We start from the raw sequence: 55949 nt of genomic DNA on the forward strand, positions 1-55949 counted from the left end.
CTTTTTGCCGGGCGGGGCGGGTGCTGGTGGGCCCGCGGCGGACAAGCCTGCTGAGCGGGGTGCTGCGCCACTCGCAGCGCCTACGCCGCGGTTGCGGCGCGTGATTGATGAAGAGGCTGCGCCGCAGTTGAGCGGATCGCGGCTGGATGGGCCCGGGCTGGCGGGGTCGCGGTTGGGGACCACCCCGGGGCAGGACGCTGCGGCGGCGTACCGGGCTGTTTATCACCCGGACCCGATTCCGTTCGATCCGAACAAGAAGCGGTCGAAGGCGCTGGTGGCCGGGGTTGTGGCTGCGGTGCTGCTGCTGGTGGTGGGTGGGATTGTGTACGGCGGTGCGATGCTGCTCACGAAGAGTGACAGCCTGCTCGCGAATCCGCTGACCACGCCGTCGGTGCGGGGGAGCGATTCGCCCAAGCCGTCGCGGAAGCCGACGCCGGATGCCGATGTGCTGGGGAAGAACCCGATTTATGCGGCTGGGAAGCTGGCTGCGTTCAGCTGCAAGGAGCCGGCGTACCGGCCGACCTCCAAGGAGAACGTGTTCTCGTACTACGAGGCGATGATCAAGTGCCTCGACAGTGCGTGGAAGCCGGTCGTGACCAAAGCCGGGTTCGAGTTCAACTCGCCGCGGCTGATCGTCTTCGACGAGGGTGTCGAGACGGCGTGCGGGTTCCAGAAGAAGGTCGCGTCGTACTGCGCCGATGAGCAGGGCGGCAGTGTGACGATGCCGTACGAGGATTTGGTCGAGACGGACTACGCGAACGACAAGGCAGGCTCCCGGGTGCGGATGGCCAACTCGATCGCCTTTGTGTACGGCATTCACGTACAGAGCCTGACCGGGATCCTGGAGTCGTCGATCAACCTGCACGACCAGGCCAAGAACAAGGCCGGCGAGCTGGAACAGGACCGGCGGCAGGCTTTGCAGGCGGGCTGTTTCGCTGCCGCCTTCATGAGCGCCGTCAAGGCGAGCTTCCCGCTGCAGGGTGAGTTGCAGCGGCGGTGGATCTCCCTGATGAACAACACCGGCGACGAGAACACCAAGGAGAAGGTGCGCGACCACGGCTCGGTGAAGAGCAATGCGCTCTGGATGGGGCAGGGCTGGAAGAATCTCGATCCGGGGACCTGCAACACTTTTGGAGCGCCTGCCGCCAAGGTCGGTTGAGTTTGTGACACGAACGATGGGGACGAGCGATGCCTGACGAGAAGCCCGACGGTGGTGCCACTGCGCAGCCTGCGGCTGGTCACTTCCTGACCGAAGGCGAAAGTGCGCCGCTCCCCACCGCTCACCGGTCGCAGCCGATCGCGCTCGGTAAGGCTCGTGCCCTGTCCGGCCCGGGCGAGTCGGCGCTGCGCCGCAAGGCGCGCCCGCTCCCTGTCGACCCCGAGGCCGTCTCGGTCTACAGCGGTCCTCCGGTCGCGCCGCTCCCCGGTGCGCCGACAACGCCGTTGACCGGCACCCGCCGTACGGGTGGTGCTCGTCGCGTCGGGTGGAACCGGCCTTACTCCCGCGCCGGAGCGCAGTACAACCAGGTGGGACCGCCACCTCCGCCGCCGCGGAAGTACTCCAACGTGGTCGTCGCCGGGCTGTCCGCGCTCGTCCTGGTCGTTACTGCGTCCGTCGGCGTCGCCTGCTTCAAGGCGATCAGCAGCTACGACAGCTCCGTCGACAACCCGCTGTCCCGTCCCTCGGTCCACCGCCCGACGGCTCCGATCCCCACCCTTCCCGACCCGACGGTCACCAAGACCGTGCCGGGCGTGAAGGACATCGACCGCGTGCAGAAGAACGAGATCTACAAGGCGGGCAAACTCGCGGCCGTCGGCTGCAAGGAGCCGTCGGTCCGGCCGACCTCACAGGTCACCACCCTGCGGTACTTCCAGGGGTTGCTGCCCTGCCTCAACGAGGCCTGGAAGCCGCTGATCGAGAAGGCCGGTTACACCTTCCGGGCCCCGAAGCTCACGCTGGTGAGCGCGAAGGTTCCCACCGCCTGCACGGGTGAGAGTGACAGCTCGTACTACTGCGGGACCGACGAGACGATCGCCATCGACTGGCAGGACTACGTCGCCATGTACAAGCGCGATCCGATCGACGCCCGGGTCTGGATGATGGACGTGATGGCGCACGAGTACGGCCACCACGTCCAGGACATGACCGAGATGCTGACCGCGGTCGGATCCTTGCAGGGCTGGGCGAAGACGGAGGCGGCGGAGCTCGAACTGAACCGCCGCCTGGAGCTGCAGGCGACCTGCTTCGGCGCCGCGTTCCTGGGCGCGAACAAGGCCGGCCTCGGCCTGACCGGCGCCAAGCTCCAGGCCTGGGAGTTCGACACCAAGCACAGCGGTGACGAGTACAACCCGAAGAAGGTCCGCGACCACGGCTCCCGTGCGAACCAGTGGTTCTGGGGTGGCCCCGCCTTCGACTCGGGCAACCCCGCGTCCTGCAACACCTACACGGCCTCGGCCAAGCGAGTCAGCTAATGCTCAAGGCGGCCGGGCTCGCCGTACTGGCAGTCGCGGTCGCCGCGGTAGCTGGAGTCGCGACACAGGAAGAGCGGTCGATGGCGGCGCAACCCGCCCGTACGACGCCTACTCCGCTGCCGGTCAAGCCCACGGTGAAACCGACCTCGACCGCGCGGCCAGTTGTGCCGACGGCGGCGACGAGCAAGCTGTACGGCGCGGGCCAGGTGGCGGCGGTTCCGTGTGTGCTGCCGCGGAAGCGGCCGTCCGCCAAGGCGGAGCTGATGGGCTACGCGCGGGTCGCGCTGGCATGTATGGATCGCGCGTGGGCGCCGGTCATCAAGCGTGCCGGCGGCAGTTACTGGTCGCTGGAGATCTACCCGTACGACGTGGTCCAGCTGCCGCTGGAGTGCGCTGCGGCGCGTGCGGACACCGACGCGTACTACACGAGCGGGCGGATCTGCTTCGAGTGGCGCGAGTACATCGACCCGGACTATCCGCAACAGGCGCTGGTCGACTTCCAGGACATGCTCGCGCACGAATACGGCCATCACGTGCAGCAGGCGACCAACATCCTTGACCTGTACGACAACCAGGCCTGGAAGCAGACGCAGGCCGAGCAGCTCGAAAGTAATCGCCGGATGGAGCTGCAGGCCAGTTGCTTGGGCGCCGCCTTCCTCGGCGCCAACCGCGCAGGCTTCGGACTGACCGGCGTACGGCGTGACTTATGGGTCTACCGGACCAGGCACCAGGGTGATGAATACAACCCGCGCAAGGTGCGTGACCACGGTGCGCGCGTGAACTTCGCCTACTGGACCGCGCGAGCCTTCGCCTCCCGAAACCCCGCATCCTGCAACACCTTCACCGCCACCTCGAAAAGAGTCAGCTGATGCGCAGTTCCCTTACCCGCTTGGCGATCGGCGTACTGGCTGTTGGTCTGCTTGCCGGCTGTGGCCCCAAGGACAGCCCGGTCGCCGAGCAGCCGACCCCCTCCGCCACCCCCACGCCGACGCCCACTCCGAGCCCGACGCCGACCGGGCCGCCGGAGGACGGGCTGGTGCGGAACTCGATCTACGCCGCCGGTGAGGTCGCGGAGGTCAAATGTGCGCTCCCGACGACGAAGCTCGCGAACCAGCAGGCGGTGATTGGCTATGCCGCCGCGTTCGTGGGGTGTTTGAACAAGGCGTGGGAGCCGGTTCTCGAGAAGGCCGACAAGGTTTTTGTGCCGGCCAAGGTCGTGCCGGCGGTTGTCGGCACGAAGTCGCCCTGCGACGAGATCCGGGCGACGTCCGCGGCCCACTACTGCTCGTCGGACTCGAGCATCTACCTCAAGTGGTCGTCGTCTGTCGAGAACCAGGCGAGCGCACAGGAAGACGCGCGCGAGGAGCTGCAGTTCGTCATTGCCGGTCTGTACGGCTATCACGTGCAGTCTGCGGCCGGGGTGGAGGAGCCGTACGCCAAGCGCTACGCAACGGCGACATCGGCGGCCGCAAAGCTCTTGGAGAGCAAGCGCTACCAGATCCAGGCACGCTGCTTCGCCGCCGCCTTCTACGGCGCCAACCAGAAGTCCCTTGCCCTGGACAAGGGATTCATCATCTACTACGGCACCTTCGGATTCGCCAAGGACAAGAAGAACGACGGTCAGCAGAACAGCTGGCTCGCCAAGGGCTGGCTCGGCAAGAGCGCCAACGCCTGCAACACCTGGGCCGCTTCACCGAAGCAGATCAGCTGAGGTTGAGTTTGAAGCCCTCGTGGGATTGCTCGAAGCCCAGGTTGACGTAGAAGCGGTGGGCGTCGGTGCGGGTCTTGTCGGACGTGAGCTGGACCAGCACGGCGCCTCGGTTGCGCGCCTCGTCGATCGCCCAGCGGATGAGCGTCGTACCGAGTCCTTCGCCGCGGGCCGGCTTCGCGACGCGGACTGCTTCGATGATGGCGCGGAGGGCGCCGCGGCGGGACATGCTGGGGACCAAGGTGAGCTGGAGCGTGCCGATGGTCTCATCGTTGCGATCGGCAACCACCAGGAGTTGGTTGGGGTCGGCATCGATGGCGGCGAAAGCCTGCTGGTACGGCGTCAGGTCGGCCGGCGACTCGCGGATCGCGCCCAGGGGGTCGTCGGCGAGCATGGCGACGATGGCGGGGACGTCGGCGGCGGTCGCGCGACGGATGGTCAGATCGGCGGTCATGGCGCTCAGTTTAGGCAAGGACCTTTAGTTGCAACCCAATGATTACAGGGATGTGACAACCGTTTGCTCTGAGCAACGAAGGGAACGGGTAATACTAGACACCACTGCATCCGCCCGTAGCCGGGGTCGTGTGTGCAGTGTTGCGCGCGATGGCGGGTGCGGGCCTATCGGGAGGAAATCCGATGAGTTCGTTGGCAATCGACTTCACTGGGCCGTTCGAGGACGCGTTCAGCAAGCTGCTGGGGTTCATTCCGAACCTGCTCGGCGGCCTGGTCATCCTGGTCATCGGGTATTTCGTGGCCAAAGTTCTCGGCAAGCTGGTCGGGAAACTACTCGGCAAGGTCGGGTTCGACCAATGGATGGAGCGGGCCGGTGTCTCCGGTGTGCTGCAGCGGTCCGGCACGGGGCTGACTGCTTCGGCGGTACTGGGACAGGTCGTGTTCTGGTTCGTGTTCCTGATCAGCTTCACGATGTTCGCCTCCGCGCTCGGTGTCCCGGAGATCTCGAACTTCATGAGCACGATGCTCGGCTACATCCCGCGGATCTTCGCGGCGATCGTGATCATCTGCCTGGCGGCGCTGTTCGCGAACTTCCTGGCCGCGATCATCCGTGGTGCCACCGGCAACGAAACCCTGGCCAAGGTCGGTAAGTACGCGATCCTCGTGTACGCCGCCTTTGCTGCGCTCACGCAGTTGGGGATCGCGGTTCAGCTGACCGGTAACACGCTCCTGATCGTGCTCGCCGGAGCGGCGCTCGCACTCGGCCTGGCTTTCGGTCTCGGTGGCCGCGAGATGGCTGCCCGTGCGCTGACCAACCTGTTCTCGCGCGACAACATCCAGAAGCCGGAAGCCCAGCAGAACGACGGCCTGGGCACGGCACCGCAGTACCAGCCGCCGGCCGACCCGCAGTACCCGGCGGCGCACGGAGCGCCGCACAACGGTGGTTACTCCAACGGTGCGCCGCAGAACGGCAACTGGCAGTAGAGCTCTTCATAGCGGGCGGCAATCCCATATCGGGGTTGCCGCCCGTTGCTATGACTATTCGGTCTTGTCGGGTCCGGAACTGCGGACGTCCTCGACCTTGGTGAGGGCTTCGCGCAGGTCAGCGAGCCACGTGTCAGCGTGCTGCGACACGAGCTTCACGCACCAACCAAGCGCGTCGCTGCGCGAGCGGGCTACCCCGGCATCGACCAGCGTGTCGAGGACCTGACGCTCGGGCTGCCGCAGCCGCGTCATCACCGGCGCGGACAGCGAGGTGAAGACCTTGCGGGTCTCACCGCAGTCGACACCCCAGGCGACCTTGCGGCGAGTCGCGTGCTCGAGCTCGCGCGCGATTTCGATCCGGCGCTCGCGGGTGTCCTCGCGGTACTGCTTGATCCGGCCCCCTTCGGCGGCGGATCGTTCGGCGGCGCTCACGTCGTCGCCCTGCTCAGGAGCCTTCAGTCGGCCCACGATCAGGATCTCGTCCCGGTCGATGGTCAGCTCCGGCTCGCCGTCGAACCAGTCGGCGGGCAGGCGGCCGGTCAACCAGCCGCGGACCTTCTCGGTCTCAGTCTCTGTACTCATGTAATCATGATTACATACTTACCCAAACGCACTTCAAGCAGAACCGCAGCCCGATTTCGAGCAGCCTGCAATAGGTAGTGCGCGCACGATCACTCACCGACGCTGGACCGCATGACTCTGCCCAGAACGCTGGCTGCCGTCTCAGCCGCCGCCCTGCTCACCACGGCCCTCGCCGCCACGCTCCCGGCCCAGGCCGCCGTACCGGACCTGCAGTTGGTCACTCAGACGACCGGTCCGGCCTCCACCGCGACCCAGCACGGCACCGCCCAGTGTCCGATGACCAGCAACATCCTCGGAGCCGGCGGAGAGGTGACTGGTGGCCGCGGCCAGACCAGCCTGTCCACCTACACCCAGATCGAGCGTGAGTGGGGATCCACCCAGGCCGACGAGGACGCCGACGGTACGACGGCCGACTGGGGCCTCACGTCGTACGCCATCTGCACGTCCGGCCCGCACCGCGAGTCGCTCAGCCAGTTCTCGCCGTACAACTCCAGTTCCGAGAAGCTCCTCACTGTGGCCTGCCCAGCCGGCACCGTCACCACCAGTGCCGGCGCAGCGGCCTCAGACGGCGGCAGCCTCGTCCTGGACGACGCCATCCCAAGCGCTGACCTCACCACCGTCACCGTCGACGTCTTCGAGGCCCAAGCCGGTCGCACCGACAGTTGGCCTGCTAGTGCCTCCGCCCGCTGCGGAACCCCGCTCCCCGGCCTCCAGCGCGTAGCAGCCACCTCACCCACCGACTCCGCCACCAACAAGTCAGTCACCGCCACCTGCCCCGCAGACAAGAAGGTAGTCGGCACCGGCCACGAAATCATCAATGGCAAAGGCCAAGTCCTCCTGGACGACGTAGTCCCCAGCGCCGACCTCACCTCAGTCCGAGCCGAAGCCTTCGAAGACCAAGACGGCACCCCCAACAACTGGTCCATCACCGCCTACGCAGTCTGCGCCACACCCTGAGCAGCACGGCTGAACCGATTGCAACTTGATGCAATCGAGGGCCTTTTTGCTTGACCGGGCAGGATCTCCGGGCTCACGCTGACGTCGCGTCACGGATCAGTGGCGCGGCGTTGGGGGTTCGTGCGATCCGTCCTGGGGTGGGGTATGTCTGCTTTTGGTGTGCGTACAGCTGTAGTAGTGAGTCTCTTGGCCGGGCTGCTGGTTGCCCAGCCGGCCGACGCGGCGCCACCGGTGATCCGGTCTGCTGCACCACAGACCGAGGCGCAAGCCATTCAGCAAGCTGCGGCAACCGGCGAGCGGGTCGAGATTCCGGGGAAGACTACCGAGACCTCCCGAGTGCTCGCCGAACCCAACGGGTCTCTGACTGCCGAGCTCAACGCTGCTCCGGTGCGGTCGCGGCAAGGCGGCAAATGGGTCTCGATCGATACGACTCTCGAGTTCACACCTGACGGCTCTGTGCGCCCGAAGGCCGCGGCGGACCTCACCTTGTCCGGAGGCGGTCCTGGAGCCCTTGCCCGGCTGGGGATCGACGAGGATGCGCTCGCCATGAGTTCGCCGTGGTCGCTTCCCAAGCCCGTTCTGGCCGGCAGCACAGCGACGTACGGCGAGGTTCTGCCGGGCGTCGATCTGGTCGTCGAAGCGACCAAGGAGGCGTTCACCTACAACGTCGTCGTGAAAAACCGGGCGGCCGCTCAGAACGCAGCTCTGGACACGGTCCGTTTCCCGATTACCAAGGACGGGTTGGAGGTCCGAAAGGACGCCGAAGGGCGCGCAGAGTACGTCGACAGCACCGGGCGGCTGGCCGTGGTTGTTGGCGAGGCGCTGATGTGGGATTCGGCGGGAGGGCCGGCTGGCAAGTCAGCACGATCGTCTGCGTCCGCTGTGGAAGGTGGCCCGGTCGGGGGCGCCCATGTGGCCGAGATGGACTTCCACGGTACTGGCGACGAGCTCACCTTCGTCCCGGACGCCGCAATGCTCGACTCGGCCCAGACGGTTTTCCCAGTCGTGCTCGATCCGGTTTTCAAGCGCCAGACCCGCAATGCCTGGGCAGCGGCTTGGCAGCTGTACCCAACCACGTCCTTCTTCAAGACTTCCCACGATCTGGGCGTTGGCTACGAGGGCTTCGAGCAGCACAAGATCGTCCGATCCTGGTGGCAGTTCGATGTTTCGCCTTTCCTGGGCAAGAAGATCCTAGGGGCGGACTTCCGCGTGTACGAGGTGCATTCGGCCAGCTGCTCGAAGCGGTCGGTCACCGTGACGCGCACCGGTCCGATCAGTGCATCGACCACGTGGAACAAGCAACCGGCTGCGGTGGCCGACGTCGCGACGAAGAGCTTTGCCCACGGCTACACGCAGTCCTGCCCGAATGCCGCAGAGGAATTCAGCGTGACGTCTTCGCTGACGACAACCCTGGCAGGCGGTGGGCGAACCGCGACCTTCCGGCTTCGCGCGACCGACGAGACGGACGAGATCGCGTGGAAGCAGTTCGAGCCGACCTTTGGCCAACTGGACGTCAGCTACATCTCGCCGCCGCTGGCGCCGGACATGGTCGGTGTGGCTGACCCGGCGGTCGGCTGCAAGCCCTCGACCGCTGTGGCCTATATCGGTGACCTGACACCGAAGTTCCAGGCGCGGGTTCGAGTGGCTGCGACTGAGACCAGTGCGCGGGTCTATGCGACCTGGGAGGTCTACAACAGTGCCGGCACCCTGGTGGTGAATCGAAGCAGCGGTCAGGACGTCCCGAACACGTTGATGACCAACACTGTTGCCAACTCACTGGCCGACCAGACGACGTTTCATATGCGTGCCAAGACGGTGTACCCGTACACAGGAGGCTCGCTCTCGTCGCCCTGGAGCGGGTGGTGTTACTTCCGGACCGACTCGACCGTTCCACCGGCGCCGACAGTGACTGCAAAGTACGGGACCACCGAGTTGAAGGACTGCGGCACCGAGGCGACCTGCCCCGATGTCACGCCGTACGGCGGGTCCGTGAGTTTCACCTTCAAGGGAAACGCCGCGGACGTCGTCAAGCACGTCTATCACTTCCAGAATGCCCGACTGCCCGGCGAATCGGCAGGTCTCACCTCGACCAAGGCATTGGTGCCGCCGGAAGAGGGATGGAACACCATCACAGTGCAGAGTCAGGACGCGGCCGGACACCTGAGCGGAAAGACCGAGCTCACCGTGAATATCAAGGCCCAGTCAGGCCCGATCGGCTCCTGGTCCTTCAACGAAGGGACCGGTGTGACGGTCGCGGACTCCGCTGTCGCCCCGGCGGTACCGCACACGTTGGGCTTGCATGGTGGCGCGACCTTCGATGATGTCGGTCGGTCCGGGGCCTCGTTACAGACCGATGGCGTGAACGGATATGCCAGTCACGCCGAGACGATCGTGGACACGTCCAAGAGCTTCACGATCTCCGCCTGGGCTCGGGTCCGGAACACCACGACCCAAGGGGTGGTCGCGGCAGCGATGGGCGAGCATGGAAGTGCGTTCGAGCTGTACTACGCCGGCAACAAGTGGATCTTCCAGCGCATGGTCACCGATGCTGTGAACCCGGCCATTGTGAAGGCCACCTCCGACGATGTCGCGCTGTGGGGAGCTTGGACCCATCTCACCGGCGTGTACGACGCCAATGGGAAGAAGCTTCAGCTCTACGTCAACGGCAAGCTGCAGAACGCCGGCAATGTCGCTTTCACGCCGGTTGCATGGAAGGCGACCAAGGCATTCGCCATCGGCATCGGCCGCTACAACGACGCACTGGTAGCGCCCTTCTTCGGAACGATTGACCAGGTCCAGCTCTGGCAGCGGGCGTTGCGGCCGGTCGACGTCGAGAAGGTGGCGAACTTCACCGACCCTGCCGATCCGCTCGGTGCGCAGGTATCCGGACTGGTCGGACACTTCCCGCTCAACAGCGCATACAACTCCGCCGATCAGGTATGGCGAACCGGCGAGCTTGCCTACACGGCCAATCTCGAGATCCGTGGCGTCGCCGACCCGGCCGCGGCCTTCGTCGACGACGACGAACGCGGACGGGTGCTGGAGCTCGGCGCGAATCCGGGCGAACAGCTGAACCTGGCCAGACCGATGGTGGACGCGGATGGAAGCTTCACCGTGGCGGTGTGGGTCAAGCTGGCGGATCCGACGAGGCGGTCGGTGATAGTTCGGCAAGGCCCCGCGAGCGGTGACCGGGACACCTGGAGGCTCGAGTTCGAGCCGACCAGCAGCGTGACCGGACGATGGGTCTTCGCCCGCGGTCTGAGTGCACCCGATCCGGCTGATCCGACCAAGAAGGAACAGACGGTCAGTTCCGAGTCCGACCTTGACTCCCCGCGCGACGACTGGCACCTACTGATTGCGACGTACGACGCAGCTGCCAAGCCCGACGGCGAAGACGCTGCGCTGGGCAGGATCGCGTTGTCGGTCGACCGGTACCGCGCTGCCGATGGAGCTGCTGACTTCCACTCGGCGCTGCGGACCGGCGCCACGCAACTGGCGGCGGGACGGAGCGGCGACCAGTTCGGCGGCAGGATCGACGAGCTGCGGATGTACGCCGGCGTGCTGACCGATGAGCGTGCTTGTGAAGAGTTCCCTGAGGTCGGCGACTGTGGCGCGGAGGGCTGACATGAAGAAGATCGGTGTCGCACTTGTTCTGACGACCGCCATGCTGGCCGGTCTGGTTCCGGCCGGGCAGCTGGCCACCGCTCAGGCGAAGGGTATGCCTCCGCTGCCGAAGTACGAGTCGTCGAAGACCTCGACATTCACACCGGCACGCGTGCCGGAGTCGGCGTACCTGAAGAAGGCGCTGGCCTCGACGGCAGCGCAGCTGTCCCGGCCCGTGAAGTGGCCGACGGCAACGGACAGCACTCGGGTGCCGGGTGCTGCCGCTCGGGCGACGGCTGCCGAACCGATTGCGGTGTCCCTGCCGGCGGGTTCACGCACAGCGAAGGCGGCATCCGTTTCTGTGCGGGTCAAAGTGCTGGACCGTCGAGCTACCGAGGCGGCGGATGTCTCCGGCGTACTGCTTGGACTCACTGCGCCGGGCGGGGCGGCGTCGAAGGTGCGGTTGAGCGTCAGCTACGCCGACTTCGCCAACGCCTTCGGCGGCGACTGGGCGTCGCGCCTGGTGCTGCGCGAACTGCCGGCTTGTGCGTTGACGACCCCTGCCAAGGTCGGCTGTCTGCAGCCCACCGATGTTGCCTCGGTCAACGACGCCGAGACGAAGTCGATCTCCGCCGACGTACCGGTGGACGGAACCCAACGAGCCTTCGCGGTCACGGCTGCCGATGCCGCGGTCACCGGCGACTACAAGGCAACCAGCCTGTCGCCCTCGGCGACCTGGGCAGCCGGCGGGTCCAGCGGCAACTTCAGCTGGAGTTACCCGCTGCGAGTTCCGCCGCTGGCGGGCGCTCCGGCGCCTCAGCTCGCCCTTAACTACTCGTCGCAGGCGGTCGACGGCCGGACGGCAGGCTCCAACAACCAGCCGTCCTGGGTCGGCGAGGGCTGGGAGCTCTCGTCATCGTACGTCGAACGCAAATATGTGAGCTGCAGCGAGGCTGGGCACGCTGACAAGTTCGATCTGTGCTGGAAGTTCGACAACGCGACGCTGGTGCTGAACGGCCAGGCCAACGAACTGGTCGGCTCCGGTGGTAGCTGGCACCTGAAGAACGACGACGGTTCGAAGGTCGAGAAGGTCACCACCGGCCCGGCCAACGGCGACAACAACAACGAATCGTGGAAGCTCACCACTCCCGACGGCACGCAGTACTTCGGGCAGCAGTCGATTCCTGGGATCACGACGAAGGTCACCAACTCGGTCTGGACAGTTCCCGTCTCCGGCGACGACTCCGGAGGCGCGTGCTACAACAAGCCGTTCGCCTCGTCGTTCTGCCAGCAGGCCTGGCGGTGGAATCTCGACTACGTCGTCGACCTGCACGGCAACGCGATGTCGATGTGGTACCAGAAGGAGACGAACTACTACGCGCAGAACGGTGCAACCGCTGCCAGTAAGGTCTACGACCGCGGCGGCTACCTCGAGCGCATCGACTACGGACAGCGGTCCACCGCGATGAGCGCCACCGCGCCGATGCAGGTGGTCTTCACTCCCGCAGAGCGGTGCCTCGCGAACTGCTCGTCGCTCACCAGCACCACCAAGGGCAACTGGCCGGACGTCCCGTTCGACCAGATCTGTGCATCCGGTGCGACATGCAGTAAGACCGCGCCGACGTTCTTCAGCCGGAAGCGTCTCTATGAAGTCACCACTCAGGTCTGGAAGGGGTCGGCGTATCAACAGGTCGATCGCTGGCGGACGAACCTGAGCTTCCCCTCGCCGAACGGCGACCCGGCGGACAAGTCGATGTGGCTGGGTGGCATCAGCCACACCGGACTGGTGACCCGGACCGGAGCACCGGAGTTCACGTCGACCGTCACCTTCGATCCGACAGTGCTGCCGAACCGGGTGGACTCCTCGAACGACGGAATCGCCGCGATGGTCAAGCACCGCGTTGGCACCATCCACACCGAGACCGGCGGCCAGATCACCGTCAACTTCGCGCCGACCGAGTGCGACTCCGCGGCCAACAAGATGCCGGCCACCAAGGACCGCAACGGGATGCGCTGCTACCCGGTCAAGTGGAGCCCCCCGATGGAGGCCGAGCGCGACGACTGGTTCCACCGGCACGTCGTCGCTCAGGTGCGGGTGACCGACGGCACCGGCGGCGGAGACACAGTCGTCACCAGCTACTCCTACAACGGTGGCGCAGGCTGGCACTACCAGGACAGCCCGCTGATCCCAAAGGGCCAACGCACCTGGGCCGACTGGCGAGGCTACGAAAGCGTCCAGGAGACATTGGGGGACCCGACCCAGCCAGGTCCGGTCTCCAGGAGCATCACGACGTACTTCCGTGGGATGCACGGTGACAAGTTGGCTGCGGGCGGAACAAAGACCGAGACGGTCTCGGACAGCGCCGGTGGAACTCGACCGGACCTTGAGGCACTGGCCGGACAGACCCGCGAGGAGGTCACCTACAACGGTACGACGGCTGAGCGAGTGGCGCGCACCATCACCGATCACTGGGTGCGGGAAACCGCGACTCGGGCTCTGCCTGAGGGCGCCGACATGCAGGCCAATTTCGTCAAACCGTCGGCGGTGCGAACCTTGATCGCACGCGACGCCGGCCGATCTGATCTCGATCAGCAGGTGGTGACGACCTACGACACTCAGACGGGGCTGCCAACTCAGGTGGACGACGCGGGAGCGCCTTCCTCCGGGGACGAGACCTGCACCATCACCTCGTACGCGAAGAACACCACCGACTGGTTGCTGAACTATCCGTCCCGGGTGGTGTCCTCGACAGGTGCTTGCGAGGCGGCCTCAGTGAACCCGCCGAAGAACCGGGTGCTGAGTGACAACCGGACCTTCTACGACCAGAAGGCTTTCGGCGTCGCACCGACCAAGGGTGAGGTTTCGGTTCAGCAGCGGCTGAGCTCGTACGACGCAACTGGCGCCGCGCAGTATCAGACGGTTCAGTCGAAGACCTACGACGACCTTGGCCGGGTCAAGACCAGTGCAGACGCACTCGGACGAACGACCACCACGACGTACACGCCGGAGCTCGCCTGGCCACAGACCGGATCGGTCGCGACCACTCCGGCTGTCACTGTGGCCGATGGGTCGAGCAAGGGTTTCGTGACGACTACGGCCTACCAGCCGGAGTGGGCCTTGCCGGCGCAGATCAAGGATCCGAACAGCAAGGTGACCGACTACCTGTACGACGCACTCGGACGACTGGTCGAGGTCTACCTTCCCAGCCAGCCGAAGTCGACCGGGAAGCCGACGACGCGCTACACCTACAGCCTGTCGAGTACGGCCGCGTCCTGGGTGCGGACCGAGACGCTGAACACCGGCGCCGACGGCTACGTGACGACCTACGCGATCTACGATGCGCTGCTGCGGCCGCGCCAGCAGCAGTCACCAGCCGTCGGCGGCGGCCGGATCATCGCCGAGAAGAAGTACGACTCGCGTGGACTGGTGGTCACCGAGAACAACGACGTCTGGGATACCGATCACGTAGCTTCCGGTGCGCTGGCTGTCGTCCTGGACACGACGGCTCCCTCGGAGACCGTGACGACGTACGACGGCGTCGGCCGACCCACGACCTCCACCTTCCTGGTGAGCAACGGGCCGCGCTGGACGACCCGCAAGCAGTACAGCGGGGACAGCATCACCACGTTGCCGCCGGCGGGCGGGACGGCTACGACCGACATCAGCGATATCCGTGGCCGAGTCGTCGAACGCCGCGAGTACAACGGCAACCTCGTGAGCTCGGACTTCGACACCACTCGCTACACGTTCGATCTGGCCGGTCGTCCGACGAAGATGACCAGCGACACCTCGGTCTGGACCTACGGCTACGACTTGCAGGGCCGCAAGGTTCAGTCCGTCGATCCGGATTCGGGAACGACCACCACCGGGTACGACTCGGTCGACAACCCGACGTCGGTCACCAACGGCAACGGCCAGACCTTGCTGAAGACCTATGACGCGATGGACCGGGTGGTGGCGATCCATGATGGCACCAAGAGCGATGCCACGGTGCGGTCAGAGTTCAGCTACGACGTCCCCGGCAACCTGGGCCAGGCCTTCGGTTCGACGGCGTACCCCAAGGGCAAAGCGGGTCCGGCCTACAAGACGAACATCGTCTCGCGGAACATCCTGTACAAGCCTACGACACTCAATGTCGTGGTCCCTGCGGATGGAGACCCGGAGCTCGCAGGCACGTACAAGACGACGATCGGCTACAAGCCGGACCAGCAGACGGTCAGCTACAGCACTCAGCCCGGTGCCGGGCCGGTCGGTCTGGAGACGGTCGACTTCGGCTACAACGAGCTCGGGATGCCGACCTCGTTGACCGGTGGCACCGGCGGCGCGCAGTACGTGAACGATGTCGCGTACAGCCCGTTGGGCGATCCGGTTCAGTACAAGCTCGGCGCCCGGAACGATATGCAGATTGCCAACCGGTACGAGAACGGCACGCGGCGACTGCTGAAGACCTTCTCGGGCAACACGACGATCTATTCGAGTCATGAGTACACCTACGACGATGCGGGCAACGTGTTGTCGGACAAGAATCTGATCGGCGCCGACGCGCAGTGCTTCGACTACGACGGTCATCGCCGGCTGACCGAGGCCTGGACGCCGGCGAGCAGCGACTGCTCCACGGCTCCGAATACGGGCTCGCTCGGCGGAGCAGCGCCGTACTGGCAGTCCTGGACCTACACGGGCTACGGCCTGCGCAAGACTCAGACCGACCACGGGCCGACCGGCAACACGGTGTCGACGTACACATACGACCCAGTGCGGCCGCACACGGTCAGCAAGGTCTCGACGACTGGCCAGGCTGACAAGAACTACACGTACGACGCGTCGGGTAACACGAAGACGCGACCGGGCGGCAGTGCCCAGCAGTCGCTGGATTGGGACGCGACCGGCAAGCTCACACAGGTCACCGAGGGCAGCGCAACCAACGGCTATGTGTATGACGCCGAAGGCAACCTGCTGCTTCGGAAGAACCCGGGCAAGACGACGCTTTACATCGGAACCCTGGAAGTCACGCTGGACACGACGACCCGAGCCCTGACCGCAAACCGGCGTTACGCTCTCGGCGACCGGCAGGTCGCGGTTCGGACCGCGAACAACAAGGTCTCGTGGCTGGTCACCGACTACCACGGCACCGCGTCTGTGGCCGTCGACAGCGACACCCTTGCCGCGACCACCCGATACACAACTCCCTTTGGAACCCCGCGCGGAGTTGCCGCCCCGAGTTGGCCCGACAACCGCGGGTTCCTGGGCAAAACCGAGGACAAGTCCACCGGCCTGACCACTGTCGGAGCCCGCGAGTACGACCCCGTGCTGGGCCGTTTCATCTCGGTCGACCCAGTCCTGGATACCCAGGACGTCAAACAACTCCTCGCCTACACCTACGCCAACAACAACCCCACCACCCTCTCCGATCCGACGGGCCTTCGACCCATCGAGAACGACGAGGCGGTACGTCCGTCAGGCCCGAGCGAGCCCCCTGTCAGCACACGCCCTACCCCAACGGAGGACAAGCCGGACCATAACCCGAATCGCAAGGGTGGATACATTGCTGCGGATCACGATGTTGCCGTCAGACGGACCGCCGAGCTTGTCCGGGTCTGGGCGGGGGTGCACGGCTACGAGGGCGACGTTACTGCCGATGTTGCCGGAATGAATGGTGGCCGTAACAAGATCAAAGGGGCCAACCGCAACGGCACCGGCGGCGACGGTGTTGCCGATATCATCTTTTGGGGCAAGGAAACCGTCTATATCTGGGAGATCAAGCCGTCCGGCGCCGAACACACGAAATTCGGTCGCCAGCAGGTCGAACGGTACGTTGAAAAGCTGCGAATCCAGCTCAAAGCAGCCAACGACGACCGGGAGGTCGACTTCGGCCCAGGGCTGCCCACCGACGAGAACGTTCCGGTGCCGGGCGGCAAACTCAGAATCTGGTCGAAGGCGGATCAGCCAGGACTCCGCTTCTACAATCGTAAATGGGATCCGGAGCCTCCGGCGGTAAAGGTGCAGCAACAGAAGCAGGAGGAGCAGCATCAGCAGGCCCCACAGACGGTCACGCAGTCGCAGCCACAGATGCCTTCGTTGTGGGCGCCGGGACTGAGGCCGGCCGATGTGGCGGGACTCCTTGTGGTCGGCATACTTGGAGGAATATTGACCGGTGGTGCTGCGCCGGGAATGGGATGGTGACTGGAATCTTGGGAGGTCGTGTGCGTCAGGTTTCGTATCTGAGGGTCGAGGTGAATTGCTCGATCCCGGACGACGCGAAGTTTGCGGAGGTGGCTCGTCGGTGGATGGAGCACGGACTGGCGTTGTTCCCCAGTCTGTTCGCAGAGTTGCAGTCCGGGGAAGCACACGGGATGTTCATCGATCAACCCCGCGGCGGCAGGATGGTCTCCAGGAAATTCTCGCTGTCCGGTTGGGAGAAGCGTCTTGGCGCGCTCAAGGGACGGCCGGAGGGGCTCACCCTTGCCATCTCCAACGGGCCGGACGAGACGACGATGCCTGATGAGTCGTCGCCTGACACGCATCAGGATGCTGAGATCACCGTGATCGACGGGCACATCGGAATGCCTGGGCAGGTGCGCCTGGTTGTCCACGCGATCCGCACACCGGAACTGATGGGCTCGGATGGCGGCGAGTGCGTGAGGTCATTCCTGGAAGACTGTGTCGGAGACGTGTCGATTGACTACGGGGATGTGCGGCTCGACGGTAACCGCGGTCATGCGACATCGCTCGACTCTGCTCTGAGGCGCGACTTCATCGCCTCGATCCAGCAAAGTAAGGAGTTCCTGCGCGGCTACGGCTGGATCACGGTATGCCCGTCCGAGTTGGTGGAGAGGGTCGGGGGAACTGCGAGCCTCGAGGCCTCGAAGGCGTTTGCGGACATTCGCGTGCAACGCAGTGGCGATGTCCTGCTGCAGGCAACGGACTCGCCAGAAGAGTTTGACCAGGATGCACTGCGCCGAGTCTGGAGCGCGCTGGGTCCGGTGCTTCATCCGGGAGGTCCTCAGCGCCGTCCTGGCCACGAGGACGACGAAGTGATCCTGGAAGATGCAGCGAGCCTGCAGTAGTGCAGCAGCGCACGGTCAGGAGGGCATGTCGATGCGACGGATCTCGCTCGTGCATGTCGAGGTGAACTGTTCGTTGCCTGCCGACGCGGACTTCGCGGAGGTCGCGCGAAGTTGGCTGGAGGGCGGGGCCGCTTTCTTTCCGGAGCTGTTTGCGAGGCTCGAGGCTGGTGCGGCCAGTGGGGCGTTCGTGGATCAGCCTCGGGGCGCGCGGATGGCACAGCGGAAGTTCTCGAAGTCGGGGTGGGAGCAGCGTCTGGCAGGGCTTGGAACTCGGCCGCTGGGGCTGACCTTGTCGATGGTCGACGAGTCCGACGAACATGTCGGAAGTGTCGAGATCACCGTGATCGACGAGCATGCCGGCCTCCCAGGGCAGGTGCGGCTTACGGTCAATGCACGGACGCCGGAGCTACTGGACCCGGGCTCGGATGAGCGGTGGATGTCATTCCTCGCCGACGCCGTCGGTTCCCGGTCCGTCGACTATGGGCAGGTCATCCTTGACGGCAACATCAACCATGCGACTTCTCTCGACATGGCAGTCCGGCGCATCTTCATCCATTCGATAGAAGAGAGCTCGAAGTATCTGCGCGGCTACGGCTGGATCACCCTCTGTCCAGCCGCCCTCGCGGCGCGGTTGGGCGACGGTGCTGGCCTTGAGGCGTCGGCAGCGTTTGTGGCGGTTCGGACGCTGGCCAGTGGTGATGTGTTGCTGCTGGCCACCGCCACTCCGCAGGAGTTCGATCAGGAGGCGCTGCGGCGGGTGTGGCGCGCGCTGGCTCCAGTTCTTCCACCCGGTAAGCCCAAAGTGAAGGTTGGTTACGAGCGCAACGAGGTGGTCCTCGAGGACGCCGCGACGGTCGAACGGCATGACCACCTGTGAACAACACCTCGAAGGCGGGTGATAGACCGGTGCAAAGGGTGAACTCCCTGAACGCCGAGGTGGACTGTCTGCTGCGGGAGGGACAGTTTGCTGCCGTGGTTGAGCGATGGTTCGAGCTCGGGCTGGGGATGGCGCCTGATCTCGTGCTGGCGCCGGGGGTTGAGTCGGAGTTGGTGGATCAGGCACCTGGTGGTGGAGGGTTCTCGACGCAGGCTTACTCGGCGGCCGCCTGGGAGGATCGGATCAGGGGGCTTGAGAAGCGACCGATGGGGTTGTCTTTGAGTCTCAAGGTGCCTCAAGGGGTGGAGGGGGCCGGGCGGCGCTTCGGCGTGTCCATGAATGACGAGTTCAATGCCACGCCGGGATGGGTGAGTCTGACCGTTGACGAGACAGTTGCCGACGTCGGTGAGTTCGTTCCGGGGACGGGAGCTCGTTGGCGGGAGTTTCTGGTCGCTGCGCTCGATTCGGTGCCGGTGGCGTTCGGGCGGGTGGCGACGGACGGAAACGTGGGGCTGCAGACCTCGCTCGATGCTGCTCTGAACCGAAACGTCATCGTGTCGATGCTTCAGAGCAGCCAGTACTTGCGCGGGTACAGCTGGATCACTGTGTGCCCGGCAGCGCTGGCTGAACGGCTCGGGGGCGCGGTTGCTCTGGTGGCCTCGGGTGCTTGGGCGCGTGTTGTTGAGCTCTCCAGCGGCGACATGGTTTTGCAGGCCACCGAAGAGCCTGCGGAATTCGATGACGCGGCGCTCAGACGGGTGTGGGCTGCGCTGGCATCGGTGTTGCCCCCAGGGACGCCTGAGAAGGTGCTTGGCAGCGAGTACTACCAGGTGATTCTCGAGGATGCTGCGACGGTCGAGTGACAAATACTGCAGGTAGTGGGAGCCGATCGGTCTTGTATCTGCACGTCGAGGTGAACTGTGCGATTCGCGACGATGCGGAGTTCGCGGCGGTTGCCCGGGGGTGGATGGAGCGCGGGCTGGCGCTGTTCCCCGGTTTGGTCGAGGAACTGCAGTCGGGGAATGCTCGCGGCACGTTCGTGGATCAGCCGCGGAACGGGAGAATGGCGGCGCGGAAGTTCTCGAAGTCCGGTTGGCAGAAGCGTCTCGCCGCGCTGGACGGACGGCCGGAGGGGCTTACCCTGGCGATCTCCGATGGACCGGACGAGATGACGATGCCTGATGAGTCGTCGCCTGACACGCATCAGGATGCCGAGATCACCGTGACCGATGGATACGTCGGGAGGCCAGGACAGACACGGTTCGTCGTTCACGCGATTCGTACGCCGGAGATCATGGGCGCTGATGGCGGAGAGCGGTTGAGGTCGTTTCTGGCGGACTGTTTCGGATCTCAGTCGGTTGATTACGGGGACGTGCGGCTCGACGGTAACCGCGGTTATGCGACGTCGCTCGATTCTGCGCTGCACCGGGACTTCATTGACTCGATTGAGCGGAGTGCGGAGTTCCTGCGTGGGTATGGCTGGATCACGCTGTGTCCGACTGTACTGGCGGATCGGCTGGGCGGGGTGGCGGGGTTGGAGGCTTCGAAGGCATTCGCGGTGGTGCAGTCGCAAGCTAGTGGTGATGTGTTGCTGCAGGCAACGGATTCGCCACAGCAGTTCGACCACGACGCACTGCGGAGAGTTTGGAGCGCGCTGGCTCCGGTTCTTCATCCTGGAAGTCCTGAGCGGCGCCCCGGGCACGAGGACGACGAGGTGATCCTCGAGGATGCAGCGAATTTGCAGTGAATAGGCGGTCAGGTCCGGGCACAGTGTCCGGGCCTGACCGCCTGGGGTCGGCTACGCGGCAGGGGATGTCGCGTAGGCGGATCGGAGGGTTAGGTGTGCGTCTGACGGCGCGTTGGTGTGGTCGAGGCCCAGGAGGGCTGCGCCGACTACAGGTGGTACGTCGATGACTCGGGCTACTGCCTTGGGCGCCACTGCGTTGAGGAGGCGGATGACCGTCTCCATCAGCAGGGGGTGGCCGGCCGTTAGGACTCCGCCGCCGAGGATGACGTCGGTGGGCTCGTCGAGGATGTCTAGGCGGCGCATGGCTACTGCTGCCATGGTGACGATCTCTTCGGCCTGGTGGTGGACTACCTCGCGGGCGACGGTGTCGCCTGCTGCCGCCGCCTCGAAGAGGATGGGAGTTGCTTCCAGACGGCGGTTGTAGGGGATGTCGCCGAGGTGGAGGGCCTCGATGAGCGCGGGGACGGACTGTACGCCGTAGTGCGCCGGGAGGGCTGCTTCCAGGGCCGAGTAGGGGCCACGGCCGTCGTCGGAGCGGGCGGCGGCGGCGAAGGCCTCGTCGGCGAGCTGTGCGCCGCCTCCCCAGTCGCCGGAGATCCGGCCTACTGCGGGGAAGCGAGCGGTGCGGCCGTCGGGCATGAGGCCGGCGCAGTTGATGCCTGCGCCGCAGACGACGGCTACGCCGCGCGGCTCGTCCACACCGGAGCGCAGTAGCGCGAAGGTGTCGTTGGTGACGTAGACCGACTCGGCCCAGCCGAAGCTCTCGAAGGCTGCCTTCAGCCGCTCCTCTTCGATCGGGAGGTCGGCGTTGGCGAGGCAGGCGGAGATCTGCTGGACCAAGGGCCGGTCGCCGAGGGGCAGACCGGCTGCTGCGGCTGCAGCCCGCACCAGCGGCTCCAGACCCGCCACTGCGGCGTCGGCACCGATGACGTGCGGCTCGAAACCGCCGCCGCGTGCTGTCCCGAGCACGCGGCCGTCGGCCGACACCAGTGCGACGTCGGTCTTGCTGTTGCCGGCGTCGAAGGCCAGTACGCCGCCCGGCACCACTGCGGCGCTCATCGGGCCCACGGCAGATGCTGCTTGTTGTGAGCCAGCAGCTTGTCGGTCAGCTGGTTCGCCAGCGAGATCTGCCCCACCAGCGGGTGCGCCAGCAGCGCCTCGAAGACACGCTCGCGGCCGCCCTTGATGGCAGCCTGCAACGCCAGATCCTCGTACGCCGTCACGTTCGCGATCAGACCGGCGTACAGGGGCTCGACCGGGGCTACGGCGACCGGCATTGCGCCATCTGCGCCGACGGTGGCCGACACCTCGATGACGGCGTCGTCAGCCAGGAAGGGGAACGTGCCGTCGTTCAGCGTGTTCACCACCTGGATGTCACCGGTGTCGTTGAGCAGTGAGGACGCCAGGTTCACAGCGGCCTCGGAGTAGTACGCACCGCCCCGCTGCTCGAGCAGGGAGGGCTTCTCGTCGAGCTGCGGGTCGGCGTACATCTCCAGCAACTGGGTTTCCAACGCAGCCACCTCCGCGGCACGCGACGGCTTGGTGAGGAGCTCCTGCACCACCTCGTCGTGCTGGTAGAAGTAGCGCAGGTAGTACGACGGTACGACACCCAGCTGCAGCAGCAACTCCGCCGGGAGCTTCAGATCGGCCGCAAGCTCGCCGATGTGGCCCTCGAACAGCTTCGGCAGCATGTCCTCGCCGTTGACGCGGACTGCCCGCTCCCAGGTGAGGTGGTTCAGCCCGACGTGGTCCAGCTGTACCTCCTCCGGGGTGACGCCCAGCAGCTTCGCGAACCGCCGCTGGAACCCGATCGCCACGTTGCACAGCCCGACTGCCTTGTGGCCGTGCGACAGCAGCGCCCGGGTCACGATGCCCACCGGGTTGGTGAAGTCGATGATCCACGCGTCCGGGTTGGTACGCCGTACCCGCTCGGCGATGTCGAGAACCACCGGCACCGTTCGGAGCGCCTTGGCGAGGCCACCGGCGCCGGTCGTCTCCTGACCGACGCAACCGCACTCCAGCGGCCAGGTCTCGTCTTCCTGACGAGCAGCCTGGCCGCCGACCCGCAGCTGCAGCAGTACGGCGTCCGCACCGTCGATCGCCGCGTCGATGTCGGTCGTCGTGGTGACGAGACCGGGGTGACCTTGTTTGGCGAAGATGCGCTTGGCCAGCCCACCGACGAGTTCGAGGCGGTCCGCGGCCGGGTCGACCAGGACCAGCTCGGTCACCGGCAGCGTGTCACGCAGCCGGGCGAAGCCGTCGACGAGTTCGGGCGTGTAGGTGGATCCGCCGCCTACGACTGTGAGTTTCAACCTTTGACCCCTGTGAGTGTGACGCCTTCGATGAAGGCTTTCTGCGCGAAGAAGAACAAGATGATCACCGGGGCCATCACCAGCACGGTGGCGGCCATGGTGAGGTTCCAGTTGGTGTGGTGGGCGCCCTTGAAGGACTCCAGGCCGTAGCTGAGCGTCCAGGCGGCCGGGTTCTCACTGGCATAGATCTGCGGGCCGAAGTAGTCGTTCCAGCAGTAGAAGAACTGGAACAGCGCGACCGCCGCGATGGCCGGCTTGGCCATCGGCAGAACGACCCGGATCAGCGTCTTGAAGTCACCGCAGCCGTCGATCTTGGCGGCCTCGACGTACTCCTTGGGAATCGTCAGCAGGAACTGACGGAGGAGGAAGATCGAGAACGCGTCGGTGAAGGCCATCGGGATGATCAGCGGCCACAGCGTTCCGGACAGGTGCAGTTCCTTGGCCCAGAACAGGTACATCGGCACGATGACCACCTGTGGCGGCAGCATCATCGTGGAGATCACCAGCATCATCGCGAAGTTGCGGCCGCGGAACTTGAACCTGGCCAGGGCGTACGCCACCGGGAGACTCGACACCAGCGTCAGCGAGGTGCCGAGAACGGCGTACATCAAGGTGTTCTTCCACCAGGTCAGGAAGCCCGGGGTCTCCCACACGGTGCGCAGGTTCTCCCAGTGCCAGCTGTCCGGCCACAGGTTGCGGGTCAGCGCCTGCTGATCGCTCATCAGAGCGGTCAGGAAGACGAACACGAACGGCAGGACGAAGAACAACGCCGCGGCGATCGCCAGCGAGTGCACGGCGACCCAGTGCAGGAACTTGGTACGGCGTGCCTCGCGGCCGGCCTTTTCGATGTCGGGCCGGGAGACGGGGGTCTCCACCCGAGGTTCGGTCAGGGTGCTCATTCAGCAGTCTCCTAGTCGTCCGTGGCCAGGAAGCCACTGCCGCGGCGCATCAGGAACGCCGTGAAGATCATGGCCAGTACGAACAGCACCAGCGCGACCACGCTCGCTCCACCGGTGTCGAACCGCTGGAAACCGAGGTTGTAGACCAGTTGCGGCAGGGTCAGCGTGGACTTGTCCGGATAGCCCGGCTCGAATTGTTGCCCAGAGCCACCAATTACCCCGCTCGCGACTTTTCCGGCGATCAGTGGTTGCGTGTAGTACTGCATCGTCTGGATCACACCGGTGACGACGGCGAACAGCACGATCGGCTGGATGGTCGGCAGCGTGACGTGGACGAACCGCTTCCACGCCCCCGCGCCGTCCAGCTCCGAGGCCTCGTACAGCTCCTTCGGTACGTCGAGCAGCGAGGCCATGAAGATGACCATCAGGTCGCCGATACCCCAGATCGCGAGCAGGGTCAGTGCCGGCTTCGACCAGGCCGGGTCGTTGAACCAGCCCGGCTGCGGCAGCCCGAGCTTGCCCAGGATGCTGTTCACCGGCCCGGTCCCCGGGTTGAGCAGGAACGCGAACGCCATCGTCGCCGCGACCGGCGGCGCCAGGTAGGGCAGGTAGAACAGCGTCCGGAAGACCCCGGCACCGGTCTTGACCTTGGTGATCAGCAGGCCGATACCGAGTCCGAACAGCACCCGCAGGGCGACCATGACGATCACGAGCCAGAGCGTGTTGCGCAGCGCCGGCCAGAACATCGGGTAGTCGTTGAAGACGTAGGCCCAGTTCTTCAGGCCGGTCCACACCGGTGGGGTGAACCCGTCGTACTTCATGAAGCTGAAGTAGACGGTCGAAGCGAGCGGGTACAGGAAGAAGACGCCGACCCCGATCAGCCACGGGGAGAGGAACGCGAGGTTGCGCAGGCGTTCCTTCCGCCGCTTCTGCCGAAGTCCCAGCGAGACGGTCGCCATCACTTGGCCTGCGCGAGGTCCTTGTCGATCTGGGCGTCGGTCTTGGCGAGACCGGCGGCCAGATCAGGCTCCTTGCCTGCTTCGTACTGGTAGCCGAAGCCCTGCAGGGTGAGCTGGTAGGCGCCACCGTTCGGGCTGGCCGGGGTGGTGTTGCTCTTCGCGTGCTGGGCGATGTCGAGGAAGGTCTTGAAACCCTCGTCGACCTTCAGGTCCGGCGACTTCAGCGCCTCCAGGGTGGAGGGCACGTTGTGAATCGCGTTCGCGAAGTCGACCACGGCCTTGGTGTCGGTGGTCATGAACTTGACCAGCTCCCACGCGGCGTTCTGCTTCTGGCTGGTGCTGGCGATCCCGACGATGGTGCCGGACAGGTAGCCCTTGCCGTAGGTGTCGGCCTGGTCGTCCGGGACCGGGAACGGCGCGGTGCCGATGTCGAACTTCACGCCGGCTTCCTTGGCCATCCCGAGCCGCCACTCACCGTCGATCGACATCGCGACCTGGCCGGTGTGGAACGGGTTCTTGGCACCCCACTCGTCACCGAAGGTGGCGCGGTACTTCTCCAGCTTGGCGAAGCCGCCGAGCTCCTTGACCAGGTTGGACTGCCAGGTGAACATCTTGGCGAAGCCCGGGTCGGCGGCGAGGTTCGACTTGCCCTCGGGGGTGAAGTACGTCGCGCCCCACTGGGCAGCGAAGTGACCCGAGGTCGACTCGTAGCCGTGGAAGTTCGGCATGAAGCCGAGCTGGCTGTAGCCGTCGCCCTTGGGCTTGGTCAGCTTCTTCGCGATCGCGTCGAACTCCGAGAGCGTCTTCGGCGGCTCGGTGATCCCGGCGGCCTTGAAGGCGTCCTTGTTGTAGTACAGGCCGTACGCGTCGTTCAGCAGCGGCAGCGTGCAGCGCGTGCCCTGGTACTGCGTGTAGTCCTGGAGCGCCTTCGGGAAGGTCTTGTCCAGGTCGATCGCGGACTTCTCCAGGAACGGCTTGAGGTCGGAGAAGACTTTGGACGAGCAGAACGTACCGACGTTGTCGGTGGTGAACGAGGAGACCACGTCCGGCGAGTTCGGGCCGCCGGCGCGCAGGGCCTGCTTGATCTTGTCGTCGTTGATGTTGCCGACGACCTTGACCTTGATGTTGGGATGCTTCGTCTCGAACGCCTTGATGTTGGCCGCGATCGCGGCCGCTTCGCTGGGGGCGCTCCAGCCGTGCCAGAACGTGATGGTCACGTCCTTGGTGGCATCGTCGTTGGCCTTCGGGGCTTCCGACGTACCGGTACAGGCAGTGGCGAGCAGGGCCACCGCAGCGGTGCCGATGAGGGCACGAGACAGGCGTTGCATCCGTTTGACTCCTAGGAAATGGGTGGAGAGCTAGCGGTATCGAAGATTTCGTCGCGGGTGGCGCTCAGTGCGGACTGCAGGGCACCCGACAGCACGGGGTCGAGATGGATCGCGGTCATCAGCAACCGCGGCCTTGGTACGGCGAGGTCGGCCAGCTCGTCCTGGACGAGCCCGCGCAGGCGTTCGCCGCCGGCGGTGATGACGCCACCGGCGAGGACGATCAGCTCGGGGTCGACGACCGCGACGATCGCGGCCAGACCGACCGCCAGGCGGTGGGCGAATTCGGACAGCACCGCGTCGCCGGCTCCTGGGGTTGCCAGGGCGGCCGCGATCGCGGATTCCGGCGTACGGGCTTTGATGCCGTGTGCGCGGGCCAGGGCCAGGACGGGTTCGCCACCGGCCAGTTCTTGGAAGCCGCCGGCGTTGTTGCGGCCGACGTTGCGGACGAGCGGTGTCCCGGGCAGCGGCAGGAAGGCGACCTCACCAGCGCCACCGGTCGCACCGCGGTGCAGGCGGCCGTTGACCACGATCGCTGCACCGATGCCCTCTTCGCCCCAGAGCAGGACGAAGTTCTCGCTCTCCTGGGCGTGCCCGACCTGTCGCTCGGCGACGGCGGCCAGGTTCACGTCGTTCTCGACCTCGAGCGGTACGACGATCGCCGCGGCCAGCTCCTCGAGCAGGTGCGGGGCGTGCCAGCCGGGCAGGTGGGTCGCGTACCGCAGCCGGCCGGTCGTCGGGTCGAAACCACCCGGCGTACCGATCGAGACGCGGTGCAGGTTCGCGCGGTTCAGACCGGCCTCACCGGCTGCACCTTCGATCGCCTTGACCACGCGCTCGACCGTGCCCTTGGCACTGCGGCCGGGCGTCGGCAGCTCGTAGCTACCCACCACCTTGCCGGTCAGGTCGGCAATGGCCGAGCGGATCCGGGCAGGGGTGACGTCGAGACCGGCGACGTACGCGGCGTTGCCGTTGATTTCGTACAGCTGGGCGTTCGGTCCGGGGCGGCCGGCGGTGGTCCCGCTGGCACGCACCAGGTTGGCCGCTTCGAGGCGCGCTAGCAGCTGCGAAGCGGTCGGCTTGGACAGGCCGGTCAGGTGCCCCAGCGTCGTCCGGGACAGGGGTCCCTGGGAGAGCAGCAGGTCCAGGGCGGCCCGGTCGTTCATCGCGCGGAGCAGGCGGGGTGTTCCAGGTGTTGTTGCCATGGGATAACCCTGCCTCCCTTCGCGGGTCTCGTGGCGTCGGCTCGCTGCGTGGGACGCAACCAACTCAACTGTTAGGAAAGTTTCCTATTATCGCGAGACCGTACGGTGATCGGCTCCGGCTGTCAATCACTTCGCAACCAGTTAGGGTTACCTAATATGTCGACGGGTGAATTGTTGAGACGATCGGTACGGCGACACCGGTGGCGGATGGTCCGGGGTGTGCTGCTGCTGTCGTTACATCAAGCGACCGAGGCAGCCGTTCCTGTGACGATCGGCATCTTCGTCGACAAGGCAGTGGCCACAGGGGATGTGCGGCCGCTCATCTGGTGTGTGGTGATGCTGTTCGCCCTCTTTGCAGTGCTGTCGAACGCTTGGAAGCTCGGTGCGCGGCAGGTGATGCGTGCGATCGAGTGGGAGACGCATGAGCTGCGGCTGGAGATCGCCCGGCGCGTGCTGGACCCACGGGGACAGCGGACTGGGCTGCGCTCCGGTGAGCTGCTGTCGATCGCGACATCCGATGCAGAGAAGACCGCACTGGTGATGCGGGCCGTCTCGATCGGCGCTGCGGCCTCCACTGCGTTGATCGTCTCCTCAGTGTCGTTGCTACTGGTCGACGTACCGCTCGGGATCGGCGTACTGATCGGCGTACCGCTGCTGGTGCTGGGGATTCAGGCCCTGTCGCCGCTGCTGACGCGTCGTACGTCGACTCAGCAGGAGGCGGTCGCTCAAACGACTGCACTGGCTACTGACCTGGTTGGCGGGCTGCGGACGCTGCGGGGCATCGGCGCGCAGCACAACGCGGCCGCTCGCTATCGCCAGTCGAGCCAGACGACGCTGCGAGCCACACTGCGAGCGGTGTCGACAGCTGGTCTTCAGGACGGCGTCAGTACGGCGCTGAGCGGGCTGCTGCTCGCGGCCGTGGCCGGTGTCTCCGGCTGGTTCGCACTGAACGGGCGGATCAGCATCGGTGAGCTGATTGCTGTTGTCGGTCTCGCGCAGTTCATCGCTGAGCCGGTGGGCACGCTCGGCTACGCCAGCCAGGTGCTCGCCACAGCTCGTGCCTCCGCTGGCCGCGTCGCCGCCGTGCTGTCCTCATCGCCTCTCGTAGAGACCGGTACGGCGATCACTGTCGACCCTTTGCAGCCTTTGCTGGCTCTGGAGGCTGTCTCCTACAAGACGTTGTCGAACGTCGACCTGACGCTGCGGGCCGGGGAGTCCGTCGGGGTGCTCTGTTACGACCCACGCGACGCGGACGCGCTGCTGACGGTTGTGGGCGGCCGTACCTCGGAGCACACCGGCTCAGTCCGCGTCGGCGGTGTGCCGATCGACGAGCTGGATATCGATGCGCTGCGGAACACAGTGCTGCTGGAGCAGCACGACACTGACCTGTTCGAAGGCACGCTGCGCAGCAACCTGCTGGTCGAGTCACCTTCGCTCGAGCGAGTGATGACCGCAGCCGGCGCTGCTGACCTGATCGACGAGCTGGACCGGCCGCTGGCCGACCGCGGCCAAGTACTGTCTGGCGGCCAGCGCCAGCGGCTCGGTCTCGCTCGTGCACTGCTCGCCGAACCGCCACTGCTCGTCCTGCACGACCCCAGTACGGCGGTCGATGCCGTCACCGAGGAGCTTCTCGCAGAGGGGATGGCTGAGGTCCGCTCCGGCCTGACCACGCTCGTGCTGACCAGTAGCCCGGCGCTGCTCGGGAAGATGGACCGCGTGATCGTGCTGGCCGACGGCGTCGTGGTGACCGAGGGAATCCATGCCGAGCTCGCCGAGTCGGACGCGACGTACCAGGAAGCGGTGCTCCGATGAACCTCCTACCCATTGCCGGCCCGCGGGCGACGTGGGCGCTGTTGTGGAGTGAGATCCGCAAGCTGCCTGGTCTGTCGATCATCGCGGCCATCGTGATCACTGGTGGAAGTGCGGCCGGTCTGGTCGCGCCCTGGGCGCTCGGTGCGCTCGTCGACGACGTCTCCTCGGCTGGCGCCGACAACTCTGTGATCGTCAAGGCGGTGCTGCTGATCGGTGGCGCTGCTGTCCTGGCCGGTCTGCTCACCGCGCTGGGCGTCATGCTCGTGGCACGCGTGGGCGAGACGGTCCTGGCGCGGATCCGGGAGAAGGTGCTCGACCGGGCGCTGCAGTTGCCGGCACCTGTTCTGGACAAGGTGCGCACGGGCGACCTGCTGTCCCGAGTCGGTGACGACGTGGCGACGGTGGCGACTGCTCTGACCGACATCGGCCCGACCCTGCTGGGGGCGGCGCTCACCATCATCCTGACGGCCGCTGGCTTGTTCGCTCTCGACTGGCGACTCGGACTGGCCGGTCTGCTCGCCGTACCGATGTATTTGCTGGCGCTGCGCTGGTACCTGCCGCGGTCGGCGCCGTTCTACCGCCAGGAACGCATCGCGATGGGAGAGCGCTCAGAGGCGATCATCGCGTCGCTGCGCGGTAGTGCGACGGTGCGGGCCTACCGGCTCGAGGACGTGCAGCTGGCGAAGATCGACGCCACCTCCGCGACTGCCCGGGACCTGTCGATCAAGGTGTTCAAGATCTTCAGCTTCTTCTCGTCGCGGATCAACCATGCGGAGTTCACCGGGCTGACCGCGATCCTGGTCGCTGGGTTCTTCCTGGTGCGAGGTGACCTGGTGACCATCGGTGCGGTGACGGCCGCTGCGCTGTACTTCCACCGGCTGTTCAACCCGATCGGCGCTGTACTGATGCTGTTCGACGAGGCCCAGACCGCGGCTGCGGGCCTGGCGCGGTTGGCCGGCGTACTGGAGATGGAGCAGATCTCTTCGCCGCCGCCCGGTCCCGGTCCGGCGGATGCGTCGATCGAGCTGGTGGGCATCGGGCACGCGTACGACGGACCGCTTGTGGTCGATGGGGTGTCGCTGCGGCTTGAGCCGGGGGAGCGAGTCGCGCTCGTGGGCGCTAGTGGTGCAGGGAAGACCACGCTGGCTGCGCTAGCGGCCGGAGTGCTTACGCCGACGGCTGGCGTGGTGAGGCTGGGTGGTGTGGATGTGCAGGCCCTTGGTGAGGACCGCACCCGCTCACAGGTCGCTCTGCTCAGCCAGGAGGTTCACGTGTTCTCCGGGACGCTGGCTGACGACGTACGGCTTGCTCGGCTCGACGCTACGGATGATGAGGTTGCGGCCGCGCTGGAACGTGTTGGCGCGCTGGCCTGGGTGCGTGCGCTGCCTGATGGCCTGGCGACAGTCGTGGGTGAAGAGGGGCATCAGCTGACTGGTGCGCAATCGCAGCAGCTCGCGTTCGCCCGGCTGGTGCTGGCTGATCCGCCGGTCGCCGTACTGGATGAGGCGACGGCAGAGGCCGGTAGTGCGGGCGCGCGTGAGCTTGAGCGTGCATCTGTGGCAGCGACCGAGGGGCGGACGACGCTGATCGTGGCGCACCGGCTTACGCAAGCACAGCAGGCGGACCGGATCGTCGTACTGGACCAGGGGCGGGTGGTTGAGTCCGGTACGCATGACGGACTGTTGGCCGCGGGTGGTCGCTACGCGTTGCTGTGGCGCAGCTGGACTGGGTTTAAGCCTGGTGAGCCAGGAGGGCGAACGACACCAGCCAGTGCGTCGACATGAAGTCTCCGTCGGTGGCAGTGGGGAGTACGGCGTCGATCTGACGGTCGGCGCCTTTGCGGAGTGCTTCGGCGACGTCCGGCAGGCTTGGTGCGATCGTGCGGAGCTGCCAGGCGCGGGACAGCGCCAGGCCGGACAGGTGCGCGAGCTGACCGTCACCGGAATCGTCGGTGACGGGAACCTCCAGCAGGTGCTGATGATTGTCCTCGCCCAGCCCTGGCAGGAAGCTGTGCAGCCAGTCGGTGAACTCTGCCGCGGGCAGCACCCGGCGCATCAGCTCGGCCTCGGATAGCGCCGGTGACAGGAAGTCCGTGCCAGACGGCTCGAAGCGTGTGTCGTAGGCGGTGTCTTTGTGGAACCAGTCGAGCGCCCGAGTCTGGATAGCGTCGACCACATCGGTGCGGCCGAGATCGCCGTACGCCTCCATCAGTAGTGACAGGGCGAAAGCCGTGTTGAGGTGGGCGCCGTGCCGGACCGGGTAGGCCTGGCGCGGCAGCCAGTCCAGCACGAGGTCTGCGATCACATCGCCCAACGGCTTGGTTGCGTCGGCCCACTGGGTGTTGCGAGTGGCGGCGACCAGCATCGCCGCCCAGGCCCAGCCGTACGGACGCTCGTACGACGGACGCTCCCGCAGGTACGCCGCCTCGGTCGCGATCGCCTCGGTGGTTAGCCGCTGGTTCAGCAGCTCGCTTGCCCTGGTATCCGGTGCCAGTGCGAGCAGCTGGACCAGCGACCACTGCATGTGCGCGCTGGAATGCCAGTCGTAGGAGCCATGGAACACCGGGTGCAGTTTCTCCGGCGTCACATCCACGTCCTCCGGACCGCGTGAGGCGTGGGCGGCGCCGTACGGATAGGGCGTCTCCAGCACGTCACACGCGATCGCGGACCAGGCAGCGGCGTACTTCATGAAGTTCCTTTGACTAGAAGGCGCTCTACGATTTAGAAGGCAAAGAAATACATGATCGCGATGTTGCAGCCCAGCAAGGGGATTGCGGTCGGGATCTGGGCCTTGATCGGGCCGTACTGATCCTTCATCTCCAGCAGGGCCGCTGGAACAATGTTGAAGTTGGCGGCCATCGGTGTGCAGAGCGTGCCGCAAAAGCCGGCCAGCATGCCGATCGCGAAGACCACTGCGGGAGTGCCGTCGAACTGCTGCACCAGCAGCGGCCAGCCGACCGCAGCGGTCATCACGGGGAACGCTGCGAACGCATTGCCCATGATGATCGTGAAGACCGCCATACCGATGCAGTACAAGGCGACTGCGGCGATCAGTGAGCCCTTCGGGACCAGATGGTCGGTGACTCGGCCGACTGCCTTGCCGACACCGGAGGCGTTGAACAGCAGGCCTAGTGTGGCCAGCATCTGCGGCAGGATCGCCGCCCAGCCGATGTGCTCAAGCAGCCGGCGCCCCTCATGCAGCGGTACGGCGGGGGAGCGCGGCCGGAGCAGTGCGACCCCAACCGCCAGTGCCAGCAGGGATGCGACGCCAAGACCGATGATCGTTGCGGAGCCGGACTGCAGCAGCGGTGTGCCATCGCCGAGCTTCACCTTGGCCAGCCACGCACCGAACAGCGCAGCCACCACGGGGATGACCAGCGCGGGCAGGAACAGCTTGTTGCCGAACCGGTCGGCGAACTTCACTCGCTCCGCCGGCGTCGTCGTACGCTCCTGGCCCTTGCCGGGGAAGCCGCAACCGGCGAGCACAGCCAGACCGATCACGGCGATGCCGAGGATCCAGGAGGGCGCCGTCTTGTTCACCACGAAGGTGCCATAGCCGAACGAGAGGCCGAGGATGCCCCAGAACGCCGCGCTGCCGATCCGCTTGGGGTTGCTGCGGTCGTTGAGGACCTGCAGCGCGATCAGTACGAAGAAGATCCCGCAGAGCCAGTAGAACCACTCGACCTTGATCACTTGACCGTCTCCTTCGCCTCGGCCCGAGCTTCACGCGCGAGGTTGTCCAGCTGGCGATCGAGGTACAGCAGCCGGGCGCCGTGGATGAGGAGTGCGCAGATACCGGTCGGGATCGCCCAGAGCGCGATGTCGATCGCCTCCAGTTGCAGCCCGTACGTCGCATCGACGAACCCGGTGATCAGCAGGATCGAGCCGATCGCGACGAAGATGTCCTCGCCGAAGAACAGCCCGACCGTGTCCGCGCTGGCGGCGAAGCCCTTGATCTTCTCCTGGAGCTTCTCCGGCAGCTTGCCGTAGCGGCGTTCGGCGGCACCGGCCGCCATCGGGTGGATCAGCGGCCGCACAGCCTGTGCGGGCCCGCCGATACTGGTCAGGCCGAGCGCTGCCGTGCCCTGCCGGATCAGCAGGTAGATGGCCAGCAGCCGGCCGGTGGTGGCGAAGGTGAGCTTGCTGATCAGCTTGCGGGCCTGATGCTGCAGCCCGTAGCGCTCGATCAGCCCGATCACGGGCAGCGTGACGATGAAGACGGTGACGGAGCGGCTACTGGCGAACCCGTCGCCGAAGGCGTTCAGGATCTTGACCGGCGACAGACCACCGATCAGACCGGCCACGATCCCGGCGGCGGTGACCACCAGCATCGAGTTCAGCCGAAGCGCGAATCCGACGACGACCACCGCGATGGCGAGCAGAACCCACATGGTTCCTCCCAGGGACGGACGGTGCGATTCCCGTCACCATAAGAGATTGTTGAACGATCCTGCAATAGGTCATTCGAACAAGTTATCCGGGCAGGCCGAAGCGCCTGACCCCTCCGATGGGTGGGGTCAGGCGCGGTGAGCGCGGTTTAGGGCAGGCGCCAGTCGATCGGGGTGGCGCCCTGCTCGACGAGGAGCGCGTTGACGCGACTGAACGGCTTCGAGCCGAAGAACCCGCGGTCGGCCGACATCGGGCTCGGGTGCGCACTTTCGACGTACGGGATGTTTTTGAGCATTGGCTTGAGGGTCTGTGCGTCGCGTCCCCAGAGGATGGCGACGAGCGGTCCGCCGCGGTCCACGAGCGCGTGGAGCGCCTGCTCGGTGACCGACTCCCAACCCTTGCCGCGGTGCGAACCGGAGTTGCCGGTCTGCACGGTGAGCACTCTGTTGAGCAGCAGCACGCCCTGCTCGGCCCACGGCGTCAGGTCGCCGTTGGACGGCTTCGGGGCGTCGACATCGGCCATCAGTTCGCGGTAGATGTTCTGGAGGCTCCGGGGGATCGGCCGGACCTCAGGCGCCACCGAGAAGCTCAGCCCCACCGGGTGACCTGCTGTCGGGTACGGGTCCTGGCCGACGACCAGCACCTTCACCTGCGCCAGCGGGCTCTTGAAGGCGCGCAGCACGTTCTCCCCAGCAGGCAGGTAAGACCGGCCCGCGGCGATCTCGCCGCGGAGGAACTCACCCATCCGGCTGACCGTCTCCTCGACCGGCGCCAGCGCTTCCGCCCAGTCGGGCGCCACCAAATCCGTCAACGTCTTCGGGCTCACCCGCCCCAGCATGTCAGCCGCTGAAGCCTCCCGGCCAATCGCGGCAACTCCACACCTGACCGCCCTCCACCACGAAGGGGGCAGCATGCGGCAACGGCCGGCCCCACACCTGTTCGTGGAGGTCGCATAAGACGCTCAGACCAGCAGTCAGGCTCGCCACATGGCCGACCACGATCACTGTCTCCCCGGGATGCGCCGCCGCGATTGACTGCAGCGCCTCGGTTGTCCGCCGTACGACGGTTGTCCCGTCCTCACCGCCACCCGGGAACGCCACGGTCAGCTCCTGGTCCACCACCCATGACCGCAATGCCGCCGCGGCACCGTCCCGAGTCGTCTCCGCCAGCGGATCAGCGTCCGGCCCGATCAGCACCTCGTCCAGCCCCGCCAGCTGAACCACCTCAAGCTGGTCCACAACCCGCGCCACCGCCGTCGCCGTCTCCACCGCCCGAGCAACCGTGCTGCAGTAAACCCGCACCGCCCCCGATTCCCGAAGCCGAACCCCAGCAGCCTCCGCCTGTTCCCGCCCCCGCGCCGTCAGCGGCGTAGCCAACGCCGGCGCCATACTCCGCGCCACGTTGCTCTCCGCTTCCCCGTGCCGCAAACAAATCAGGTGCGTCATCCGCGGATCGTACGTCGCCGTGACGTCGCTCACCGTTCGCGTGTCGGTCAGGCGCCCGTTTGCCCGCCCGCGCTACAAAAGACTCGGCCTCGCAAGGTATGAGCTTGCGAGGCCTTTGCCTGCCTGCCCCGGCCCACTTTGTGCCCCCACCAACCGCTTTCCCGCCGCAGAAACGATCGACAGCTACCCAAAGTCGCCCCTCGCACCCAAAGCCCCGCCTCCCGCCCAAAGGTGGGCCCGCGTGTCTTTGGGCACGTCGCCGCACTTTGTGCCCCCACCAACCAGTTGGCCGGTGTGGAAATGGTTGGTGGGCACTCAAAGTCGCGCTTCGGGCTCAAAGTCGCGCTTGGCGCTCAAAGGTGGGTTCGCGTGTTTCGGGGCTGGGCGATCCTCTTTGAGCACTCCTCAGTCACCGCACGCCCCTCGCAACGACTGACCCGTGCTCAAGGCCGCGACCCCAGGCAGCTTTGAGCACCCACCAGTCACTTTCCGGCCCGATCCGTGACTGAACCGTGCTCAAGGCGCGGCCGGGTTCGCGCGGAGAGCGGAGGGCTGGAGCTGGCGGCGCACCGGCTGGGGATGAACAGCGGTGGCTGGGGAGCGCTGCCCCTACCTGAATCGGCGGGCGGTACTCCCGCACCGAGTGGCCGTGGACCGGGGTCGGGCGCGGTGCCCCTTGGGCCGGGGCATCGCCTTGGTCGTCGCGCCGACCGGTTATCCACAGTTCTCGAAGTCGTGCGCGGAATCGGGCTCGGGAGCGCCATCGTCAGGGTCGAGACCGACGATTGATGAGGGGATGTGTGTGATGCCGGGTTATGTGTTTCTCGCGGTGCTCGGGGTGGGCTGCGGCTGTGCACTGATCGGCTGGCTGGCGTGGCTGCGTTTCAACGAGCGGATGTACGACAAGTCGCAGACGCTGGAGGTCTTCGATCACACCTCGCAGGTGGCGCGCTCCTACCTCGAAGCGTTGGTACGGCGTCCGCCGGGCGCGCGGGTGATTGGTGGCTTGCGCCGGGCCGGTCGACGCGAGCAGGAGGTGGCTGGGGAGAAGGTGGAGATCTTCGACTCCGCGGAGGCCAAGACGGTCGGGCCGAGCGTAGGCTTCGGGGACGAGCAGGATGCGATCACGCGCATCGGCTCGGATCCCGCGGACGCGCTGCCGGACAGTGGCCTGGTCCGCGGAGACGAACTGCACATCCGGGGCTGACACCAGGCCCCTGCGCCGAAACGAGGACTGGTCGACGATGACCGAGAACACCACCGCGCCGAAGACTGCTTCGCACGATTCCGAGCCGAGCGCGAAGCTGACCGCGTTCATGAACTCGGGGTGGGCCGACTCCGAGCGACAGGACGTGACGCTGAGCGATGCCGGGGTCTGGGCGGCGAAGCGGCGGGATGCTTTGTCACAGGCGTTTCCGGGCGAGCGGCTGGTGATTCCGGCCGGGACGTACAAGGTCCGGTCCAACGACACCGACTACGTGTTCCGGCCGCACACCGACTATGTGTGGCTGGCTGGTGACCAGACGTCGGACGCCGTGCTGGTGCTGGAGCCGAACGGGACGACCGGCCACGACTCCGTTCTCTACTTCCGGCCGCGCTCGGATCGCAGCCAGGGCTCGGAGTTCTGGCGCGACCGCAGCTACGGAGAGCTCTGGGCGGGTCGCCGGCCGTCGCTGGCCGAGACCGCCGGTGAGTTCGGCATCGAGACGCGTCATCTCGACGAGCTCGGGGACGCGCTCAAGAACGACGTACCGACTCGGGTGCGGCGCGCTGAGGATCAGTCGATCGCGTCTCTGCTGAGCGGTGCACGGACGGATGAGGCCCGCGACAAGGAGCTGGCCGCGACGCTGTCCGAGCTGCGGCTGGTCAAGGACCCGTGGGAGATCGAGCAGATGCGCGAGGCCGTCGCGATCACGCACCGCGGCTTCTCCGACGTGCTCGCCGAGATGGACCGCGTCCGCCAGTACGGCGAGCGCTGGATCGAGGGCACTTTCTGGCGCCGGGCGCGGGCCGAGGGCAACGATGTCGGCTACACGTCGATCGCCGCGGCCGGACCGCACGCCACCACGCTGCACTGGATCGAGAACGACGGCCCGGTCGTCGACGGCACGCTGATGCTGCTCGACATGGGTGTCGAGAACCGGCAGCTCTACACCGCCGACATCACCCGCACCCTGCCGGTGAACGGCGAGTTCACTCCGCGCCAGCGTGATCTCTACCAGCTTGTCCTGGACGCGCAGAACGCCGGCATCGCGGCACTCAAGCCTGGTGCGACCTTCCAGGTCGGCCACAACGCCGCGATGGAGGTCATCGTGCACGGGCTCGACGCGATGGAGCTGCTGCCCGTCTCGGCCGAGGAAGCTCTCGACCCGGACAGCAAGCTGCACCAGCGCTACACCCTGCACGGCACCAGCCACATGCTCGGTCTCGACGTGCACGACTGCGCGTCGGCCCGCGAGGAGCACTACCGCAAGGGCGACCTGCAGACCGGCTACGTCCTGACCGTCGAGCCCGGCCTGTACTTCCAGGCCGACGACCTCACCGTCCCCGAGGACCTGCGCGGGATCGGCATCCGGATCGAGGACGACATCCTGATCACCGACACCGGCGCCGAGAACCTCTCCGACGCCATGCCCCGCACGGTCGAAGGCCTCCAGAACTGGATGTCCTCCTAGCCCGCATTTCGCCGGCCAGTGGCGGCTACCAGGGCAGCGTGCCGTTGCGGTCCTGGTAGGTGCCGGTCGGGCCTTCGGGTCCGACCGTCGCCATCTTCACGATGATTTCGGTGCCTTCTTCGACGGTTTGATGACCGCGGTTGTCGTTGAGGTCGGTAGCGGTGTAGCCGGGTTCGACGACGTTGATCCGCAGGTGGGGCAGAGCCTTGGCGTACTGGACTGTGAGCATGATGACCGCTGCCTTCGAGGAGGCGTAGTCGAGCAGGGTCAGGCTCGACTCCATCCGGGCCGGGTCGGTGACGATCGTGCTGGAGCCGAGCGAGCTGCCGATGTTCACGATGACCGGCGAGGTCGATGCCTCGAGCAACGGCAGGAACGCTTGGGTGACGCGGACGAGCCCGAAGACGTTGACGTCGTACACCGCCTGCAGCCGGTCGGCGGTGAGCTCGGCCGGGGACGGCATCCCACCCTGGACGCCGGCGTTGTTCACCAGTACGTCGAGGTGTCCCTCGATCTCCTGAATGGTCTTGGCGGCGGCTTCGACCGAGGCTTGGTCGGTGACGTCGAGCTGGATGAAGGTGGCGCCGAGCTGGTCGGCGGCAGCCTGGCCGCGCTCGGGATCGCGGGCACCGGCATACACGGTGTGGCCGAGGGCAACGAGTTGGCGGGCGGTTTCGTACCCGAGGCCCTTGTTGGCCCCGGTGATCAGTGTGATGGTCATGGTTCAACCATCAGCCAGGAATGGAACTCCATCCAGACAACGCCAGTACCAGGCTGAGCCGGGAGGAGTCCTCGGAGCCGGGCTCCGTGGTCAGGACCGTGACATACAGCTCGCTGTCGGGCGCGGTGAGGATGTCGCTGTCCAAGGCGATCGTGCCGAGCTCGTCGTGCTCGATGATCTTGCGCACCGTCCGGTGCCGCGGCAGGTCACCGCTGTCCCAAGACCGCGCGAACCGGTCGAAGCGCTCCCGCAACTCCTGACACATTGCCGCCAGGTCGTGCTCTCCCGGATACCGATCCACCGTACGGCGAAGGTCGCAGGCGAGGTCGTGTTCGAACTCGGCCAGCGTCTCCGGCGGAAGGGTGATCCCGGTCAGCAGGCCGTTGAAGTGTCGCCAGGCGAAGTTCCGCGCGCGTCCACTCGCGGCGCGCGCCGGATCGCCGAGAAGCGCCGCCCACAAGGGATTCCAGTACACCGTCTCCCACGAGGACGTGCAGACCGCGATCGGCACGGAGTCGCCCAACCGATCCACGAGCCGCCGCACGCCGGGCGTGATGTGCCGCGGCATCAATCCGCTCTCCGGCGTCGACAACCCAGCCAGCCGATACAGGTGATCGAGCTCGAACGGCGACAACCCCAGCGCTCGCGCCATCGCCGACACGACCTGCGGGGAGGGGTGTCGCGTCCGCCCCTGCTCCAGCCGTACGACGTATTCCGGCGAGACGCCGGCCAGCGTGGCCAGCTCCTCTCGGCGCAGACCGGGAGTCCGCCGCCGGGATGTCCCCGGCAGCCCGACCTCCTCGGGCCGAACCCGCTCGCGCCAGGCGCGCAGGTTTCGCCCGAGCGGCCCGGGGTCGACGGTCACCAGATGCGCACCCGGTCTTCGGGCGCCAGCCACAGGCCGTCGCCCTCGGCGGTGCCGTAGGTGTCGTGGAAGACGTCGATGTTCTTCACCACGGCGTTGCAGCGGAACTCCGGCGGTGAGTGCGGGTCGATTGTCAGGCGTCGCGCGGCCTCCTCGGGACGGGTCTTGGTGGCCCAGGCATGAGCCCAGGCACCGAAGAACCGCTCCGCGCCGGTCTTGCCGTCGATGACCGGCGACTCGGCGCCGTCGAGGGAGAGCTGGTAGGCCGCATAGGCGATCGACAGGCCCCCGAGGTCGCCGATGTTCTCGCCGAGGGTGAGCTTGCCGTTGACGAACTGACCCGGGGTCTCCTCCGGCGAGAGAGCGTCGTACTGCGCGACGAGCTTGTCGGTGCGCTGCTCGAAGGCGGCCCGGTCTTCGTCGGTCCACCAGTCGTTGAGGTTGCCGTTGGCGTCGTACCGCGAGCCCTGGTCGTCGAAGCCGTGGCCGATCTCGTGCCCGATCACGGCGCCGATCGCGCCGTAGTTGACCGCGTCGTCCTCGTCGAGGCCGAAGAACGGCGGCTGCAGGATCCCGGCCGGGAAGACGATCTCGTTCTGCCGGGGGTTGTAGTAGGCGTTCACCGTCTGCGGCGTCATGTGCCACTCGTCGCGGTCCACCGGCGTCCCGAGCTTGGCCAGCTCACGGGCGGTCTCCACCGCGACCGAGCGGCGCAGGTTGCCGAACAGGTCGCCCGGGTCGATCTCGAGGGCGCTGTAGTCCCTCCATTTGTCCGGGTAGCCGATCTTCGGCACGAAGGTGCCCAGCTTGTCGAGCGCGCGGCGGCGGGTCTCCGGACCCATCCAGTCCAGCGCCTCGATCCGGACCCGGTAGGCCTCGACCAGGTTGGCGACGAGCTCGACCATCCGGGACTTGGCTGCCGGCGGGAAGTGCTCGGTCACATAGAGCTGGCCGAGCGCTTCACCGAGGGCCGACTCGACGGTGCCGAGCCCGCGCTTCCAGCGGTCCCGCAGCTCCGGTGCGCCGGTCAGGGCCTTGCCGTAGAAGGTGAAGTTCTCGTCGACGAAGGCCTTGCTCAGCAGGGGTGCGGCCGAGTGCACGACCTGCCAGCCGAGCCACTCCTTCCACCGCGCGATGTCGGTCTCCTGCAGGGCCGCCGCGGCCGCGGTCAGGAACTCCGGCTCGCGCACGACGACCTGCTCGAACGCGCTCTCGGGCATGCCGGCACCGGCGAGCCAGCCGGACCAGTCGAGACCGGAGGTGAGCTTCGCCAGCCCGGCCCGATTGAGCTTGTTGTAGGTCTTGGTGACATCGCGTTCCTTGACCCGGTCCCAGTGGTGTGAGGCCAGCTGTGTCTCCAGCTCCAGGATCCGCTCGGCGGCTCCGGCCGGATCAGGCCGGCCTGCCAGCTCGAGCATCCGGGTGACGTGGGCGACGAACGCCGTCCGCTTCTCGGCGAAGCTGTCATCGCGGTAGTAGGACTCGTCCGGCAGGCTCAGCCCGCCCTGCATCAGGTAGACGATGTGCTGGTCGGACTGCTTCGCGTCCGAGTCGACCCAGACCCGGAAGACGCCCGAGACGCCCTCCAGCTCGAGCTTGCCCAGGACCGCGACCAGCTCGGCGGCGTCGGTGACCGAGTCGGCCAGCGCGAGCTGGTCGGCGATCGGCTCCGCACCCAGCCGCTCGATGGTCTCCTCGTCCATGAAGCTGGTGAACAGATCGGCGATCTTCCGTGGCTCGCTGCCGGCGGGGTGATCGGCGGCGGTGGTCTTCTCCACGATCGCGCGGACATCCTGCTCGGCGGTGTCCCAGAGCGCGTGGAAGGCGCCGTAGATGGCCTTGTCGGCCGGGATCTCGTTGTCGGTCAGCCACCGGTCATTGACGGAGCGGTAAAGGTCGTCCTGCGGCCGGGACGGACCCGAGCTCTCGATGTCTGCTGTCATCCCTGCCCCCAAGTATTCGTGGTGAGTTGCTGACAGTGAACATACCCGTTTGGCACAGCCCGTTCTGAACTTTCCACAGGCCGATCCCGTTGTTCAGACCAGACCCCTGAATCAGGAGGACCCGCCATGTCCAACCTCGTTCGCCGACGGGCACTACTCATCGGCGTACCCGCCTTGCTGCTCGGCCTTTCCGGCGCCCCGGCCGCAACGGCGACTCCCCGGCACGACAGTTTCCCGGCCCGGATCGAGCTCCCAGCCGGCTTCCAGCCCGAAGGCATCGCGATCGCCCGCGGTACGGCGTACTTCGGTTCCCGGGCGACCGGCGACATCTACGCCGCTGACCTGCGCACCGGCACCGGAAAGGTGCTCAGCGCCGGACCCGGCACCGGCTCGCTCGGCATGAAGGTCGACGGCCACGGGCGGCTGTTCGTCGCCGGTGCAGGCGGCGGCAACGGTCGCGTGATCGACACCCGGACCGGCCGTGTGCTCGCGAGCTACACCTTCACGACCAGCACACCGACGTTCGTGAACGACGTCATCCTGAGCAAGGATGCGGCCTGGTTCACCGAGTCCCAGCAACCCGTGCTCTACAAGGTCCCGCTCGGGCACGGCGGCAAGCTGCCCGCCAAGGCAACGACCATTCCCCTCAGCGGCGACTATCAGCACTCCGCTGGCGTCCTGAACGCGAACGGCATTGCCCTCACGCCGGACGGTCGTGGGCTACTCATTGTTCAATCCTCGACCGGATTCCTGTTCCGGGTCGACCCGGAGACCGGTGTCACCCGGAAGGTCGACCTCGGTGGCGCAGTGTTGACCAACGGCGACGGCCTGCTGCTGGACGGCAAGACCTTGTACGTCGTCCAGAACCGGCTGAACAAGATCGCCGTCGTCCGCCTGGATGCGGCCGGGACGTTGGGCGCGGTGCAGCGCGAGATCACCAGCACCGACTTCGACGTACCGACCACTGCGGCGGCCTTTGGGGACCGGCTCTACCTTCCGAACGCGCGGTTCACCACTCCGCCGACCGCGACCACGCCGTACTGGGTGACCGCGGTGCCGGCGAAGGTGAAGCACTCGGCCGACGAGGGGGAGTGCGACCCGATTCGGTTCGGGAGATAGGTCAGGAGATCGTCCGGAGGTCGCCGCGGGCGGCGGCCTTCAGACGGCTCCCGCAGGACAGCCGCACGGAGTAACCGGCCGGGATCGACAGCGGCTCCCCGGTCTGCGGGTTGCGGCCCGTCCGCGGTGCCCGCATGACGCGCTCGATGCTCAACAGACCGGTCAGCGACACCTTGTCGCCCTTGTGCACGGCCTCGGTGACCACGTCTCCGAGCGCGTCGAGGACCCGCTCGGCCTGGTTCCGCGGGATACCCGCCTTCTGCGCCAACCCGGCGACCAACTCGTTGCGGTTCACGGCTCTCCTCACACCACTCGACTGCTTGTAGGTTCGACCGGAACCTTAACCGAAATGATTGTCGTTAGCGAGAAGCAATCCGGATATCGGTCAGAATCCACCGGGTTGGCGCGCTTTCAGAGCCCGTCGCGGTCGTGCCAGTCGTGCTGCCAGCGAGCGTCGATCGCCTCCTCGGCGCGCTGATAGCGGATGTCCGTTGAGAGCCGCGTCACATCCGAGGCGTTGTCCAGGGCCGCGTGGATCGTGTGCGCGGTGTGGATGACCACATCGCCCGCTGAGTAGTCGGTTACCAGCCAGCTGGCGTCGTACTGGTCGGCCAGGGCGGGCAGGTCGGCAGTGATCGAGACGGCGGGCCGTTTCAACGTGCCGGCGGCCTCTTCGGTGAGCACTCGGTGGTGGCTGCGCTCCAGGTAGGTCAGACCGCCCTGGCTGACCGGACAGTCGCCCAGTGGGATCCACGCCGACAGCACCTGGTCGCTACCGCCGCGCAGGTAGACCAGGTCGTAGTGCGCCTGGGTGGCGGTCCCGATGCCGTTCTCGCCCGGAGCGGTCTGCCGGATGATCTTCCGCCGGTGCAGAAACGGCTCCCCGCCCAGAAACCGCTCGAACCAGCCCTTCAGTAGCCCGCAGAACGCGGCGTACTCAGGTCCCGGCACGATCTGCTCGAACAGCACACTCCGGTACGACGCCCTGTCGCTGGCGCCGCCGGTGAGTTCGAAGTAGTACCTGCGGAATTCCAGGACTGCCTGTGGATCCAGCAGCCCGCGGAGCAGCAGGTACCCGTCCTCCTGCAGTCGCCGGCGCAGTACCGGCAGATCGGTCCGCTCCTGCTCCGGTACGGCGACCAGTTCGCCAAGCCGTCGTTCGTCCAGCACATATCCGTTTGATGTCAGCACATCGACAATTCGACACTCGGTGTGAGGCAACCGGAATGGACAGTGCGGAGTACTTCTTGGACTCTTGTGTCATGCCGAACTGGGCTACCTACCTAACTCCTGGGCCTGCTGAGCAACAACTTGGACTTTTCTGTCTGGGTGTTGGTGAGCAGGTCAACCCCCGCGGACCGTCACCAGAGCGCGCACTGGGCTGTCACGCGCTGGTCTGGGTCAAGGAGGGCCGCGGCCACCTGCTCCACGGCCCGGACCGCCAGGTGCACGAGGTGCAGGCACCCGCAATGTTGTGGCTCTACCCCGGCGTTTTGCACGGCTACCGCCCCGCTACGAAGTGGCGGCAGCACTGGGTTCTCTTCGCCGGTACGGCGACCACCGGGCTGGCCGCACTCGGCCACCTGGACCCGAGCCGACCAGTCAGCCGCTACGCCGACCCCAGGCCGGTCGACCGCGCATTCAGCCGGCTGCATCGAGTCGCTTCGGCGCACAACGCCGTACAGACGGCTGGTGCGCTGTACGACCTCCTCGGGGCGGCCGTACCGACGCCAGTGCAGGGGGTGGCTGAGCGGCTCGCTGCGCTGGCATGTGTGGTCGCCTCCGTTCAGGACTATGCCGCTGAGCTTGGACTCACCGTGAAGGAGCTACGCGAGGAAGTGCGGCGCGAGGCTGGCGTGACGCCGCAGGAGCTCGTCCTGCGCACCAGGCTGAGTACGGCGAAGGCTCTGCTAGCCGAGGAGGAGCTGTCTGTCGCAGCGGTCGCGCGCCGGGTGGGCTACGAGGATCCGGCCTACTTCAGCAGGCTGTTCGCGGCGCGGACCGGGGAGTCACCGCGCGCGTTTCGGCGGTCTGGTTCGTTTCCGGGGCCGATTTCCTCCTTCTGAAGGAGGCGGCATCGACTTTCAGACCGTTAGATTCGTTCACTGGAGTGACGTCTCAGCGCTCGCGCACCGATACCGTTCAGGTATGAGTCAACCGCAGCCCATGGACGCACGCTACGCCGGCCGCCGGCCCCCGAAGAAGCGGAAGAACTGGTTTCTGAGGACCGTCGGACTGCTCGTCCTGCTGTTCGTGCTGATGCTTGTCACCGTCCCGCTCTACGCGTGGAGCCGGGTCGACAAGGTCGAAGCCATGCCCACCGGCACCAGGCCGGCCGCCGCGGGCGGTACGACGTACCTGATGGTTGGCTCCGACGGCCGCGAGGAGTTGAGTCGCGCAGAGCGCGCCCGGCTGCATACCGGCAAGGCATCCGGTTCCCGGACCGACTCGATCATGATCATGCACGTGCCGGAGTCCGGTCCGACGGTGCTGGTCAGCATCCCGCGCGACAGCGTGCTGACCGTGCCCGGTTACGGCAAGCAGAAGGTGAACGCGGCCTTCGCCCTCGGTAAGGGCAATCCGGCCTTGCTGATCAAGACTCTGGAGACCAAGACCGGCCTGCGTATCGACCACTACGTCGAGATCGGCTTCAGCGGCTTCGCCTCCGTCATCGACAGCGTTGGCGGGATCAACATGTGCTTGCCGAAGGCGCTGGACGACAAGCAGGCGCACATCAACCTGAAGGCCGGCTGCCAGGACCTGGACGGCGTCACCGCGCTCGGCTACGTGCGCTCTCGGCACGCGGACGGCAAGAACGACTTCGGCCGGGTCGAGCGGCAGCGCCAGATGGTCGGTGCGGTCGGCAAGAAGGCGACCTCGCCGTCGACGTTCCTCAACCCGGTCCGCTACTTCAACGTCGCGACCAAGGGGGTGGATGCGCTCACCGTCGACAAGGAGATGAGCCTGTTCGACTTCATCAAGTTCGCTCGCGGCATGCGGGCCGTCTCCGGCAGTGGCGGCGTCACACTGACGGTGCCGATCGGCGACGACAGTGTGCGCGTCAGCGGCGGGGGTATTGGTGTCGGATGGGACGAAGCGAAGGCCAAGGCGCTGTTCAGCGCGATCAAGTCCGGCAAGACCAGCGGTCTGAAGAGCAGCTGACCTGATGCGGCTCGACGACCTGCCCCAACTGCACTTCACGTACGACGTAGTCGGTTCCACCCGGTTCGACAAGACTCCGCCCGGTTTCCACCGGCTGGAGCACCGGGCCCGGCTCGGCGAGGGGGACGAGGTGTTCCGGCGGGCAGGGGAGGCCTTACTCGGCTGGCGGATGCAACGGCTCGCCGGAGTGCCGTTCACCGCGGATGGTCCGGCAGAGCCCGGAGTGAACGCGCTCGGGCGGCTCGGGCCGGGCATGGTGATCGGCCGGCTGCGGACCGCCGTACCGATCGGTCTGCTGGGGCTGGCGATTCCGTGTCGCGTGGTGTGGACCGTGGATGAGCCAGACCGGATCGGCTTCGCTTACGGGACGCTGCAGGGACACCCGGAGTCCGGTGAGGAGTCCTTCATTGTTACGCGGGAGTCCGACGGCATCTACTTCACAGTGACCGCCTACAGCCGTGCGGCGGCCTGGTACGCCCGCCTGGGCGGACCGGCCACACGCACGGTGCAGGGGCTGGCTGCTAGGAGATACGCCAACGCTCTCCGACGGCTGGCGACTTCTTCTCGCTAGGTGCCTTCAGCGCGGCCGGTGTGGGCACCGGCAGCGCGTGGCCCGGTACGGAGATGTCGCGCGGCGGGAGCTCGCCGGTGAGCAGGTACTTCGTGCCGATGGCGTTCGCCGCGGTGTTCATCGTCGCCTGTGTGCTGGCGAAGACGCCGTGTGCGCCGGCATCCCGTTCGGTGACCAGTACCGAGCCCCGCAACACCTTGTGCAGCTTCACAGCGCCGGCGTATGGCGTGGCCGGGTCGCCGACGCTGTTGAACATGAGGATGCCGGGCAGCCCTCGACCGGAGATCTTGATCGGTGCGTGGTTCGGCACCGGCCAGTTGCGGCAGACGCTGCCGGTGATCCACATGTTGTCCCAGGCGAACTGGGAGACCTTCGCGAGCCGGGCCGAGTCTCGCTCGTAGGTGGCCTTGCTGTGCGACCACTTCGAGTCGACACAGATCACCGCGCTGAAGATGGCGTTGAAACGCTCGGTCCCAGCGCTGGTGCTCGGGGCCGCGAACTCGACCAGTGCAGTGTCGTCACCGTCGTTCACATAGGTGCTGAGGATCTGTGCGAAATCGATCCAGATCTCTTCGGTGACCAGCACACCGAAGAGGGCGCCGAGGAGTTCGTGGGCGCCGACGGAGCCATGTGGCTTGCGGAAGTCGGCCAGCGTCTTGTTCCAGTTGGCGCGTACCGCGCGCGTTGTGCTGCCCAGGTGGAAGACTGCGTCGTACTCAGCCATCCAGGCGAGGTAGGTGTCGAGCCGTTTCTGGCCGGCAACGCTCTGGTCCTTGGCGAGCTGGTAAAAGAGGTCCGGCGGGGTGGGGTCGACGTTGGCGTCCAGGATCATCCGGCCGACGCGGTGCGGGAAGAACTCGGTGTACACGGCGCCGAGATAGGTGCCGTACGAGCCGCCGAGGTAGTTGAGCTTCGGCTCGCCCAGTGCGGCCCGGACGCGATCCATGTCCCGAGCGGCGTTGTCGGTGCCAAGGTGCGGCAGCATGGCGCCGACGTTGGCGCCGCAGCCGTCCGCGTAGCCGTCCCACAGCTTCCACATCGCGTCGCGAGTGGCAGGGGCGTCCGGATCCGGTTGCGGGACCGGGAAGTAGTCCGGGGCCGCGCAACTGATGGCCCCGCTGTGCCGGACTCCCCGCGGGTCGACGCCGATCAGGTCGTACGCATCGAGGACGGCGGAATCCAGCGCCGTGAAGCCGCTCTCGTCCGGGGTGGCGTAGTAGCCGGCCGTGATCACGCCGCTGCCACCCGGGCCGCCAGGGTTAACGAAGAGAGCACCCTGGCGCTTCGCCGGGTTGTTGGCGGCGTGCTTGCTGACCAGCAATGAGGTAGTTGGGCCGGACGGCTGCCGGTAGTCGACAGGCACCTGCAACGTGGCGCAGGTCAGCGTTGGGTAGGGCTGAGCGATGTCGTCCGGGCAGGCGCCGAACACGAGCTGACTCGGCGCTGGCGTCCCGGCCGCTGCAGGGACTGACGGACTGATAAGGGCCAGAGTGGCCACGGCGACGACAGGAAGGCGAAGACGCATGTGCGGTACCCCCAGATGTGAATGCGTACCGACACACCTTGCCCGGCGCCGGGGGACGCTCGCCGAGGCTGTCCGGTTCATGTCAGCGGCAACCATTCCATCTCCGTCGAAGAACGAACTCTTTGGCGGCGGCGGGTGTCTCAATCGGTGCGCGGCCAGGGAGGAAGCGCAGAGGGGAACCACAGAAATGAAGCGGTACGGGGTTGTGGCGGGCGCGCTGACCGGAGTTGCGGCACTGGCTGGGGCGGGGGTGCTGTTCCTGGGGGGAGCGGTGCAGAGCAATGCGGCTGAGCAGAACACCGCGGCGGCGCAGGCTGCGCCGATCACCTTTGCGATGCGGAACTTCGAGAAGATGAGCAACGGCAAGTACATCTCGCACTCGAAGCTGCCGAAGACGTGGAAAGAGTCCTCGATCGGCAAGCACGAGACGAAGTTCGATGACGCGGCGAACGGCCGGATGATCCGGTTCAACACCTGGCTCGGACCGGCCAGCACGAAGTCACAGATGGACAAGAAGATCGCGTCGCTGAAGGGCACGCCGGGGCTGAAGATCGTGGCCAAGGCGACCGTCAAGGGCACCTCGACCGTCGGGCAGGGCCCGGTCACGGTCAGCACCGTGGTCTACACCTACACGAGCGGCAAGACCACCCGCTGGGTCGCCTCGCGGTACGCCGAGCTCAAGGGCGGCCAGGGCGGCAACGTCGAGATCACCGTCGGCGGTGCGCCCAGCCAGAGCAAGGTTCTGAGCAACGTCCTCGAGACCGCCACGCAGACGCTCAGCCTGACGCCGAACGCCTGATCAGAGCAGTTCGCGGAGCGCGGTGACGGGGTCGGGGGCGTCGCGCAAACGCACACCACGGGGGAGAATCGTCACCGAACCATCGCTCCGGCGGGCGGCGATCCTCGCCTGCTCGTAGATCAGTTCGAGCTCGAAAATGACCGCGTTGTAGGCCTTCAAGGCGAGCTGGTCGTTCCAGCGTGGTTTGCCGAATTCCTGGGTCAACCATTTCATGATCTGCTGCCGGGTGAACGAATCGCCGAGCTGGCTCCAGGTGACTATCGCCACGAAGGACTTGGCCGCCATCTCTACCGGGTCTGCCGCGAGCAGTCGCTCGACCTCGCCGCTCACAGGCTGCTCGCCTGGACGGCCAGGTCGCGGAGGGACTCGTAGCGGGGGCGCAGGGCGGCTACGCGGTCTACATCGTCGGCGGCGGGAGTGAGGTGCTCGCCGCCGGGTAGGGGGGACAGGCCGAGAGCTACTGCGGCTGCGCCGCGGGCGCCGACCTCGGGCTCGGCGCAGACGTCGGTGGGGCGGGCGAAGGTGGCGGTGAGACAGCGCCGCCACCAGGCGGAGGCGTCGATACCGCCGCCTCCGAGGACGACGGACAGCTCGTGTCCGAACAGCTCGTCCAGCATGCGCAGTCCGCGATCCACCTCCAACGACACACCCTGCAGGGATGCAGCAAGCAGCGTCTCGGCGGTGTCGTCGAATGACAGCCCGAAGTAGACACCGGAACCGCCAGGGACCGTTGCAGGCGGTCGAGTGCCTGCCTGGAACGGTACGGCGATCACACCGGGCGCACCGATCTCCACAGTGGTCGGCTCGTCGTGTTCGAGTCGCAGCACGTTCGTGAGCCAGGCATGCATGTTTCCGGCGGCAGAGAACGCCATACCGGTCACTGCGCGCTTGTCGTCGACCCGATACCGCCAGAGGTTCCACGGGAGCTCGGGTGCGTTGTCGATCGGGTGCACGACCCGCACCGCGGCCGACGTACCGACTGTTACTGCTGCGGTGGTCTCGTCGTAGGCGCCGGTGCCGACATTGGACGCAGCGCCGTCACCAGTCGGCGGATGCACCGGTACGCCGACCAGTCCGGGCCAGCGTCGTGCGTATTCGGCCGAGAGCTGACCCGTCCACCCGGTCGGGACGATCGGGGGCAGGCGGTCGGCCTTCACACCCGCGATCTGCAGGGCCTCTTCGTCGTACTGGCCGGTGGCCAGGTCGAGTGTGCCGGTGCCGGAGGCGACCGAGACCGACGTGACGCGCTCACCGATCAGTCGCTCGATCACCAGATCGGGGAGACCGGCGAAGCTGACAGGGCTCGTTTCGCTCAGCAGCCAAGGGATGCGGCGCGTCCAGTAGAGCCTGTGCAGCCAGCTGCCAGTGCGCGCGTGGAACGCCTGCTCGTCGAACGACGACCCCAGATCGAGGTCGATCGAGCGAGTGTCCGCCCAGGTGACCACTGGCGTCAGCGCGGCGCCCTGAGCGTCCAGAGCGACGACCGAATGCCACTGTGTCGACAGGACGATCGCCTCAATGCCTTCGAGGTGTCCGCCTTGCTCCAGCTCGTCCAGACAGCTCAGCAGACCCTCGACGTACTCGTGCACGTCCAGAACCGCAGACCCGTCATGCCCGTACGTCGGACTGATCTTGTGGCGCGCCAGTGCGCCGGGGACCGGGGATGCGTCCGCAGCGTCGAGGACGAGCGCCCGGCTGGACGACGTACCGAGGTCGAGCGCGAGGAGCCGGCCGTCAGTCCTCGTCATGGAGGGCCTTGAGGAAGTTCGCGGCCCACAGGTTCACGTCGTGCGCGGCCAGGTGTTTGCGCATCGCCTTCATCCGGCGGCCGAGCTGACGGTCGTCGGTGTTCATGGCGTCGACGATGGTGTCCTTCATCCCGTTGATGTCGTGCGGGTTCACCAGGAACGCCTGCCGGAACTCATCGGCCGCACCGGCGAACTCACTGAGCACCAGCGACCCAGTGTCGTCGTACCGGGTTGCGACGTACTCCTTGGCGACCAGGTTCATGCCGTCGCGCAGTGGGGTCACCACTGCGACGTCTGCGGCCCGGAACAGCGCAGCCATCTCGGTCCGCGAGTAGGACGTGTGCAGGTAGTTGATGGCCGGCGTACCGATGCGGCCGTGCTCACCGTTGATCCGGCCGACCAGCAGCTCGATCTCGTCGCGCAGCACGCGGTACTGCTCCACGCGCTCACGGGACGGCGTTGCTACCTGCACGAAGACCGCTTCGTCGACAGAGATGCGCTTCTCGTCCAGAAGCTCGCCGAACGCGCGCAGGCGCTGGCGGATGCCCTTGGTGTAGTCGAGCCGGTCGACGCCGAGCAGGATGTGGGCCGGGTTGCCGACCTCGTCGCGGATCTCCTGCGCACGCTTCTCGGTCTCCGGCTTGCGGGCCAGCTCCTCCAGCTCACCGACGTCGATCGAGATCGGGAACGCCTTGGCGCGGACGACGCGGTCGTCCGGCAGGTGGATGCGGTCGCCGCGGGTCCGCAGGCCCATCCGGTTCCGGGCGAGCCGGGCGAAGTTGGAGGCGGCGCCTGGGCGCTGGAAACCGACCAGGTCGGCTCCCATCAGCCCGTCGAGGATCTGCCGGCGCCAGGGCATCTGGGCGAACAGCTCGGTGGGCGGGAACGGGATGTGCAGGAAGAACCCGATCCGGACGTCCGGACGGAGACGACGCAGCATCGCCGGCACCAGTTGCAGCTGGTAGTCGTGCACCCAGACGTCAGCGCCCTCATCGGCCGCCTCTGCCGCGGCCTCAGCGAACCGCCGGTTCACTGCGACGTAGGACTCCCACCACTCGCGGTGGAACTCCGGTGCGACGATCACGTCGTGGTAGAGCGGCCAGAGCGTCGCGTTGGAGAAGCCCTCGTAGTAGAGCTCCACATCCTCGGCGGTGAGCATCACCGGGACCAGGTGCATCCCGTCGTTGTCGAACGGGTCCACCTTCTCGTCGGCGCTACCGGTCCAGCCGATCCAGGCGCCTTCGTGGGCCTGCATCACCGGGTGCAGGGCGGTCACCAGACCGCCTGGGCTGCGGCGCCACGCCGTACTGCCGTCGGGCATCTCGATTCGGTCGACAGGCAGCCGGTTGGCCACCACTACGAAGGAACTTCGTCCGTCGGGCATGTTTTGCTCATCCAGTCAGGTCGTCGTCGTCACCGGGGTAGCGGACCCCGATCTGGCTCCGCGTTTCGTCGAGCAGTTCGAGGATCTCGAGCGTCCCGGTATGCGGCAGCGAGGGCACTTCGATCTGCCCTTCGCGCAGCGCATGCATCACGGCGGCGGCTTCGTAGTGGTACCCAAGCCCATGCGCCGGTACGTCGATCCGCTCCGCCCCAGTGGCTGTGTGACGGACGTAGTACTCAGGGTGGTGGAACCGGTTCGGCAACTGCAGGCTGCCCTCCGGACCGCTCACCGAGGCCACCCACGGGTTCTGCGACCGCAGCCCGCAGGTGAGCGCCGCCACCGCACCGGAGTCGTAGCGCCACGCCATGGCGACGTTCAGGTCGATGTTGTCCTCGTTGAGGGACGCCACCGCCTTCAGCTCGGCCGGTCGCCCCAGCGCCATGTAGGCGAACGTCATCGGGTAGATGCCGCCGTCCATCAGCGAGCCACCGCCCAGGGCCGGGTCCAGCAGCCGGGCAGGGAGCGAGGGCTTGTAGAAGGCGAAGTCTGCGACGACCTGCTGCGGCTCACCGATCACTCCGGTCGCCAGGTCGGCGAAGAGCGCCTGGATGACCGGGTTGGTGCGCATCCACATCGCTTCGGCGAACAGCGTCTTGTGTTCGGCCGCAACGGCGATCAGATCGCGCGCCTGCGGAGCTGTCAGCGTCACTGGCTTCTCACACAGCACTGCGACACCGGCCTGCAACGCAGTGCGGGCGATGGCGTAGTGCTGCGGATGTGGAGTGCCGATGTAGATCACGTCGACGGTGCCGGACTCGATCAGCCGGCGGTAGTCGTCGTACGCATGCTCGATGCCGTGCTCGGCAGCGAACCGGTCGGCGCTGTCCTGGGACCGCGAGGCAACAGCGGTCGCGACCGCGTCGTCCAGCAGCTTCAGGTCACGCGTGAACGACGTGGAGATGTTGCCAGTAGCAACGATTCCCCATCTGACACGATCTACACCCACTGTGTGAACTCCGGTGTCGGGAACGGACCTTCTGCTGTGATTCTCGCGGTTTCGAAGGCGTGAGCCAAGCGAATGAGCGTGGCGTCACTCCCACCGGTACCGCTGAACGTGAGGCCGACGGGCAGGCCAGTGACCAGCCCGGAGGGCACCGAGAGCAGCGGATAACCGGCCAGGGCCGCATGGGACGACGAGCCGCCCAGCACATTGTCGCCGTTCACCAGGTCGATGCTCCAGGCCGGCGAGTACGACGGGCTGACCAGTGCGTCGAGTTGGTTGTCGCGAAGCAGGTCGTCGATGCCGTCACGGCCCCCGGCCAGTGCGCTGACCCGTGCGGCCATGTACGTCGGCGAGTCCAGCCCTTCGGTGGCTGCGGAGCGCTCGAATAGCTCCTGGCCGAACCACTGCAGTTCCACATCCGCGTGGTCGCGGTTGAACGATATGAGGTCGTCCAGCGTCTTAGGCCCGCCCGGAGCGCGCGTGGCGAGGTACGCCGCCATGTCGCCCTTCATCTCGTGAGAGAGGACGTGGAGTTGGTCCTGGTCGCCACCGGGGCTCGGAAGCGACAGGTGGTCGACCAGAGTGGCTCCGCAGCGGCTCAGGATCTCCAGAGCCCGCTCGGTGACCTCGTCCAGGCCGGGTGAGTAGCCCCAGAGCGGACCGCGCGGTACGCCGATGCGGACGCCGGTGAGATCAGCGCCGCGACAGTGCTCGGTGTAGTCGGTCCCACCGCCGGTGAGCACGGTGAGGAGGGCTGCGGACTGCAGAACCGTTTTGGTCATCGGACCGGCGGTGTCCTGCGAGTGGGAGATCGGAACGATGCCCTGCTGTGGGATGAGACCCACTGTGGGTTTCATCCCGACAACGCCGTTCAGAGCGGCCGGACAGACGATTGAACCGTTGGTTTCGGTGCCGATGGCGAAGTCGGTGAGCCCGGCGGCCACTGCGGCTCCAGAGCCGCTGGAGGAACCACCAGGGGACCGGTTCAACGCATATGGGTTCCGGGTGAGACCGCCGTACGCGCTCCAGCCGGAGGAGGAGTGTGAGCCGCGGAAGTTTGCCCACTCGCTCAGGTTGGCCTTGCCGAGGATCACACAGCCGGCTGCCCGCAGCCGCTGGACCAGAGGCGCGTCCTGTGGCGGCGGTGGCTGCCCGGCCAGCGCCAGTGAACCGGCGGTGGTCGCCAGCCCGGCAGTGTCGATGTTGTCCTTGATCAGGACCGGTACGCCGTGCAGTGGCCCGCGGACGCGACCTTGGTCACGCTCCGTGTCGAGTCGGGCGGCATCGGTGAGAGCAGCGGGGCTGGGCGTGCAGATGGCGTTGACCAGCGGGTCCACCGCACGGCTCCTGGCCTGCAGCTCTTCCACTAGCGCTTGGCTGGAAAGAGTTGAGCTCACCCTCTGATCCTGCCAGAGTTGCCCCTGCCCGGCCGCCCACGTACGACACGCTCCGTGTCGTTGGACCGGTGAATGACATTGCTGTTGTTCGGACCGTAGAGTGGACGGCGGACGGACGATCACCGACCGCACAGGAGTCAGCAGCAGATGGACAGCGCCAACGCCAGCTCTTCCGAGCCCGCCGAAGCCGCGATGCCAGTGGTTGCGGGGCTCTCCGAGCGTGACGGTCAGATCCTTGCTTTCGAGCGGCACTGGTGGAAATACGCCGGGGCCAAGGAGCAGGCGATCCGGGACCAGTTCCAGATGTCCGCAACCCGGTACTACCAGGTGCTGAACGCGCTGATCGACAAGTCCGAGGCGCTTGCGCACGACCCGCTGCTGGTGAAGCGGCTGCGCCGTCTGCGCGCTGCCCGCCAACGCGCCCGCTCCGCACGTCGACTGGGTATCGAGGTCTGACGATGTCTCGCCCCAAGGGCGACAAGGGCCAGGTGCTCTCGTCCCTGGTCGCTGTTGTTGCCGTCGTCGCCGTCGTCGGTGGCCTGCTCGTCCTGTTCGGGACGCGCGGGCAGGAGAGCAGCGCGGACCAGCCGAAGACCAGTGACACGCCGAAGCCGTCGGCCAAGCCGTCCGGTGGTCCCTCGACGGTCGGTGCGAGTGTGCCGCCGCGGAAGCCGACCACAGCTCCTCCCAGCACGACTCCTCCCAGCAAGGCTCCGACAACGGTGCCCAGCACTGAGCCCAGTGAGCCTGCCACACAGCCTCCGGCGACGCAGCCGACGGCCATTCCGACCGCTGGGCGACCGGCTGCCGAGGTGTACAACAACACCCCGCGCAAGGGCCTGGCTGACCAGGTGGCCGAGCGGGCACGGCAGGCCGGCTGGACGGTGTCCGGTGTGGACAACTGGCACGGCAAGGTCGTCGAGAGCACGGTCTACTACCCGCCGCGGATGGTGCAGCAGGCCAATCAGCTGGCCCGTGACCTGGGCGTCGCGCGGACCAAGCCGGCGCTGGACAACATGAAGATGGATCGCCTGACCGTGATCCTGACCTCGGACTACACCGGATGAGTACGCCGGTCATCCAGACCGACCTCGGGCACGCCGGCTGGCAGGCGATCGTCGCCGATCCGGCCAGCGCGGTGATCGCCACCGACTTCGACGGCGTCCTGTCACCGCTGGTCGAGGACCCGGCCCGCGCCCGGCCCGTCGACGGTGCACTCGACGCATTGGCCCGGCTGGCCCGCTCCGTCCGTCAGGTGGCCATCGTGACCGGCCGACCGGCACTGGTCGCCACGGAGCTGACCGGCGTCACGGGACACCCCGGGCTCGGCGGACTCGTCGTACTGGGTCACTACGGCCTGGAGCAGTGGGAAGCGTCCACCGGCAAGATCACCAGCGACCCGGTCCCGGCCGGCGTCGCAGTGGCGCGTGAGCGGCTCCCTGAGCTCCTGAGCATCGCAGGCGTGCCAGATGCCTTCGTGGAGGACAAAGAGAGCTCGCTGGCCGTCCACACGCGTCGCCTGAGCGATCCGGCCGGCGCCTTCGACCGCCTCCGTACGCCGCTCACCGAGCTGGCCGACGAGACCCAGCTCCGCCTGGAGCCGGGCAACCTGGTCCTGGAACTCCGCCCGCCCGGTATCGACAAGGGCGTGGCTCTCCGCCGGCTACTCGAGTCGACCGGCGCCCAGTCGATCCTCTACGCCGGTGACGACCTAGGTGACCTGGCGGCGTTCCGTGCTGTCGAAGAAGGGCGCAGGACCGGTTTGAACGCCGTACTGCTCGCCACTCGCTCCTCTGGCGCCACCGAGCTGATCGAAGCAGCCGACATCGTCGTCGACGACCCCAGCGGAGTCGTCACCGTCCTCACGGCGCTTTCGGACGCGATCGCAGCGCGCTGAACGCCTGCGTCACCGTCCTGTTGATCGGCTGCACCGGCCGCTCCGCGTAACCGCCGTCCTGCAGACTCGCCAGCCGCTCGAACGGGTTCCGCGACGCCGGACACCCGGTCAGCAGCCACGAGGCGACGACACCGACGACGTACAAGGGCAACATCGGCAACCCCAGCAGGCAGAAGTACTGCCACGAGTGCCGCTCCTCGTGCTTCACCAGCAGCTCACTGTCGAAATAACTCACGTCGTGCTTGCTCAGCACCACGTTCCCGATCGTGAACGCCCCCGCTACCGGGAACCCCAGCCGATACCCGTTGGCAAAGAACAACCCCCGCGGCCCCCGCGTGACCTTCGCC

General features: G+C 66.6%; 49 protein-coding genes. 24 read left to right on the top strand and 25 right to left on the bottom strand.

Annotated elements, in window-relative coordinates; translation table 11 throughout:
• The 4 genes from E1263_RS17050 to E1263_RS17065 form a co-directional block, all read left to right on the top strand.
• The coding region (locus E1263_RS17050; RefSeq protein WP_238161295.1) for a neutral zinc metallopeptidase at nt 1–1159 on the top strand (1159 nt) is incomplete at its 5' end.
• Nucleotides 1160–1188: 29 nt separating this feature from the next.
• Nucleotides 1189–2472, top strand: a complete 1284-nt coding sequence (locus E1263_RS17055; RefSeq protein ID WP_132168441.1) for a neutral zinc metallopeptidase — start codon at nt 1189–1191, stop codon at nt 2470–2472.
• Complete coding sequence (locus E1263_RS17060) at nt 2472–3341, top strand: neutral zinc metallopeptidase (RefSeq protein ID WP_132168443.1); 870 nt, start codon at nt 2472–2474, stop codon at nt 3339–3341. The genes E1263_RS17055 and E1263_RS17060 overlap by 1 nt, the downstream gene beginning before the upstream one ends.
• On the top strand, nt 3341–4183 hold the full coding sequence (locus E1263_RS17065; protein WP_132168445.1) for a neutral zinc metallopeptidase: 843 nt from the start codon (nt 3341–3343) through the stop codon (nt 4181–4183). The genes E1263_RS17060 and E1263_RS17065 overlap by 1 nt, the downstream gene beginning before the upstream one ends.
• Here E1263_RS17065 and E1263_RS17070 read toward each other — a convergent pair.
• Entirely contained in the window at nt 4176–4634 is a 459-nt protein-coding gene (locus tag E1263_RS17070) for a GNAT family N-acetyltransferase (RefSeq protein WP_132168447.1), read from the bottom strand. The genes E1263_RS17065 and E1263_RS17070 overlap by 8 nt on opposite strands.
• 182 nt (nt 4635–4816) lie before the next feature.
• Here E1263_RS17070 and E1263_RS17075 point away from each other — a divergent pair, with 182 nt between their 5' ends.
• Nucleotides 4817–5617 (top strand): mechanosensitive ion channel family protein, encoded by an 801-nt coding sequence (locus E1263_RS17075; RefSeq protein WP_132168449.1) that lies wholly within the window; start codon nt 4817–4819, stop codon nt 5615–5617.
• A gap of 54 nt (nt 5618–5671) precedes the next feature.
• Here the strand turns inward: E1263_RS17075 and E1263_RS17080 are convergent, their stop codons facing one another.
• The gene (locus E1263_RS17080; RefSeq protein WP_132168451.1) at nt 5672–6199 is read right to left on the bottom strand and encodes a hypothetical protein; all 528 of its coding nucleotides are present in this window, start codon (nt 6197–6199) and stop codon (nt 5672–5674) included.
• Between the two features lie 111 nt (nt 6200–6310).
• Between E1263_RS17080 and E1263_RS17085 the strand changes: the two genes are divergently transcribed.
• The 7 genes from E1263_RS17085 to E1263_RS17115 all read left to right on the top strand — a co-directional run bounded on the left by E1263_RS17085 (nt 6311) and on the right by E1263_RS17115 (nt 20448).
• Nucleotides 6311–7156, top strand: a complete 846-nt coding sequence (locus tag E1263_RS17085) for a hypothetical protein (RefSeq protein WP_132168453.1) — start codon at nt 6311–6313, stop codon at nt 7154–7156.
• Nucleotides 7157–7333: 177 nt separating this feature from the next.
• Entirely contained in the window at nt 7334–10780 is a 3447-nt protein-coding gene (locus tag E1263_RS17090) for a LamG-like jellyroll fold domain-containing protein (protein WP_165956640.1), read from the top strand.
• A gap of 1 nt (nt 10781) precedes the next feature.
• The gene (locus tag E1263_RS17095) at nt 10782–16940 is read left to right on the top strand and encodes an RHS repeat domain-containing protein (protein ID WP_165956641.1); all 6159 of its coding nucleotides are present in this window, start codon (nt 10782–10784) and stop codon (nt 16938–16940) included.
• A 20-nt stretch (nt 16941–16960) separates the two neighbouring features.
• Entirely contained in the window at nt 16961–17824 is an 864-nt protein-coding gene (locus E1263_RS17100) for a hypothetical protein (RefSeq protein WP_132168459.1), read from the top strand.
• Between the two features lie 31 nt (nt 17825–17855).
• Complete coding sequence (locus E1263_RS17105) at nt 17856–18701, top strand: hypothetical protein (protein ID WP_132168461.1); 846 nt, start codon at nt 17856–17858, stop codon at nt 18699–18701.
• Nucleotides 18702–18739: 38 nt separating this feature from the next.
• Nucleotides 18740–19564: a hypothetical protein gene (locus tag E1263_RS17110; RefSeq protein ID WP_132168463.1), complete on the top strand. Its 825-nt coding sequence runs from the start codon at nt 18740–18742 to the stop codon at nt 19562–19564.
• A 32-nt stretch (nt 19565–19596) separates the two neighbouring features.
• Nucleotides 19597–20448, top strand: a complete 852-nt coding sequence (locus E1263_RS17115; protein WP_132168465.1) for a hypothetical protein — start codon at nt 19597–19599, stop codon at nt 20446–20448.
• Nucleotides 20449–20499: 51 nt separating this feature from the next.
• Here E1263_RS17115 and E1263_RS17120 read toward each other — a convergent pair whose 3' ends face one another.
• The 6 genes from E1263_RS17120 to E1263_RS17145 are packed head-to-tail and all read right to left on the bottom strand — an operon-like array spanning nt 20500 to nt 27148.
• Nucleotides 20500–21507, bottom strand: a complete 1008-nt coding sequence (locus tag E1263_RS17120) for an N-acetylglucosamine kinase (protein WP_132168467.1) — start codon at nt 21505–21507, stop codon at nt 20500–20502.
• A complete protein-coding gene (locus E1263_RS17125) occupies nt 21504–22760 on the bottom strand; it encodes a 6-phospho-beta-glucosidase (protein WP_132168469.1) in 1257 nt (418 codons plus the stop codon). The genes E1263_RS17120 and E1263_RS17125 overlap by 4 nt, the downstream gene beginning before the upstream one ends.
• The gene (locus tag E1263_RS17130; protein ID WP_132168471.1) at nt 22757–23659 is read right to left on the bottom strand and encodes a carbohydrate ABC transporter permease; all 903 of its coding nucleotides are present in this window, start codon (nt 23657–23659) and stop codon (nt 22757–22759) included. The genes E1263_RS17125 and E1263_RS17130 overlap by 4 nt, the downstream gene beginning before the upstream one ends.
• Before the next feature lie 11 nt (nt 23660–23670).
• A complete protein-coding gene (locus E1263_RS17135; RefSeq protein WP_132168473.1) occupies nt 23671–24618 on the bottom strand; it encodes a carbohydrate ABC transporter permease in 948 nt (315 codons plus the stop codon).
• Nucleotides 24618–25946: an ABC transporter substrate-binding protein gene (locus E1263_RS17140; RefSeq protein WP_132168475.1), complete on the bottom strand. Its 1329-nt coding sequence runs from the start codon at nt 25944–25946 to the stop codon at nt 24618–24620. The genes E1263_RS17135 and E1263_RS17140 overlap by 1 nt, the downstream gene beginning before the upstream one ends.
• A gap of 11 nt (nt 25947–25957) precedes the next feature.
• The gene (locus E1263_RS17145) at nt 25958–27148 is read right to left on the bottom strand and encodes an ROK family transcriptional regulator (protein ID WP_132168477.1); all 1191 of its coding nucleotides are present in this window, start codon (nt 27146–27148) and stop codon (nt 25958–25960) included.
• Nucleotides 27149–27367: 219 nt separating this feature from the next.
• Here E1263_RS17145 and E1263_RS17150 point away from each other — a divergent pair, with 219 nt between their 5' ends.
• Both E1263_RS17150 and E1263_RS17155 read left to right on the top strand, forming a co-directional pair.
• Nucleotides 27368–28960 carry an ABC transporter ATP-binding protein gene (locus E1263_RS17150; RefSeq protein WP_238161296.1) on the top strand — a complete coding sequence of 531 codons (1593 nt, stop codon included), beginning with the start codon at nt 27368–27370 and terminating at the stop codon, nt 28958–28960.
• Nucleotides 28957–30744, top strand: a complete 1788-nt coding sequence (locus E1263_RS17155) for an ABC transporter ATP-binding protein (RefSeq protein WP_132168481.1) — start codon at nt 28957–28959, stop codon at nt 30742–30744. The genes E1263_RS17150 and E1263_RS17155 overlap by 4 nt, the downstream gene beginning before the upstream one ends.
• On the opposite strand, the gene E1263_RS17160 is transcribed toward E1263_RS17155, so the two are convergent.
• The 5 genes from E1263_RS17160 to E1263_RS17180 all read right to left on the bottom strand — a co-directional run bounded on the left by E1263_RS17160 (nt 30692) and on the right by E1263_RS17180 (nt 34793).
• Entirely contained in the window at nt 30692–31648 is a 957-nt protein-coding gene (locus E1263_RS17160) for a DUF2891 family protein (protein ID WP_132168483.1), read from the bottom strand. The genes E1263_RS17155 and E1263_RS17160 overlap by 53 nt on opposite strands.
• A 32-nt stretch (nt 31649–31680) precedes the next feature.
• The gene (locus E1263_RS17165) at nt 31681–32652 is read right to left on the bottom strand and encodes a DUF979 domain-containing protein (RefSeq protein ID WP_132168485.1); all 972 of its coding nucleotides are present in this window, start codon (nt 32650–32652) and stop codon (nt 31681–31683) included.
• Nucleotides 32649–33350 (bottom strand): DUF969 domain-containing protein, encoded by a 702-nt coding sequence (locus tag E1263_RS17170; protein WP_132168487.1) that lies wholly within the window; start codon nt 33348–33350, stop codon nt 32649–32651. The genes E1263_RS17165 and E1263_RS17170 overlap by 4 nt, the downstream gene beginning before the upstream one ends.
• 146 nt (nt 33351–33496) lie before the next feature.
• Entirely contained in the window at nt 33497–34186 is a 690-nt protein-coding gene (locus E1263_RS17175; protein WP_202868920.1) for a uracil-DNA glycosylase, read from the bottom strand.
• Nucleotide 34187: 1 nt separating this feature from the next.
• Nucleotides 34188–34793: a histidine phosphatase family protein gene (locus tag E1263_RS17180; protein WP_132168491.1), complete on the bottom strand. Its 606-nt coding sequence runs from the start codon at nt 34791–34793 to the stop codon at nt 34188–34190.
• 805 nt (nt 34794–35598) lie between these two features.
• Here E1263_RS17180 and E1263_RS17185 point away from each other — a divergent pair.
• Both E1263_RS17185 and E1263_RS17190 read left to right on the top strand, forming a co-directional pair.
• Nucleotides 35599–36000, top strand: a complete 402-nt coding sequence (locus E1263_RS17185) for a hypothetical protein (RefSeq protein WP_132168493.1) — start codon at nt 35599–35601, stop codon at nt 35998–36000.
• Between the two features lie 37 nt (nt 36001–36037).
• Nucleotides 36038–37468, top strand: a complete 1431-nt coding sequence (locus E1263_RS17190) for an aminopeptidase P family protein (RefSeq protein WP_132168495.1) — start codon at nt 36038–36040, stop codon at nt 37466–37468.
• Between the two features lie 25 nt (nt 37469–37493).
• Here E1263_RS17190 and E1263_RS17195 read toward each other — a convergent pair whose 3' ends face one another.
• Genes E1263_RS17195 through E1263_RS17205 form a run of 3 tightly spaced genes read right to left on the bottom strand, consistent with a single transcriptional unit; the run spans nt 37494 to nt 40997 of the window.
• Nucleotides 37494–38189 (bottom strand): SDR family NAD(P)-dependent oxidoreductase, encoded by a 696-nt coding sequence (locus E1263_RS17195; RefSeq protein WP_132168497.1) that lies wholly within the window; start codon nt 38187–38189, stop codon nt 37494–37496.
• A gap of 10 nt (nt 38190–38199) precedes the next feature.
• A complete protein-coding gene (locus E1263_RS17200) occupies nt 38200–39054 on the bottom strand; it encodes a helix-turn-helix domain-containing protein (RefSeq protein WP_132168499.1) in 855 nt (284 codons plus the stop codon).
• Nucleotides 39051–40997 (bottom strand): M13 family metallopeptidase, encoded by a 1947-nt coding sequence (locus tag E1263_RS17205; RefSeq protein ID WP_132168501.1) that lies wholly within the window; start codon nt 40995–40997, stop codon nt 39051–39053. The genes E1263_RS17200 and E1263_RS17205 overlap by 4 nt, the downstream gene beginning before the upstream one ends.
• Nucleotides 40998–41123: 126 nt before the next feature.
• Between E1263_RS17205 and E1263_RS17210 the strand changes: the two genes are divergently transcribed.
• A complete protein-coding gene (locus tag E1263_RS17210; RefSeq protein WP_238161297.1) occupies nt 41124–42116 on the top strand; it encodes an SMP-30/gluconolactonase/LRE family protein in 993 nt (330 codons plus the stop codon).
• A 1-nt stretch (nt 42117) separates the two neighbouring features.
• Here the strand turns inward: E1263_RS17210 and E1263_RS17215 are convergent, their stop codons facing one another.
• Both E1263_RS17215 and E1263_RS17220 read right to left on the bottom strand, forming a co-directional pair.
• Nucleotides 42118–42411: an HU family DNA-binding protein gene (locus tag E1263_RS17215; protein WP_132168503.1), complete on the bottom strand. Its 294-nt coding sequence runs from the start codon at nt 42409–42411 to the stop codon at nt 42118–42120.
• A gap of 116 nt (nt 42412–42527) precedes the next feature.
• The gene (locus E1263_RS17220) at nt 42528–43307 is read right to left on the bottom strand and encodes a phytanoyl-CoA dioxygenase family protein (RefSeq protein ID WP_132168505.1); all 780 of its coding nucleotides are present in this window, start codon (nt 43305–43307) and stop codon (nt 42528–42530) included.
• 71 nt (nt 43308–43378) lie between these two features.
• Between E1263_RS17220 and E1263_RS43695 the strand changes: the two genes are divergently transcribed.
• The 3 genes from E1263_RS43695 to E1263_RS17235 all read left to right on the top strand — a co-directional run bounded on the left by E1263_RS43695 (nt 43379) and on the right by E1263_RS17235 (nt 45849).
• A complete protein-coding gene (locus E1263_RS43695; protein WP_165956642.1) occupies nt 43379–44182 on the top strand; it encodes a helix-turn-helix domain-containing protein in 804 nt (267 codons plus the stop codon).
• Between the two features lie 82 nt (nt 44183–44264).
• Nucleotides 44265–45278: an LCP family protein gene (locus E1263_RS17230; protein ID WP_132168509.1), complete on the top strand. Its 1014-nt coding sequence runs from the start codon at nt 44265–44267 to the stop codon at nt 45276–45278.
• A gap of 4 nt (nt 45279–45282) precedes the next feature.
• Nucleotides 45283–45849, top strand: a complete 567-nt coding sequence (locus tag E1263_RS17235; protein WP_132168511.1) for a DUF1990 family protein — start codon at nt 45283–45285, stop codon at nt 45847–45849.
• Here E1263_RS17235 and E1263_RS17240 read toward each other — a convergent pair.
• Entirely contained in the window at nt 45800–47374 is a 1575-nt protein-coding gene (locus tag E1263_RS17240) for an alpha/beta hydrolase (protein WP_165956643.1), read from the bottom strand. The two genes, E1263_RS17235 and E1263_RS17240, sit on opposite strands and share 50 nt — an antisense overlap.
• 187 nt (nt 47375–47561) lie before the next feature.
• Between E1263_RS17240 and E1263_RS17245 the strand changes: the two genes are divergently transcribed.
• Entirely contained in the window at nt 47562–48173 is a 612-nt protein-coding gene (locus E1263_RS17245; RefSeq protein ID WP_165956644.1) for a hypothetical protein, read from the top strand.
• Here the strand turns inward: E1263_RS17245 and E1263_RS17250 are convergent, their stop codons facing one another.
• Genes E1263_RS17250 through E1263_RS17270 form a run of 5 tightly spaced genes read right to left on the bottom strand, consistent with a single transcriptional unit; the run spans nt 48174 to nt 53705 of the window.
• Nucleotides 48174–48503 (bottom strand): hypothetical protein, encoded by a 330-nt coding sequence (locus tag E1263_RS17250; RefSeq protein WP_132168517.1) that lies wholly within the window; start codon nt 48501–48503, stop codon nt 48174–48176. It abuts the gene before it with no gap.
• Nucleotides 48500–49921 (bottom strand): FGGY family carbohydrate kinase, encoded by a 1422-nt coding sequence (locus E1263_RS17255; protein WP_132168519.1) that lies wholly within the window; start codon nt 49919–49921, stop codon nt 48500–48502. Before E1263_RS17255 ends, E1263_RS17250 begins: the two co-directional genes overlap by 4 nt.
• Nucleotides 49908–51305: an alpha,alpha-trehalose-phosphate synthase (UDP-forming) gene (locus E1263_RS17260; RefSeq protein ID WP_132168521.1), complete on the bottom strand. Its 1398-nt coding sequence runs from the start codon at nt 51303–51305 to the stop codon at nt 49908–49910. The genes E1263_RS17255 and E1263_RS17260 overlap by 14 nt, the downstream gene beginning before the upstream one ends.
• A gap of 7 nt (nt 51306–51312) precedes the next feature.
• Nucleotides 51313–52311 (bottom strand): Gfo/Idh/MocA family protein, encoded by a 999-nt coding sequence (locus tag E1263_RS17265; RefSeq protein ID WP_132168523.1) that lies wholly within the window; start codon nt 52309–52311, stop codon nt 51313–51315.
• Nucleotides 52302–53705 (bottom strand): amidase, encoded by a 1404-nt coding sequence (locus tag E1263_RS17270; protein WP_238161298.1) that lies wholly within the window; start codon nt 53703–53705, stop codon nt 52302–52304. The genes E1263_RS17265 and E1263_RS17270 overlap by 10 nt, the downstream gene beginning before the upstream one ends.
• 147 nt (nt 53706–53852) lie before the next feature.
• On the opposite strand from E1263_RS17270, the gene E1263_RS17275 reads away from it, so the two are divergent.
• The 3 genes from E1263_RS17275 to otsB are packed head-to-tail and all read left to right on the top strand — an operon-like array spanning nt 53853 to nt 55602.
• Nucleotides 53853–54161 carry a DUF3263 domain-containing protein gene (locus E1263_RS17275; protein WP_132168525.1) on the top strand — a complete coding sequence of 103 codons (309 nt, stop codon included), beginning with the start codon at nt 53853–53855 and terminating at the stop codon, nt 54159–54161.
• Nucleotides 54162–54163: 2 nt separating this feature from the next.
• Nucleotides 54164–54772, top strand: a complete 609-nt coding sequence (locus E1263_RS17280; RefSeq protein ID WP_132168527.1) for a LytR C-terminal domain-containing protein — start codon at nt 54164–54166, stop codon at nt 54770–54772.
• Nucleotides 54769–55602 (top strand): trehalose-phosphatase, encoded by an 834-nt coding sequence (otsB, locus tag E1263_RS17285; RefSeq protein WP_132168529.1) that lies wholly within the window; start codon nt 54769–54771, stop codon nt 55600–55602. The genes E1263_RS17280 and otsB overlap by 4 nt, the downstream gene beginning before the upstream one ends.
• Here otsB and E1263_RS17290 read toward each other — a convergent pair.
• A partial coding sequence (locus E1263_RS17290) for a hypothetical protein (protein WP_132168531.1) occupies nt 55568–55949 on the bottom strand: 382 nt, incomplete at its 5' end. The two genes, otsB and E1263_RS17290, sit on opposite strands and share 35 nt — an antisense overlap.

Origin of the sequence: Kribbella antibiotica, assembly GCF_004349055.1 — a bacterium.
In the GTDB taxonomy this organism is placed as follows: domain Bacteria; phylum Actinomycetota; class Actinomycetes; order Propionibacteriales; family Kribbellaceae; genus Kribbella; species Kribbella antibiotica.

What these genes read in the sequence shown, in the direction of transcription:
- E1263_RS17120 (WP_132168467.1), bottom strand. Translation starts at nt 21,507, where the DNA reads ATGAGCGCCGCAGTGGTGCCGGGCGGCGTACTGGCCTTCGACGCCGGC.
- E1263_RS17255 (WP_132168519.1), bottom strand. Translation starts at nt 49,921, where the DNA reads ATGACGAGGACTGACGGCCGGCTCCTCGCGCTCGACCTCGGTACGTCG.
- E1263_RS17170 (WP_132168487.1), bottom strand. Translation starts at nt 33,350, where the DNA reads ATGTGGGTTCTGCTCGCCATCGCGGTGGTCGTCGTCGGATTCGCGCTT.
- otsB (WP_132168529.1), top strand. Translation starts at nt 54,769, where the DNA reads ATGAGTACGCCGGTCATCCAGACCGACCTCGGGCACGCCGGCTGGCAG.
- E1263_RS43695 (WP_165956642.1), top strand. Translation starts at nt 43,379, where the DNA reads ATGCCGAACTGGGCTACCTACCTAACTCCTGGGCCTGCTGAGCAACAA.
- E1263_RS17105 (WP_132168461.1), top strand. Translation starts at nt 17,856, where the DNA reads ATGCGACGGATCTCGCTCGTGCATGTCGAGGTGAACTGTTCGTTGCCT.
- E1263_RS17145 (WP_132168477.1), bottom strand. Translation starts at nt 27,148, where the DNA reads ATGGCAACAACACCTGGAACACCCCGCCTGCTCCGCGCGATGAACGAC.
- E1263_RS17235 (WP_132168511.1), top strand. Translation starts at nt 45,283, where the DNA reads ATGCGGCTCGACGACCTGCCCCAACTGCACTTCACGTACGACGTAGTC.
- E1263_RS17260 (WP_132168521.1), bottom strand. Translation starts at nt 51,305, where the DNA reads ATGCCCGACGGACGAAGTTCCTTCGTAGTGGTGGCCAACCGGCTGCCT.
- E1263_RS17180 (WP_132168491.1), bottom strand. Translation starts at nt 34,793, where the DNA reads ATGACGCACCTGATTTGTTTGCGGCACGGGGAAGCGGAGAGCAACGTG.
- E1263_RS17195 (WP_132168497.1), bottom strand. Translation starts at nt 38,189, where the DNA reads ATGACCATCACACTGATCACCGGGGCCAACAAGGGCCTCGGGTACGAA.
- E1263_RS17190 (WP_132168495.1), top strand. Translation starts at nt 36,038, where the DNA reads ATGACCGAGAACACCACCGCGCCGAAGACTGCTTCGCACGATTCCGAG.
- E1263_RS17205 (WP_132168501.1), bottom strand. Translation starts at nt 40,997, where the DNA reads ATGACAGCAGACATCGAGAGCTCGGGTCCGTCCCGGCCGCAGGACGAC.
- E1263_RS17210 (WP_238161297.1), top strand. Translation starts at nt 41,124, where the DNA reads ATGTCCAACCTCGTTCGCCGACGGGCACTACTCATCGGCGTACCCGCC.
- E1263_RS17245 (WP_165956644.1), top strand. Translation starts at nt 47,562, where the DNA reads ATGAAGCGGTACGGGGTTGTGGCGGGCGCGCTGACCGGAGTTGCGGCA.
- E1263_RS17275 (WP_132168525.1), top strand. Translation starts at nt 53,853, where the DNA reads ATGGACAGCGCCAACGCCAGCTCTTCCGAGCCCGCCGAAGCCGCGATG.
- E1263_RS17135 (WP_132168473.1), bottom strand. Translation starts at nt 24,618, where the DNA reads ATGGCGACCGTCTCGCTGGGACTTCGGCAGAAGCGGCGGAAGGAACGC.
- E1263_RS17280 (WP_132168527.1), top strand. Translation starts at nt 54,164, where the DNA reads ATGTCTCGCCCCAAGGGCGACAAGGGCCAGGTGCTCTCGTCCCTGGTC.
- E1263_RS17230 (WP_132168509.1), top strand. Translation starts at nt 44,265, where the DNA reads ATGAGTCAACCGCAGCCCATGGACGCACGCTACGCCGGCCGCCGGCCC.
- E1263_RS17095 (WP_165956641.1), top strand. Translation starts at nt 10,782, where the DNA reads ATGAAGAAGATCGGTGTCGCACTTGTTCTGACGACCGCCATGCTGGCC.
- E1263_RS17130 (WP_132168471.1), bottom strand. Translation starts at nt 23,659, where the DNA reads ATGAGCACCCTGACCGAACCTCGGGTGGAGACCCCCGTCTCCCGGCCC.
- E1263_RS17155 (WP_132168481.1), top strand. Translation starts at nt 28,957, where the DNA reads ATGAACCTCCTACCCATTGCCGGCCCGCGGGCGACGTGGGCGCTGTTG.
- E1263_RS17080 (WP_132168451.1), bottom strand. Translation starts at nt 6,199, where the DNA reads ATGAGTACAGAGACTGAGACCGAGAAGGTCCGCGGCTGGTTGACCGGC.
- E1263_RS17075 (WP_132168449.1), top strand. Translation starts at nt 4,817, where the DNA reads ATGAGTTCGTTGGCAATCGACTTCACTGGGCCGTTCGAGGACGCGTTC.
- E1263_RS17055 (WP_132168441.1), top strand. Translation starts at nt 1,189, where the DNA reads ATGCCTGACGAGAAGCCCGACGGTGGTGCCACTGCGCAGCCTGCGGCT.
- E1263_RS17175 (WP_202868920.1), bottom strand. Translation starts at nt 34,186, where the DNA reads ATGCTGGGGCGGGTGAGCCCGAAGACGTTGACGGATTTGGTGGCGCCC.
- E1263_RS17185 (WP_132168493.1), top strand. Translation starts at nt 35,599, where the DNA reads ATGCCGGGTTATGTGTTTCTCGCGGTGCTCGGGGTGGGCTGCGGCTGT.
- E1263_RS17140 (WP_132168475.1), bottom strand. Translation starts at nt 25,946, where the DNA reads ATGCAACGCCTGTCTCGTGCCCTCATCGGCACCGCTGCGGTGGCCCTG.
- E1263_RS17160 (WP_132168483.1), bottom strand. Translation starts at nt 31,648, where the DNA reads ATGAAGTACGCCGCTGCCTGGTCCGCGATCGCGTGTGACGTGCTGGAG.
- E1263_RS17085 (WP_132168453.1), top strand. Translation starts at nt 6,311, where the DNA reads ATGACTCTGCCCAGAACGCTGGCTGCCGTCTCAGCCGCCGCCCTGCTC.
- E1263_RS17070 (WP_132168447.1), bottom strand. Translation starts at nt 4,634, where the DNA reads ATGACCGCCGATCTGACCATCCGTCGCGCGACCGCCGCCGACGTCCCC.
- E1263_RS17065 (WP_132168445.1), top strand. Translation starts at nt 3,341, where the DNA reads ATGCGCAGTTCCCTTACCCGCTTGGCGATCGGCGTACTGGCTGTTGGT.
- E1263_RS17060 (WP_132168443.1), top strand. Translation starts at nt 2,472, where the DNA reads ATGCTCAAGGCGGCCGGGCTCGCCGTACTGGCAGTCGCGGTCGCCGCG.
- E1263_RS17240 (WP_165956643.1), bottom strand. Translation starts at nt 47,374, where the DNA reads ATGCGTCTTCGCCTTCCTGTCGTCGCCGTGGCCACTCTGGCCCTTATC.